Origin of the sequence: Trinickia diaoshuihuensis (assembly GCF_003390925.1) — a bacterium.
In the GTDB taxonomy this organism is placed as follows: domain Bacteria; phylum Pseudomonadota; class Gammaproteobacteria; order Burkholderiales; family Burkholderiaceae; genus Trinickia; species Trinickia diaoshuihuensis.
In genome coordinates, this window is the sequence record NZ_QUBS01000077.1 from 1 (window position 1) to 57122 (window position 57122).

Annotated in this window: 50 protein-coding genes (1 of these 50 running past the window's edge); 19 read left to right on the forward strand and 31 right to left on the reverse strand. The window is 64.0% G+C overall.

From position 1 onward, the window contains the following. The 6 genes from DXT59_RS16000 to flhD form a co-directional block, all read right to left on the reverse strand. Positions 1-848, reverse strand: an 848-nt coding sequence (locus DXT59_RS16000; RefSeq protein ID WP_205417441.1) for an Hpt domain-containing protein, incomplete at its 3' end; no start/stop codon positions are given. Positions 849-1007: 159 nt separating this feature from the next. Next, the gene (locus DXT59_RS16005; RefSeq protein WP_116137873.1) at positions 1008-1373 is read right to left on the reverse strand and encodes a response regulator; all 366 of its coding nucleotides are present in this window, start codon (positions 1371-1373) and stop codon (positions 1008-1010) included. 70 nt (positions 1374-1443) lie between these two features. Then, positions 1444-2478: a flagellar motor protein MotB gene (gene motB / locus DXT59_RS16010; protein ID WP_116137874.1), complete on the reverse strand. Its 1035-nt coding sequence runs from the start codon at positions 2476-2478 to the stop codon at positions 1444-1446. Positions 2479-2506: 28 nt separating this feature from the next. After that, entirely contained in the window at positions 2507-3367 is an 861-nt protein-coding gene (gene motA, locus DXT59_RS16015; protein ID WP_116137875.1) for a flagellar motor stator protein MotA, read from the reverse strand. A 205-nt stretch (positions 3368-3572) separates the two neighbouring features. Beyond that, positions 3573-4154, reverse strand: coding sequence for a flagellar transcriptional regulator FlhC (flhC, locus tag DXT59_RS16020; protein WP_116137876.1), 582 nt, complete (start codon positions 4152-4154; stop codon positions 3573-3575). An 80-nt stretch (positions 4155-4234) separates the two neighbouring features. Continuing rightward, a complete protein-coding gene (gene flhD, locus DXT59_RS16025; RefSeq protein ID WP_240324539.1) occupies positions 4235-4555 on the reverse strand; it encodes a flagellar transcriptional regulator FlhD in 321 nt (106 codons plus the stop codon). A gap of 589 nt (positions 4556-5144) precedes the next feature. On the opposite strand from flhD, the gene DXT59_RS16030 reads away from it, so the two are divergent. Beyond that, positions 5145-6212: a glycosyltransferase family 4 protein gene (locus tag DXT59_RS16030; protein ID WP_116137877.1), complete on the forward strand. Its 1068-nt coding sequence runs from the start codon at positions 5145-5147 to the stop codon at positions 6210-6212. Positions 6213-6422: 210 nt separating this feature from the next. On the opposite strand, the gene DXT59_RS16035 is transcribed toward DXT59_RS16030, so the two are convergent. Continuing rightward, on the reverse strand, positions 6423-6722 hold the full coding sequence (locus tag DXT59_RS16035) for an H-NS histone family protein (protein WP_116137878.1): 300 nt from the start codon (positions 6720-6722) through the stop codon (positions 6423-6425). Positions 6723-7186: 464 nt separating this feature from the next. Between DXT59_RS16035 and DXT59_RS16040 the strand changes: the two genes are divergently transcribed. Next, positions 7187-7924 (forward strand): histidine phosphatase family protein, encoded by a 738-nt coding sequence (locus tag DXT59_RS16040; RefSeq protein WP_240324540.1) that lies wholly within the window; start codon positions 7187-7189, stop codon positions 7922-7924. Positions 7925-7945: 21 nt separating this feature from the next. Here DXT59_RS16040 and DXT59_RS16045 read toward each other — a convergent pair whose 3' ends face one another. Further along, complete coding sequence (locus DXT59_RS16045) at positions 7946-8770, reverse strand: Cof-type HAD-IIB family hydrolase (protein ID WP_116137879.1); 825 nt, start codon at positions 8768-8770, stop codon at positions 7946-7948. A 52-nt stretch (positions 8771-8822) separates the two neighbouring features. After that, the gene (locus DXT59_RS16050) at positions 8823-9722 is read right to left on the reverse strand and encodes a glucosamine kinase nucleotide-binding domain-containing protein (protein ID WP_116137880.1); all 900 of its coding nucleotides are present in this window, start codon (positions 9720-9722) and stop codon (positions 8823-8825) included. A 160-nt stretch (positions 9723-9882) separates the two neighbouring features. Between DXT59_RS16050 and DXT59_RS16055 the strand changes: the two genes are divergently transcribed. Both DXT59_RS16055 and DXT59_RS16060 read left to right on the forward strand, forming a co-directional pair. Then, entirely contained in the window at positions 9883-10491 is a 609-nt protein-coding gene (locus DXT59_RS16055) for a DNA-3-methyladenine glycosylase I (RefSeq protein WP_116137957.1), read from the forward strand. Between the two features lie 171 nt (positions 10492-10662). Beyond that, a complete protein-coding gene (locus DXT59_RS16060; protein WP_116137881.1) occupies positions 10663-11091 on the forward strand; it encodes a hypothetical protein in 429 nt (142 codons plus the stop codon). Between the two features lie 186 nt (positions 11092-11277). On the opposite strand, the gene rpsU is transcribed toward DXT59_RS16060, so the two are convergent. Beyond that, on the reverse strand, positions 11278-11490 hold the full coding sequence (gene rpsU / locus DXT59_RS16065) for a 30S ribosomal protein S21 (protein ID WP_102644112.1): 213 nt from the start codon (positions 11488-11490) through the stop codon (positions 11278-11280). Between the two features lie 741 nt (positions 11491-12231). On the opposite strand from rpsU, the gene DXT59_RS16070 reads away from it, so the two are divergent. The 4 genes from DXT59_RS16070 to DXT59_RS16085 all read left to right on the forward strand — a co-directional run bounded on the left by DXT59_RS16070 (position 12232) and on the right by DXT59_RS16085 (position 16138). Further along, positions 12232-13050, forward strand: coding sequence for a flagellin domain-containing protein (locus DXT59_RS16070; RefSeq protein ID WP_116137882.1), 819 nt, complete (start codon positions 12232-12234; stop codon positions 13048-13050). A 208-nt stretch (positions 13051-13258) separates the two neighbouring features. Then, complete coding sequence (fliD, locus tag DXT59_RS16075; protein WP_116137883.1) at positions 13259-14671, forward strand: flagellar filament capping protein FliD; 1413 nt, start codon at positions 13259-13261, stop codon at positions 14669-14671. A gap of 30 nt (positions 14672-14701) precedes the next feature. Continuing rightward, positions 14702-15001: a flagellar protein FliT gene (fliT, locus tag DXT59_RS16080; RefSeq protein ID WP_116137884.1), complete on the forward strand. Its 300-nt coding sequence runs from the start codon at positions 14702-14704 to the stop codon at positions 14999-15001. Between the two features lie 279 nt (positions 15002-15280). Further along, complete coding sequence (locus tag DXT59_RS16085) at positions 15281-16138, forward strand: hypothetical protein (protein WP_162878104.1); 858 nt, start codon at positions 15281-15283, stop codon at positions 16136-16138. A 97-nt stretch (positions 16139-16235) separates the two neighbouring features. Here the strand turns inward: DXT59_RS16085 and DXT59_RS16090 are convergent, their stop codons facing one another. Genes DXT59_RS16090 through DXT59_RS16105 form a run of 4 tightly spaced genes read right to left on the reverse strand, consistent with a single transcriptional unit; the run spans position 16236 to position 25066 of the window. Beyond that, the gene (locus tag DXT59_RS16090; RefSeq protein ID WP_240324541.1) at positions 16236-18233 is read right to left on the reverse strand and encodes an O-linked N-acetylglucosamine transferase, SPINDLY family protein; all 1998 of its coding nucleotides are present in this window, start codon (positions 18231-18233) and stop codon (positions 16236-16238) included. After that, positions 18233-20512, reverse strand: a complete 2280-nt coding sequence (locus DXT59_RS16095) for a tetratricopeptide repeat protein (RefSeq protein WP_116137886.1) — start codon at positions 20510-20512, stop codon at positions 18233-18235. The genes DXT59_RS16090 and DXT59_RS16095 overlap by 1 nt, the downstream gene beginning before the upstream one ends. A 47-nt stretch (positions 20513-20559) precedes the next feature. Then, positions 20560-22566, reverse strand: coding sequence for an O-linked N-acetylglucosamine transferase, SPINDLY family protein (locus DXT59_RS16100; RefSeq protein ID WP_116137959.1), 2007 nt, complete (start codon positions 22564-22566; stop codon positions 20560-20562). A gap of 10 nt (positions 22567-22576) precedes the next feature. Continuing rightward, positions 22577-25066 carry a glycosyltransferase gene (locus DXT59_RS16105; protein ID WP_116137887.1) on the reverse strand — a complete coding sequence of 830 codons (2490 nt, stop codon included), beginning with the start codon at positions 25064-25066 and terminating at the stop codon, positions 22577-22579. A 336-nt stretch (positions 25067-25402) separates the two neighbouring features. Here DXT59_RS16105 and DXT59_RS16110 point away from each other — a divergent pair, with 336 nt between their 5' ends. From DXT59_RS16110 to DXT59_RS16135, 6 genes are read left to right on the forward strand one after another with little or no spacing between them, the layout of a single operon-like run. Beyond that, the gene (locus DXT59_RS16110; RefSeq protein ID WP_116137888.1) at positions 25403-26533 is read left to right on the forward strand and encodes a DegT/DnrJ/EryC1/StrS family aminotransferase; all 1131 of its coding nucleotides are present in this window, start codon (positions 25403-25405) and stop codon (positions 26531-26533) included. Further along, positions 26523-27233: a WbqC family protein gene (locus DXT59_RS16115; protein ID WP_116137889.1), complete on the forward strand. Its 711-nt coding sequence runs from the start codon at positions 26523-26525 to the stop codon at positions 27231-27233. The genes DXT59_RS16110 and DXT59_RS16115 overlap by 11 nt, the downstream gene beginning before the upstream one ends. Beyond that, the gene (locus DXT59_RS16120) at positions 27230-27862 is read left to right on the forward strand and encodes a class I SAM-dependent methyltransferase (RefSeq protein ID WP_116137890.1); all 633 of its coding nucleotides are present in this window, start codon (positions 27230-27232) and stop codon (positions 27860-27862) included. Before DXT59_RS16115 ends, DXT59_RS16120 begins: the two co-directional genes overlap by 4 nt. Beyond that, positions 27862-28521, forward strand: coding sequence for an acetyltransferase (locus tag DXT59_RS16125; RefSeq protein WP_116137891.1), 660 nt, complete (start codon positions 27862-27864; stop codon positions 28519-28521). Before DXT59_RS16120 ends, DXT59_RS16125 begins: the two co-directional genes overlap by 1 nt. A gap of 10 nt (positions 28522-28531) precedes the next feature. Then, positions 28532-29479: a glycoside hydrolase family protein gene (locus DXT59_RS16130; RefSeq protein WP_116137892.1), complete on the forward strand. Its 948-nt coding sequence runs from the start codon at positions 28532-28534 to the stop codon at positions 29477-29479. A gap of 14 nt (positions 29480-29493) precedes the next feature. Beyond that, positions 29494-30210 carry a phytanoyl-CoA dioxygenase family protein gene (locus DXT59_RS16135; protein WP_116137893.1) on the forward strand — a complete coding sequence of 239 codons (717 nt, stop codon included), beginning with the start codon at positions 29494-29496 and terminating at the stop codon, positions 30208-30210. Between the two features lie 42 nt (positions 30211-30252). Here DXT59_RS16135 and DXT59_RS16140 read toward each other — a convergent pair whose 3' ends face one another. Continuing rightward, positions 30253-31035 carry an FkbM family methyltransferase gene (locus DXT59_RS16140; RefSeq protein ID WP_162878105.1) on the reverse strand — a complete coding sequence of 261 codons (783 nt, stop codon included), beginning with the start codon at positions 31033-31035 and terminating at the stop codon, positions 30253-30255. 269 nt (positions 31036-31304) lie between these two features. On the opposite strand from DXT59_RS16140, the gene DXT59_RS16145 reads away from it, so the two are divergent. Beyond that, on the forward strand, positions 31305-32921 hold the full coding sequence (locus tag DXT59_RS16145; RefSeq protein WP_116137895.1) for a tetratricopeptide repeat protein: 1617 nt from the start codon (positions 31305-31307) through the stop codon (positions 32919-32921). A 19-nt stretch (positions 32922-32940) separates the two neighbouring features. On the opposite strand, the gene motB (DXT59_RS16150) is transcribed toward DXT59_RS16145, so the two are convergent. The 4 genes from motB (DXT59_RS16150) to DXT59_RS16165 form a co-directional block, all read right to left on the reverse strand. Next, entirely contained in the window at positions 32941-33957 is a 1017-nt protein-coding gene (gene motB / locus DXT59_RS16150; RefSeq protein WP_116137896.1) for a flagellar motor protein MotB, read from the reverse strand. A gap of 18 nt (positions 33958-33975) precedes the next feature. Further along, positions 33976-34854 (reverse strand): flagellar motor stator protein MotA, encoded by an 879-nt coding sequence (gene motA / locus DXT59_RS16155; protein ID WP_116137897.1) that lies wholly within the window; start codon positions 34852-34854, stop codon positions 33976-33978. 330 nt (positions 34855-35184) lie between these two features. Beyond that, a complete protein-coding gene (locus tag DXT59_RS16160) occupies positions 35185-36534 on the reverse strand; it encodes a chitinase (protein WP_116137898.1) in 1350 nt (449 codons plus the stop codon). 402 nt (positions 36535-36936) lie between these two features. After that, positions 36937-37515 carry a hydrolase gene (locus DXT59_RS16165; protein WP_116137960.1) on the reverse strand — a complete coding sequence of 193 codons (579 nt, stop codon included), beginning with the start codon at positions 37513-37515 and terminating at the stop codon, positions 36937-36939. Between the two features lie 165 nt (positions 37516-37680). Here DXT59_RS16165 and DXT59_RS16170 point away from each other — a divergent pair, with 165 nt between their 5' ends. The 3 genes from DXT59_RS16170 (at position 37681) to DXT59_RS16180 (ending at position 40378) form a co-directional block, all read left to right on the forward strand. Beyond that, a complete protein-coding gene (locus DXT59_RS16170) occupies positions 37681-38343 on the forward strand; it encodes a TetR/AcrR family transcriptional regulator (protein WP_116137899.1) in 663 nt (220 codons plus the stop codon). Between the two features lie 456 nt (positions 38344-38799). Continuing rightward, a complete protein-coding gene (locus DXT59_RS30655; protein ID WP_162878106.1) occupies positions 38800-39237 on the forward strand; it encodes a ParB N-terminal domain-containing protein in 438 nt (145 codons plus the stop codon). Positions 39238-39379: 142 nt separating this feature from the next. Next, the gene (locus DXT59_RS16180) at positions 39380-40378 is read left to right on the forward strand and encodes a DUF4434 domain-containing protein (protein ID WP_240324542.1); all 999 of its coding nucleotides are present in this window, start codon (positions 39380-39382) and stop codon (positions 40376-40378) included. 24 nt (positions 40379-40402) lie between these two features. Here DXT59_RS16180 and DXT59_RS16185 read toward each other — a convergent pair whose 3' ends face one another. The 12 genes from DXT59_RS16185 to DXT59_RS16240 form a co-directional block, all read right to left on the reverse strand. After that, a complete protein-coding gene (locus tag DXT59_RS16185) occupies positions 40403-41530 on the reverse strand; it encodes an acyl-CoA dehydrogenase family protein (RefSeq protein WP_116137901.1) in 1128 nt (375 codons plus the stop codon). A 31-nt stretch (positions 41531-41561) separates the two neighbouring features. Then, positions 41562-42263, reverse strand: a complete 702-nt coding sequence (locus tag DXT59_RS16190) for an alginate O-acetyltransferase AlgF (RefSeq protein ID WP_116137902.1) — start codon at positions 42261-42263, stop codon at positions 41562-41564. Continuing rightward, complete coding sequence (locus DXT59_RS16195; protein ID WP_116137903.1) at positions 42260-43735, reverse strand: AMP-binding protein; 1476 nt, start codon at positions 43733-43735, stop codon at positions 42260-42262. Before DXT59_RS16195 ends, DXT59_RS16190 begins: the two co-directional genes overlap by 4 nt. A gap of 72 nt (positions 43736-43807) precedes the next feature. After that, positions 43808-44044, reverse strand: a complete 237-nt coding sequence (locus DXT59_RS16200) for an acyl carrier protein (protein ID WP_116137904.1) — start codon at positions 44042-44044, stop codon at positions 43808-43810. 32 nt (positions 44045-44076) lie between these two features. Next, positions 44077-45657: an MBOAT family O-acyltransferase gene (locus tag DXT59_RS16205; protein ID WP_116137905.1), complete on the reverse strand. Its 1581-nt coding sequence runs from the start codon at positions 45655-45657 to the stop codon at positions 44077-44079. 11 nt (positions 45658-45668) lie between these two features. Next, entirely contained in the window at positions 45669-46841 is a 1173-nt protein-coding gene (locus tag DXT59_RS16210; protein ID WP_240324543.1) for an alginate O-acetyltransferase AlgX-related protein, read from the reverse strand. 4 nt (positions 46842-46845) lie between these two features. Then, a complete protein-coding gene (locus DXT59_RS16215; protein ID WP_116137907.1) occupies positions 46846-47856 on the reverse strand; it encodes an alginate O-acetyltransferase AlgX-related protein in 1011 nt (336 codons plus the stop codon). A 110-nt stretch (positions 47857-47966) separates the two neighbouring features. Next, positions 47967-50744: an NfrA family protein gene (locus tag DXT59_RS16220; RefSeq protein WP_116137908.1), complete on the reverse strand. Its 2778-nt coding sequence runs from the start codon at positions 50742-50744 to the stop codon at positions 47967-47969. Beyond that, the gene (locus DXT59_RS16225) at positions 50741-52447 is read right to left on the reverse strand and encodes a glycosyl transferase family protein (RefSeq protein WP_116137909.1); all 1707 of its coding nucleotides are present in this window, start codon (positions 52445-52447) and stop codon (positions 50741-50743) included. The genes DXT59_RS16220 and DXT59_RS16225 overlap by 4 nt, the downstream gene beginning before the upstream one ends. A gap of 19 nt (positions 52448-52466) precedes the next feature. Continuing rightward, on the reverse strand, positions 52467-54716 hold the full coding sequence (locus tag DXT59_RS16230; RefSeq protein WP_116137910.1) for a hypothetical protein: 2250 nt from the start codon (positions 54714-54716) through the stop codon (positions 52467-52469). 53 nt (positions 54717-54769) lie between these two features. Continuing rightward, on the reverse strand, positions 54770-55987 hold the full coding sequence (gene wecB, locus DXT59_RS16235) for a non-hydrolyzing UDP-N-acetylglucosamine 2-epimerase (RefSeq protein ID WP_116137911.1): 1218 nt from the start codon (positions 55985-55987) through the stop codon (positions 54770-54772). A gap of 237 nt (positions 55988-56224) precedes the next feature. Further along, the gene (locus tag DXT59_RS16240) at positions 56225-56701 is read right to left on the reverse strand and encodes a hypothetical protein (protein WP_205417442.1); all 477 of its coding nucleotides are present in this window, start codon (positions 56699-56701) and stop codon (positions 56225-56227) included. Between the two features lie 267 nt (positions 56702-56968). Between DXT59_RS16240 and DXT59_RS16245 the strand changes: the two genes are divergently transcribed. After that, on the forward strand, positions 56969-57122 hold the 5' portion of the coding sequence (locus DXT59_RS16245) for a type II toxin-antitoxin system RelE/ParE family toxin (RefSeq protein ID WP_116137912.1). The gene runs 107 nt beyond the window's last position; only the first 154 of its 261 coding nucleotides appear in the window; its start codon is at positions 56969-56971; the stop codon falls past the right edge of the window.

The window sequence follows — 57122 nt, forward strand, 5'->3', positions numbered from 1 at the left end:
CTTGCCGGTGCGGCGCTCGCCGCGGCAGCGGGCGCGCTTGCCGCCGCTGCCGCAGGCTCTTCGCCGGCGCCGGGCGCCGTGCCGCGGCCGAGCAGGATCTGACTTTCGTCGATCACGAAGCAGCACACGGCGGTAATGTCGTCGGACGGCACGTCGGTCTCGAGGTAGACGATCAAGTCGCCGCCGCTCTTCACCTGTCCGACGATGTGACCCAGGTTCCCCAATTCTTCGATCAGGAGCGCCTGGTCCTTCTCCCCCACCCCCCGTAGCGTAACTTTCAGGTGAGGCCCTTCATTGTTCGATTCGCCCGCCGGTGCGCCGGACGAGCCGTGAGCCGCTTCGACAGCCTGCTCGACGACGTGCTCGGGCGTGCCGCCCGTTTGCTCGGCCGCAGCCGCCGCCGGTGCGCTCGGCGCAGCCTGGGCGGGTGCCGGCTCGGCGGCGGGCGCGGCGCCGTTGCCCTCGTCGCGCAGCCGCTCTAGCTTCGCGCAAATCGCGCCGGCAGCCGCGGCATCGGGCTCCGCGCTCGCGCGGTAGGCGGCGAGTTGGTCGGCCAATACGTCCTTGGTTTCAAGGAACGTGTCGATCATGTCCTTGCGCAGCGTCAGTTCGTTGTTGCGCGCGCGGTCGAGCAGCGATTCGAGGATGTGCGTCGTCTCGGTCAAAGCCGTGAAGCCGAACGTCGCCGCGCCGCCCTTGATCGAATGGGCCGCGCGGAAGATGGCCGCCAGGTCCTCCGGATCGGGCGTGCCGACGTCCAAGTTCAGCAGCAACTGCTCCATTTGCGCGAGCAGTTCGTCCGCCTCGTCAAAGAACGTCTGATAAAACTGGGTAATGTCGAGTGTCATGCTTCAATCACCGCTAAGAGTCGTGCTTCGCAGGTAGCGCGTTGTCTATTCCCGTGTGCATGCGCGCGCCTTGCGCCGCCAATGCCCTATCCGTTTCTCGGCAACGCCGCTTGCGCGCGTCGCCGTCATTGCCTTGTTGCCGCCTCGCGCAGGCGCGGCTTACGCATTGAGCGCGTCGACGAGTTCCGTCAACGTATCGGGATCGAGCGGCTTCTCGATCCAGCCCGTCGCACCCGCCGCGCGCGCCGCGTCCTTGAACGCCACGCCGTCTTCGGTCGTCAACACGAAAATCGGCGTTGCCGCATAGGCGGGCTCCGAGCGCAGCGCAGCGATCACGTCGAGCCCGCTGCGCTTGGGCATGTACTGATCCGTCAGCACGAGATCGAAGGTGCGCGCCAGCGCACTGGCGAGGCCCTCCTCGCCGTCGGCCGCCACCGTCACTTCGTAGCCGGCCGTGCGCAGCGTCGCCGCCAGGATTTCCCGCATCGCGGCCGAATCGTCGATCGCCAAAATGTTTCTGATCATGAATGCCTCACACCGCACTCGCGTTCGCCGCGCACTCGCCGCGTTTGCCGGCTCCCGTGCGCGCGCTCGTTCATTTCCCTGCCGCCGCGGCCGCCGCTTTCGCCGCACCCGGTACCCACGATGCGCTCGCCACCGTCGCCGCACCCGGTGCGAGCTTGCCGACGAGCGGCGCGGCGCTCGCCGCGTTGTCCGAGAGCGTCGTCGTGGTCGAGTCATCATGCATCATTGCGTCCTCGGACTTTTTGTTGAGAACGATGATACTTATGCGTCTATTCTCCGGATCGAGCGGATCGGCCTTGTTCAAGTTCTGCGTCGAGGCGAGTCCGAGCACGCGCATCACCTTGGCGTCGTCCATGCCGCCGGCGATCAATTCGCGCCGCGAGGCGTTCGCGCGGTCGGCCGACAGTTCCCAGTTGCTGTAACCCTTGCCGCCGCCCGCGTAGGGCACGGCGTCGGTATGGCCCTGGACGACGATCCGGTTCGGCACGTCGTTCAGCGTCTCGCCAATCGCGCGCAAGATGTCGCGCATGTAAGGCTCGACCGCGTCGCTGGCGGTCGCGAACATCGGCCGCTTTTGCGAATCGACGATCTCGATGCGCAGCCCCTGCAGCGTCGAATCGATCCGGATTTGCTGTTTGAACTGGCGCAGCGTCGGGTTCGCCTCGATGGCGGCCATCAGCTTGACCTGCAGATCGTGCAGCCGCACCTGCTCGCGGCGCTCGAGTGCGCCCTCGAGCTGATTCATCGCCTCGTCGTCGGCCTTGGCCGCCTTGTGCGCCGCCTGCGCCGAGGTGCCGTCGGAGCGGCGCGTCACGCCGTCCATTTCCGTGGAAATGTCGCGGCCGCCGCCTTGGATGATGCTCGACTCCTGCGCGCTGCGTTGGCCGCTGCCGAGCAGCGCCGCCTTCAGCGGCTGATTGAAGTATTCGGCGATGCCCTTCAATTGCACCGGCGTTACGGCGCTGAGCAGCCACATCAGCAGGAAGAAAGCCATCATCGCGGTCATGAAGTCCGCATAGGCGAGCTTCCACGCACCGCCGTGGTGCCCCTTCTTCGAGGGCGCCACGCGCTTGACGACGATTGCCCGGTCCTTGCCTTTAGTCATGGCGCGCTGTCCTCGTTGGCCTTACCGCTTACTTCGCCTTGACGCGGCGCACGTGCTCTTCGAGCTCGGCGAACGAAGGCCGCTCGGGCGAGAACAGCACCTTACGGCCGAATTCCACGGCGATCGCCGGCGCATAGCCGTTCAGGCTCGCGAGAATCGTGACCTTGATGCACTGGAACATCTTCGTCGACTCGGCCACGCGCTGCTCCGCGAGGCTCGCGAGCGGGCCGATGAGGCCGTACGAGAGCAAGATGCCGAGGAACGTGCCGACGAGCGCCTGGGCGATCATCGCGCCGAGCACGGCGGGCGGCTTATCGGCCGACGCCATCGTGTGGACCACGCCCATCACGGCGGCGACGATCCCGAACGCCGGCATCGCGTCGCCCACGCGCATCAGCGCGTGCGCCGGGCCTTCGCCTTCGGCGTGGTGCGTCTCGATCTCCTCGTCCATGAGGCTTTCGATCTCGAAAGCGTTCATGTTGCCGCCGACCATCAAGCGCAAGTAGTCGGTCAGGAATTCGACGATGTGGTGATCGGCGAGGATCTTGGGGTATTGCGTGAAAATCGGGCTCTTCTCGGGGTCGTCGATGTCGGCCTCGAGCGTCAACGTCCCTTCCTTGCGCGCCTTTGCAAGCAAAACGTAAAGCAGCGCCATGAGCTCCATGTATACATCCTTCGTATACTTCGAGCCCTTGAACAGGGTCGGCAGCAGTTTGATGGTCGCCTTGATCGTCTTCATGCCGTTGCCGAGGATGAACGCCCCGACGCCGGCACCGGCGATCATGAGCCCCTCTTCGGGCTGCACTAGCGCGCCTAGATGGCCGCCCGCGAGCGCATAGCCGCCGAAGACGGACAATACGGTTACGAGTGTTCCAACGAAAATCAGCACTGCCGGGTCCTCACAAGAGCGACGGTCAGACCGTCGTTAAACTGGTTTACGGCAGGGAAGCCGAAAACTTTGGGGGGAAAAAGGGATCGGTGACGCCGTGTAAACCACGACGCCAGAGCGAGACGTGGCCGGCCATGATCGCCGCGGCGCCGGGCTGGGGCCGCGGCGCCGGCCGGCAACTAGGCGGCGTTTTCTGCCAGCGCGGCTAGGCGGCCAACTCTGAGACGCCGGCTCCGCCGCTCGTACAGCCTTGCTCGGCCTTGGCGGCGGCCGATTTTTTGGTCTTGCCGGCGCGCGAGGGCGGCTGGCAAAGGCCGCAGACGAAGCCGTGCTGCGGATCGTGCGCGTGGGCGACGTAATGCCCGCGACACCGCGTGCACGACGTGAGTTGCAGCATGCCCGATTCGAAGAAACGCACTAACGTCCAAGCGCGCGTGAGGCTCAGAAGCGCCTCGTCGCCGTTCAGGGCCGTATGTTCGAGGTACAGCCGGTAGCTCTTGACGATCGACTGGATGGTTTCGCAGCCGCCGTGTTCGGCCATGAACCGGTAAATATTATAAAAAAGCGACGAATGGATATTCGGCTGCCAGGTCATGAACCAATCCGTCGAGAACGGCAGCATGCCCTTGGGCGGCGACACCCCTTTCAATTCCTTGTACAGCTTGATAAGCCGGTCGCGCGACAAGCTCGTTTCCGCTTCGAGCAATTGCAGTCGCGCGCCCAATTCGATCAACTCGATCGCCAGGGTGATTTCCTTGACTTCGAGCACGACGCTCTTGGTTGCCATATCGGCCGTTTGCCCCGCTTACTGAATGGCTGATCGGTGACCTTGCTCGTGCCCGAGCCGGCTCGCTTGCATTCGAGCCGTCAATTGACCGATTCGACCGGCTGGCTCGCCATCAAAATGGCGCTGTGCGAGCCCGCGAGCGATGCGGCCTTGCCCTTGTCGGCGAGCGCCGACAGCACGGCATGGTCGTCGAAACGGAAGCGGCACAGCAACTGGTTGGACGCGGCGAGCTTCACCGTTTGCGCAAACGAGAGGCTGGCAAGCACGTCGGCCAACTGATTGTTGATACCCATGCGGAACATGCCCATCGCCTTGTCTTCGCGCAACAGACGCTGCGCGAGCAACAGATAAGAGAGATTGACTTCTTTGATCTCGCTGAGCATTTCGCTTGTGGCGCTCATGATTCCCCCGGTCAATCGATAGTGTCGACTCAAGCCCGCGCGATCGCGGCTAGGCGAGAGTTCCAATACAAAGCTCAGTGGTTCGGAAACGTTTGCTCGGCCGCGCGCTCAACCGATGCGCGATGCCGCCGTTCTCTGGTCTCGGGCCAATTGTGTCGAATTGTAAAAGGGGTGGAAATAGGAAGAGAACCGGCGATCGATGCCGGAAATGTCTTGAAAGCGTGTAGGAATTTTTCTGACATCGAGCGCCGGCGCGGCTCTCGGGGGTCCCGGCTCCGCATGCCGGGGAGCGGGCACGAGAAACGCTCATCGTCGCGGCGTTGCGTCGATGCATGCGGTGGCAATTATAGAAACCCGCGTCATCACGCCGCAACAAATGCCGACCCACCCAAAATTGGAGTGCGTCTTTTTACCGGAGTGCACGAAAACGCGCGGCACGTCGTGTTTCGGCCTGTAACAGGGATTAAGGGTTTGAAAACCCGCTCAGACGAGCGAGCCCCGGTCCCGATAATGGCAAGACAGCCTGCAGATGTCGGGCGGCCACGCGCCGCACCGTCGTAACCACGCCCGCTCAAAAGGAGATGGACCCATGCGAATCGCTCAGATCGCGCCGCTTTACGAAGCCGTACCGCCGAAGTTCTATGGCGGCACCGAACGCGTCGTGTCGTATTTGACCGACGCGCTCGTCGAGCTCGGACACGACGTCACGCTCTTCGCGAGCGGCGATTCGATCACGTCCGCCAACCTGCGCGCGGCCTGGCCTCGGGCGCTACGGCTCGATCCGACGATCCGCGATCCGCTCGCGCCGCATATGCTGCTACTCGAAGAGGTGCGGCGCGCCGCGGCGGAGTTCGACGTGCTTCATTTCCATCTGGACTATCTGCCGTTCTCGCTCTTCTCCGATGTGGGCACGCCCACGCTGACGACGCTGCACGGCCGGCTCGACCTGCCCGAGCTGCAACCCGTGTTCGACACGTTCTCCGAGGCGAACGTCGTCTCGATCTCGCAGTCGCAACGCACGCCGTTGCCGCAGGCGTGCTGGCGCGGCACGGTCTACCACGGCCTGCCCAAGCACTTGCTGACGCCGCAGCCGCACTGCGAGCCCGAGTATTTGGCGTTCTTGGGACGAATCTGTCCGGAAAAGCGTGTCGACACCGCGATCAAGATCGCCGCCATGAGCGGGATGCCGCTCAAGATCGCGGCCAAGATCGATAAGGTCGATCGCGACTACTTCAAGCAAGAGATCGAGCCCCTGCTGTCCGAGGCGCATGTGGAATTCGTCGGCGAGATCGACGAAGCGCGCAAGCCCGAGTTTTTATCGCGAGCCAAAGCGCTACTGTTCCCCATCGACTGGTGCGAACCGTTCGGTCTGGTCATGATCGAGGCGATGGCCTGCGGCACGCCCGTGATCGCCTTCAATCGAGGTTCGGTGCCCGAGGTGATCGATCATGCCGTGACGGGGTACATCGTCGAGGACGTGCACGGTGCCGTGGCGGCGCTGCAGCGCCTGGACGAACTCTCGCGCGAGGAAATTCGCGCCCAGTTCGAGCGGCGCTTTACGGCTCAAACGATGGCGAGCAACTACGTGAAATGTTATGAAACGTTAATCGAACAACGCGCCGGCCGGGCTCCTTTGCGCAGCGTGGCAGCGGGATAACCCGCGTAAGGGAAAACATTGAGGCCGGCGGCAATGGGACGGCAAAGCGTTGTTATCGCCGATTAGAGACGTAAAAAAATTCGTCAAAAAACGTCTTACGCATTGCCGCGCGGGTTTCGAATCCCAAAAGACTCGATTCAATAGCGCTCCGCGGCGCCCGCGCGTCCCCGAGGCGCGGCGCCGGGCGCCGCGCCGCCAGGCCATCGACGCTTACTGAGAGATAAGAAACCGATCGCGGTTTTTGCCGACGATCCACTTCGGCGGCTTACCCCGGCCGCTCCACGTATTACCCGTTTTGGGGTCCTGGTACTTCGGCGGCAACGGCGCCTTCTTCGGCGGACGGCCGCGCCGCGCGCCTTCCGCATAGCCCAGGTCATGCGCGCTCAGACCGAACTCCGCGATTTTTTGTTTGATTTCCGCAATGACATTGGCGACTTCGGCACGGCGTGCCTCGTCCGCTTGAGCCTGCAACTTCGCGATCTGCGCCTTCAGTTCCGCGTATTGGGACATCGTGGTCTCCCTTGATTGAAAAACATGTTGCTCCGAGGTTAGTCGGAACAAACGCCACTGGCAATGCCGAATTTACCCGATATGCCGTGAAAACGTATGATATTTCTTAAAAGCACGTTCACAGTGCGTAATGCCTCATTATCGGTCGAATAGCCGAGCTTCGATCTCAGGCGATTGATGCCATTCGAGACCGGTACCGCCCGATGGGTAACGGAGCGTAACAAACCTCGAATAAGAATGCATAGCCCGGCGCATTCGCCTTTCACCGCTCGCGGTCCGTCATTTGGCATCGCGCTTCGCGACAGAGCCGCGCCGCGATAGCCGGTCGTTAGCATTCCGAAATAATGCGACGCGAACCATGCAGCAAGAAGCGGGCACGATGCACGAACATGGGCCGCTGCTAGAATCGACTTGTGATGACGGGCCCATTCCGGGCTCATCGCGGCTTAACGAAAGGATCCGTCATGATGGGCTCGACTCCTCGACGCAATTGCGAATCGAGTGCGATCCGGCCGGCGCGTCGGCCGCGCCGCTTGTGCCGCCGGGAGGCTTTTCTACTGGCTGCCGCACTCGTCTCGGGCATACCGGCCGCGCTTGCCGCGCCAAGCGAAGCCGCGCGGACGGAAACGCTGGTATTCGTTCGCCACGGCGAAAAGCCGGCCGGCGGATATGGGCAACTCGATTGCCAGGGACTGAACCGCGCTTTGGCATTGCCGGCGGTCGTCGCGGCGAAATTCGGCAAACCCGATGCGATCTACGCGCCGAATCCCTCAATGACGAAAATCGACGCCGGTCAGCAATACGACTATGTCCGTCCGTTGGCCACGATCGAGCCCACGGCGATTCAATTCGGCTTGCCTGTCGATACGACCTACGGATATGCGCAAATCGATGCGCTCGAGCGAGCGCTCGTGAAGCCCGAGCAAGCGGGCAAGCTCATCGTGACCGCTTGGGAGCATCGCGAAATCGAGGAATTGGTACAAAACATCATGACCCGGTACGGCGATACGGGGCAAAAGGTGCCGTATTGGGCCAGTGGCGATTTCGACAGCATCTATGTGGTGAAGCTCGCCTGGGATTTTCCCGAGGCGACGCCGCATGCCACTTTTTCCCATGAGCGAGAAGGCCTCGACGGGCGCTCCGCGGACTGCCCGTGCGCCGCATTGCTCGATGCGCCCTCCGCCGATGCCGCTCCGCGCTAAGCGTCGCACGGAGCGCCCCGCTTACGACGGCGTGAGTTCGTCGGCGATCGAGAACAATTTGCGCAGGTGATGCGCGACGCCGGCCTCGAAGTTATTGCCGATTCGCGGCACGCCCGGTAACCGAGCGATCAAGTTGGGATTGGCATTGTTCATCATGAACGGGTGTCCGGCCGTTTCGAGCAGATCGATGTCGTTCATGTTGTCGCCGAACGCAACGCAGTGCGCGGCATCGATCCGAAGACGCTCGAGGACGACTTGAAGCGCGCGCCCCTTCGAAACGTCCGCGGTCATGACCTCCAGACAATCGGGCAGCGAATAGGTCACATAAAGCGTATCGCCGAATTCCCGCGCCAAACGCTCTTCGATACGAGCAAGGTCATCCGCCTCGCCGATATAGAGCACTTTTGCGATATCGCTGCCGTCATGCGCGCGCGTATCGATCACTTGATAGCGAAAGCCCGAGTCTTGGTGAAAGGCCAGCAACGGGGGATGATCGCGATCGATCAACCACGCGTCGTCGGCAAATAGATTGACGATGACGCGCCCGTGCGAGCCCACGATCTCCGGCTGCACGAGCCGGCGCACGATTTCGCTGGGCAAATCGCGTGCATGGACCACCGTGTCGTCAGGAGCATGCACGCGCGCGCCATTCGATGTGACCAGATAGGAGTGGATACCCAACAGGTCCCGGATGCCGGCGACATCGCAGTAATGCCGCCCCGTCGCGATCACGAACTGAACGCCCATTTGCTCGAGCCGGCGCACGGTTGCGACCGTGAACGGGTCGAGTTGATGATTGCTGTTGAGCAGCGTTCCGTCGAGGTCGGTGGCGACAAGCTTATACATGGCGGGGGAAGGCGATGCGTGTGAACGTGACAGGGGTGCTTCGGCCGCTATTTTAAGCTGCCCCGCCCGAAAGCTGCGCGCCGCCTCGATCGATTCGCCGGGCGAGCATCAAAGCGCCGTGCGCCGAATCGGCCAGCGGCGCGCGCAGCCGGTCACGATGCGAGGGCGGCACGTACGCGGCGAGCGGGCCGGCCAAACCGCCGCATAGCGCGACCGGCAACCGGGCGAGCGGATCGAGCGCATCGACGAGCAGGGCAATGTCCCTGCCGGCTTGCACAAGCAGCGCCGCGGCCACCGGGTGATCGGGATGAGCCAGCACGACCGGAGCGAGTTCGGCGTAGGCCGTCTGATTCGCCTCGCAAAGCCAGACGACGAGGGCATCGCGATCGGCCACGCTCATGCGCGCGAGCAGCGCGTCGGAAAACGCGTCGGGCCGCGCGCGCCCATCGAGCGCTTGCTGAGCGTGAACCACCGCGCGCAGGCCAAGCCAGGCGCCGCTCGCCTCGTCGCCCGACGGAAATCCGTAGCCGCCCGCGATCGCGCAGGTACCGTCACGCTCGAGCATCGCCGCGATACTGCCTGTGCCCACGGCCACGATGACGCCGGGTTCGCCGCCGTGCGCGCCGAGCACCGTCGTATAGGCGTCGCTTCGCACGTCCAACGCGGCAAGCTTAGGCGAACGTGCGATGAATTCGGCCAGCCAATCGCGGTTGTTGACGCCCGCGAGCCCGCAACCGAGCGCGCATTGCGCCCAGTCGAGCCGCAATCCGGCCGAGGCGAACGCCTGTGCGCAAGCCGCCTCGATCGCCTCCCAGGCGCGGGGCACGCCGAGACCGAGCCCCGAGGCACCGCCCAGCGCCTGCCCAAGTTCGACGCCGCGTGCATCGGCCAACACGACGCGCGTGCCGGTGCCGCCGCCATCGATGCCCAACCAATATTGCGTAGCTTCCATGTGAGTGACCCGCGGCCTCGCGCCGCCTCGCTAACTAAATCGAACGTCCGAAGCGTATCGGCTTCTCCCCTTGCCGCCAATCACCCGAACGGCCGAGTTGCCGCTTCGAAGCAATCGGCTATGCTTGCCGGCACTTGCGATCGCCACGAGAGAGAAAGCCATGACCGAGCGCTGCAATTGGGTACGAACCGCTGCCGACGAGCATTATCACGATACCGAATGGGGTGTGCCGTCCCGCGACGATCGCCACCTGTTCGAAATGCTCGTCCTCGAAGGGGCGCAGGCCGGCTTGTCATGGTCGACCATCTTGAACAAGCGCGAAAACTACCGGCGCGCCTTCGACAATTTCGACGTCGAAGCGGTCGCGCGCTTCACGCCCGCGAAGATCGAGACGCTATTGCAGGATCCGGGCATCGTGCGCAACCGCGCGAAAATCGAAGCGGCCGTCGTCAACGCGCGCGCCGTGCTGCGCATCCGCGAGGAACATGGCTCGCTGGCCGATTTCGTTTGGTCGTTCGTGGGCGGCGAACCCGTGCAAAACGACTGGGCCCTCTATAAAGAACATGCGCCTGCCTCCACGCCCGCCTCCGATGCGCTCAGCAAGGCGCTCAAAAGCTATGGCTGTAAATTCGTCGGCTCGACGATCTGCTATGCGTTCATGCAGGCCGTAGGGATGGTCAACGATCACCAGACGAACTGCGCCTCGCGCGAGCGCTGCGCCGCCCTCGCCAAGCACCATACAGCGAGGCCGAAACGCGCGACGGTCTGACGAACGGGGGACAAGGCGCGTGAGATTCGCGCAACACTCGGGAAAAAATGCTTGATCGAGCCGGGTCGCCTAGGGAATATCGCAAAAAAGCTGCAATTTCGCCACGTGCCGCCGATATAGCGGTTACGAATCACGAAATATCTGCTGCGTCCCGGCAGCTCAACCAAGATCATGAAAAATTTGCACTTCCGCACGCACCAGGAGTTGTTCGATCACGCGGTCGACCATCTCTTTTCTCAGCGGCAAGCGGCACTGTTGCCGCGCGGCGGCGGCGCCTATCACGGGTACCGCGGCGGCTGCCCGATCGGCCAACTGATCCACCCGCGCGACTATATGAGCGCGATGGAAGGCGTGCCGGTCCGCTACATCGACAAACCGGCCACGGCGGTGCCGGCCTATATGGATGCGGGCGTGGCCGCGCTGAAGAAGGCGCTGCTCAAAGCGCGCGTCAATATCTACGATCCGACGACGGTGAGCTTGCTCAGTTGCCTGCAAAACGTGCACGACGCGTTCGGCGTCTGGGAGTGGCGTGAGCGGCTTGCGTCGATCGCTCGACAGTTCGCCCTATCGACTGCCCGGCTCGAGAAGCACGCGGCCTGAACGACGCGCGGCAGCGGCGACACCCGTACTAACGGCGCTAACGGCCTTACCGGCCGGCCTTAACGGCCGGTAGCGTCTCGGGTCGCCCCTAAGCGTCCAACGCAAACGGCGGTGCGGCTTCTTTCGAAGCCCACCGCCGCTCGTTTTTCCGCACCGTGCCGCCTCGCCGAGGCGGCACCGCGACGTTTAGTGCAGCTTCTTCGGCAGCATTTGGCTGCGCAGGCGCTTGTGCAGGCGCTTCACGGCAGCAGCCTTCTTGCGCTTACGGACAGCCGTCGGCTTTTCATAGCACTGACGCTCGCGCAGTTCGGCGATCAGGCCGTTCTTTTCGATGGCGCGACGAAAGCGGCGGATCGCCACTTCGAACGGCTCGTTTTCCTTCAGAAGAATGGTCGTCATGGATTTCCCAAAGTTACGTTCAAATGCGTAGCGCGCTTTCGCGCACGCGCCCATCCGGCGGGATATCGCCGCCATGCCGCGCATCGCTTGACGCGCGCGGCCGGACAGGCCTGAAAAGAGAGAGCGGAGAGTTCACCGCGCACGCCGGCCGGCACATTTGCCGACGCCGCGTTTGACTGCCGGAGCTGAACCTGCCATTGCCAATACCACTCGCGAAGCACCGCGAGAGCGCCGCGAGGCGGCCATACAGGACACAGAGGACATGTAGGCCAAGCCGGTGCGACGAAAGGCGGCAGATCTCAAATGAAAACGGCAGCGATCTCAATTCGACCCGCGATGATAGCAGGTAAACCGGCAACGAGCCACCCTCTCATCGATGACGCAACAAAATACCCCAACGAGGCCGCAAGCGACTCGTTCGCGCATCGGATGCCCTCGGGTGGGGTCGGCTCCGACGACTTTTAAGGCCCTTTCGCGGCCGTTCGAGGCCAAGCTCCGGACCCTCAAAAGCATTTTTTCGAGCGTCTTGGCAAACGTTTAGTTTTCTTTTAAGCCTTATCCGGCAAGGCTTTGGAGCCGATTTCGGCCTCAAAACACACGAATTCGTCGTTCGCTCCCTAAAGTTTTTTCCAACCCTCGCCGACAACCAGGACAGGCGGGCAGCGCCACTCGCGAAAGCGCGACGCCGAACCCCGAACCAGCCAAGTCCCTGGATCAGTTTTTCCCAAACGAGGAAGCAAAATGCTGAACATCAACACCAACATTCTGTCGCTGCAGACGCAAACGAACCTCGAAGGCTCGCAAGGCGCCCTGTCGCAAGCCATCAACCGCCTCTCGTCGGGCAAGCGCATCAACACCGCGGCCGACGACGCTGCAGGTCTCGCGATCGTTACGACGCAACAAGCGTCGATCAACGCGCTGAACCAAGGCGTGCAAAACGCGAACGACGGTATCTCGATGGTGCAAACGGCCGCCGGCGCGATCTCGTCGACGGTTGCCAACTTGCAACGTATCCGCCAGCTCGCAGTTGAGTCGGGCGACGGCTCGCTCGGCACGGCCGCTCAAGCGAACCTGCAAACGGAAGTGACGACGCGTCTCGGCGAAATCAACCGCGTCGAATCGCAAACGACGTTCAACGGCCAAAACGTGCTGGGCGGCCTGGGCAGCGTGAACTTCCAAGTCGGCGCAAGCGCCAACCAAACGCTGACGGCCAACTTCGGCACGACGTCGTGGACGACGACGGGTCTGGGCGTGTCGGGTGTCGACATCTCGACGACGTCGGGCGCGCAAAACGCGATCACGGCAATCGACGCAGCGCTGGCGCAAGTGAACAACTTCCAAGCAACGCTCGGTGCAACGCAAAACACGTTCTCGGCTGCGATCACGAACACGCAAACGACGTCGACGAACCTGTCGTCCGCTCAAGCGCAGTTGCAAGACGCCAACTTCGCGCAAGAAACGGCCAACCTGTCGAAGGCGCAAGTGCTGCAACAAGCCGGTATCTCGGTGCTCGCGCAAGCGAACTCGCTGCCGCAACAAGTGCTCAAGCTCCTCGGTTAATTCCCGAGCGTGAGCCACGCGCGGCGAGGTGCCGTACGATCTCGCCGCGCGGCCGGACCCACGCGAAGGCTTCACCTCGCACGGGCCCGGCAACACGATGTGAACGCAGCGGGAGGCATGCCTCCCGCTACGCATTGGTAGTTAGCCGTATCGTCGATCGACGACCTCTATTGGATTCATCTTTCCGCGGCAACAGACGGAGCCTCGCATGAGCACAGTATCTTCGAGCAGCACCAGTTCGGTCCTTCAACAAGCGGCACAGTCGATCCTGAGCGGCGTGACGAACTCGCAGCTCGACGTGAACACGCTGGTTTCGGCGCTCGTGACAGGCGCAACGGCCGCGCAAGCGCAATCGATCGCCATCGCCGCGAACAGCGACAACACCCAGTTGTCCGCGCTCGGCTCGATGCAATCGTCGCTCTCCAACTTACTGAACTCGCTGGGCGGTCTCGCCGACGGCTCCGCGTTCACGCAACTCGCCGCCACCATGAGCGGCACGGGCATCACGGCCACGACCTCGACCGGCGCGGCCGCGGGCTCGTACTCTGTCAGCGTGCAGCAGATCGCCACCGCGAACCAGATTTCCTCGAAGGCCTATGCGAGCGGCGCCACGCTCGGCACGGGCAATCTGACGATCGGCGTCGGCAGCGGCAACATGACGATCGCGCTGACCTCGTCGAACAATACGCTGGCCGGCGTCGCTTCCGCGATCAACAGCGCATCGAACAACCCCGGCGTCACCGCATCGGTAGTGACGGGCACGGACGGCCAACACCTCGTGCTGACCTCGACGCAAACCGGCGCGGCCAACACCGTGACGGTGTCCGCGGGTGCCGGCGTCGATTCGGGCATGGCTACGGCGAACTTCACGCAAGTCACCGCCGGCCAAGACGCCAAATTGACGGTCAGCGGCACCGCGGTCACGAGCGCGAGCAATAACGTGACCTCTGCTTTGTCGGGTGTGACGCTGAGCCTCACGTCGGCCGCCGTCGGCACGACGCAAAGTCTCTCGGTCGCAACGAACACGTCGGCGATCACGACGACGCTGCAAAATTTCACGACCGCGTACAACGCATGGGTTTCGACCGTGCAATCGCTGTCCGCGTACAACGCCACGACGCACGCCGCGGGCCCGCTGCTCGGCGACGCCATGCTCAATTCCGCCGTGAACGGGATTGCCTCGATCATGGCAAGCGGCATCAGCGTCGGCGGCACGACCTACAGCCTCGCGCAACTCGGCGTGAACTTGAAGGACGACGGCACGGTTTCGCTCGACTCGTCGGCGCTGCAATCGACGCTCGCCTCCTCGCCCTCGATGATCTCGAACACGTTCAACAGCACGAACGGCATCGGCGAGCAACTGAGCTCGTTCATCAGCTCGTACACCACGGCCGTGACAGGTCAGATCGCCCAGCGCAATTCGACGCTGCAATCTGATTTGACGGCACAGCAGCAAGCGCAATCGAGCTTGGCCGCTTATCAAGCGAACCTGACGTCGCAGTATCAAGCCGAGTTCACGCAGTTGAACACGATCATGTCGCAAACGCAGAACAACACGACGTATTTGAACCAGTTGTTCGGCGGCAACGGTAGCGCCGGCACGCTGAACAAGTCGTCGTAATCGAAGTACTGGAAATAGGAGTTCGCCGCCATGTCGAACGAATCTCTCTCTCGCGCCTATGAAATGACGCGCACGCTCGTCGCCGCGCTCGACGCGGGCGATTTCGCGTTTGCCGCCGATTTGGCCGAGGAACGCTCGCCGCTTTTGATGTCGCTCGAGCGCGAGCAGAGCGACGAAGCGCTGGCGATGATTCGCGAGATCATGGCGATGAACGACGCGATCGTGGATAAGGCATCCGCCGCACGGGACGCCGTGGCCGCGAGTCATTCCGACGCGCGCCAGCGCGTGTCCGCGGCACGCGAGTACCTCGCGGCCGGGCAGATGCGCTAAAGCGCCGCACGAGATAACGAAGAACAACCGCATGTAGCTCGTGCGGTGCGTCACACTCGAAGCCGCTGCGATGCGGCTTTATTTTTGTCTGCGTATTGATGCGCAGATGTGCGCGAGCCCGACCGCACCACCGCCGCACTGCCCGAACTGGGCCCGAAACGCGGTGTTGTTCGGGCCTTGCCGTTCATGCGCGCGGTGGCACACTGTCTACTCGCCGCCGAGCGGCAGCGTATCGGGGTCACCGATGCCGCGCTACGTTTAAACGATCGAGACCGATTCATGCATTTACCGTCGAGCCCTCTTGCCGGCCCCCGCCGCGTCGAAATTCGTCAGATCTTCTACTCCGAGGAAACGCGAGCGCAGCTCGACCCCGGCTTCATCCCTCTCGACAATTGCGGCCAACGGCCCGATTGGCGCGAGTACTGGCCGATGCGCACGTTCTTGCAAAAGCACACGCTGGACGAAAACACGCTCTATGGTTTCTTCTCCCCGAAGTTCGGCAAGAAAACCACGCTCGACTCGAAGGCCGTGAACGAGTTCATCGCCACGGTGCCGCGCGACGTCGACGTCATCGGCTTTTCGCCGTTCTTCGACCAGGGCGCGGTCCATTTGAACGCGTTCGAGCAGGCCGCGACCAATCATGCGAATAGCTGGCCCGTGTTCGAGCAAGCGGTCGCCTTCGTCGCGCCCGGCATCGATCCGCACAATGCCGTGATGGATTCGCGCCATACGATCTTTTGCAACTACTTCGTGGCGACGCCGCCGTTTTGGCGGCGTTGGCTAGCCGTCAACGAGGTGCTGTTCGCCGTAGCGGAAGCCGGCACGAGCGGCCTCGCGCAATTGCTCAACGGCCCCATTCCGTATGCCGGCGGCTCAGTGCCGGCCAAGGTTTTCGTCCAAGAGCGCGTCGTATCGCTGCTGTTGCTCGGCGAGCGGCATTGGCGCGTACGGCATTACGATCCGCTGCGCTTGCCGATGTCGGGCTCGATCGTGAGCGCCTATCCGGCCGATCTGCTCGTGCTCGACGCATTGAAGACGGCCGCGATCGAACACGGCAGCCACAACTACCTGAAGATGTTCCAGCAAATCCGCAACACGCTGCTCGATACGGCGCGGCGGGCGAACGGAATGGTGTAGGCTGCGACCCCGGCCAATCGCAGTCACTTGGTCGAACCGCTTTCCTGACGAGATCGTCCGCCGCGTTTTGAACTTTGAATGCGGCGGACCCGGTGCTTCAAACCGGCTTGGACAGGTTTTGCGACTGGGCGCCGTGCTCGCGCCACATCTGCGCAAATTGCGCCTCCAGCGTGCGTGCGAATCGATCGGGCCGGCACAGCGACGACGCCGACATCCGTTCGCGCAACCCGCCGCGCAATGCCGCCAACGCCTCGCGATCGCCCGCGAACGCCACGGCCTTCGCGACATAATCCTCATCGTCGCGCGCGATCCAATCGCCGAGTCCCGCGCTCTGGACCACGCTCTCGCACAAATGGCCAAGGAAGCGATCGCCGTGACGGCACAACACCGGCACGCCCATCCATAAACTTTCGGCCGTCGTCGTGCCGCCCGGATACGGGAATGGGCTCAGCGAAATATCAATCCGGTTGTAGGTCGCCAAATATTCGGCGCGTGGCGAAGGTCCCTCCAGCAGCAGCCGATCGGCCGTCACGCCGTGCGCGGCAAAGCGCGCCACGATCAGGGCACGCTGCGCTTCATCGGCCAGTTGCTGCGCCTTCAAGAAGAGGCGCGCGCCGGGCACGGCCCGCAAAATCCGCGACCATACCGCGACCACGCGATCGTTGACTTTGACGAGATCGCTAAAGCACCCGAACGTAAGCGGACGTGTCGTATCGGCCGACGCCGCGGCGTCGATGGCCACGTCCGGCTCGGGCGGCGTAAAACAGAGGTAGCCGTGCGGCAGACGCCAGGGCCGCTCGATGAAATGCGGCTCCTCTTCACGCGGCAGCACCCATTCGTCGCCGAGCACGTAATCGATGGCGGACAGCCCCGTCGATGCGAAGTACCCGATCCAACTGACTTGGACCGGCGCCGGCTTCCACGCGAAGATCGGCAAGCGGTTGGCATCGGTATGCCCCGCCATGTCGAACAAGATATGCACGCCGTCGTTGCGGATCATCGTGGCCGCCGCTTCGTCCGTGAGCCCGACGACACTGCGCCATGCCGCGAAACGCGGTTTGAGCCGCTGCGTGAGCGCATCTTCGTAAGGACGCGTCGAATAAGCGACGAGCCGCACCCGCGACGGATCGAGATGCGCGAGCACGCTTTCGAGGAAGAAGCCGACCGGATGCGTCCGGAAGTCTCCCGAAACGAAGCCGATGCGCAGCGGCGCGCCCGGCATTCGATCCACGAGCCAATTCGTGAAGGGCCGAGCCGCCTCGCTCGCGACGCGGCCGAACGCGAGCGCCTCGCCAAGGTACTCGCGCGGCGCGATATCCTCGGCAAAGCTCAGCGTGAAAAGCAGATTGCTCCAGGCTTCCCCCCAAGCCGGCCGCAACGCGATCGCACGCCGGAACGCTGCGATCGCCGCGTGATGTTCGCCCGTCTCGCGCAGCACGATGCCGAGATTGAGCGCGACTTGCGGCTCGTTCGGCAGCAGGCGTTGCGCCTCCCGGTAGCAAGCGGCGGCTTCGGCGAGCCTGCGTTGCGACTTCAACGCATTGCCGAGATTGTTGTGGGCCTCGCCGACCATCGGCTGCAGCGCGATGGCCTCACGGCAATGCTTTTCCGCGCCTTCGGCATCGCCCAGTTCGCGCAGCACGTTGCCGAGGTTGGTATGCGCTTCGGCGAACTGCGCGTTGATCCGCAATGCCTTGCTGAAACTACTCGCGGCGGCGGCCGGAAGCCGCATCTGCAGCAGCACCATGCCGAGATTGTTATGCGCGCGAAAATGGTTAGGATCCAGTGCGAGCGCCTGCTCGTAGCTTTCCACGGCCGCCTCGAGCTTGCCCCACCCTCGCAGCGCACTACCCAGATTGTCGAAATACGTGGCCTGAGGGCTAATCTCGATCGCTCGGCCGATCAAGTCGAGCGCGTCGGCAAAGCGTTGCTCTTGCATCGCGATCACGCCCAGCAAATGCAATGCATCGGCATGACGCGGCATGCGCGCCAGCGCCGCTTCGTAACGGCTGCGCGCCTCTTGCAGACGGCCGCCGCGATGATGGACGAGACCGTCCTCCACGAGCGCGAACGCGCCCTGATCCATCGCGGTCATTACGCGATCTCCTTCGTCTTCGTTTGCCACATCTGTTCGATCGCCGTCATCCAATGACCGGCGAAACGGTGCGCATCGGTCAGCGGCGAGCGCTCGACGCGCTCGCGCAACCCCGCGCGCAATGCCGCCAACCCAGGCAAATCGGCTGCCGCCGCGACCGCGCGGGCGATGTAATCGTCGGTATCGGCCGCGATCCACTCATGCAGGCCCACCGTCTTCGCCACGAGTTCGCCCAAATGCGAGAGAAACCGATCGCCACGGCGCGTCAGTACCGGCACGCCCATCCACAATCCCTCGACGCTCGTCGTTCCGCCCGGATACGGGAACGGATCGAGCGCGAGATCCACGCGCCCGTAGGTGGCGAAGTACTGCTCGCGCGAGGACGGCCCTTCCAGCAGCAAACGCGTTTCATCGATGCCGTGCGCCGCAAAGCGCGCATAGGTATCGCGCACGATCGAGGGCTCCGCCAGTTGATGGTTCTTCAGCAAGAGACGCGATTGCGGAACCGCCTGCAGAATGCGCGACCATACCGCGAAAACGCCGTCGTTCAGCTTCTTATGGTTGTTCAAGCAGCCGAAGGTGACATAGCCGTTCGCGAGCGCGGGTAACGGGGTCACGGGTTGAGGCTCGGCCGGCAGCGTGAAGCACAAGTAGCTATCGGGCAGACGCCAGATGCGTTCCGTGTATTGCCCTTCCTCTCCGGGCGGCACGACATACGGATCGGCCAGCAGGTAGTCGATTTCGGCGAGCCCGGTCGTCGCGAAGTAGCCGAGCCAACTGACTTGCACCGGCGCGGGCCGCCAGGCGAACATCGGCAGTCGGTTGCGGCCGGTATGGCCCGACAGGTCGATGAGCACGTCGATTCGATCGTCGTGAACACGCCGCGCGAGATCGGCATCGTCCATCTCCGCTACATGGCGCCATGTCGAGAAGAGCGGCTTGATGCGCGCCGTCAATTCGTCGCTATGCAACGCGTTCGAATAGGCGATGGGTTCGATCCGTGTGCGGTCGATGCGCGCGAGCACCGATTCGAAGAAGTAGCCGACGGGGTGCTTGCGCAAGTCGGCTGAGACAAAGCCCACGCGCAAGGGGCGCCCCGCGCGCGACGGATCGCGGAGCGCGGGCCACTGCATATAGGGCGTCGCCCGGGCACGCATCCGTTCGCCGAAGTAGCGGGCATCGGCCAAGTGCGTGCTCGCGGACCAGTTCGATGCGTACGATTGCCCGAACAGCACGCACGTGTGCGATTCGCCGAAATCGGGATTGAGCGCGAGGGCGTCGCGGTAGCACCGCAATGCCCCGTCGGGCTGGCCGAGATCGGCGAGAATCGTCCCGAGATTGTTGTGAAACGACGGCGTATCGCCGCGCAACTCGATCGCGCGCCGCGCAAAGCCGAGCGCGCGTTCGGGCGCGCCGAGCCGGCGCAACGCATTCGCCAAGTTGTGATGCGCGTCGGCGAATTCGGGATCGAGCGCGATCGCGCGTTCATAGCAGGGCACCGCCTCGGGCACGCGCCCGGCGCCGTTCAGCGCGTTGCCGAGCGTGTTGTGCGCTTGGGCCGAATCCGGCTTGAGTTCGACGACGCGCCGATAGGCCTCGATGCCGCCCGCAATATCGCCGCGATGCATGAGCAAGCCCGCGAGCTTCTCGTGCGCGGCGGCCAGTTGGGGCGCGAGCGCCACGCTTTCGCGTAGGCATTCGAGCGCCGCATCGCCATGCCCTTTCGTCTGCAAGACGACGGCCAGGTTCAGATGCGCCTCGGCGAACGTGGACTTGGCGGCGATCGCCTTGCCGTAGGCGGCAATGGCGGCATCGAGTTCGCCCATATCCTTGAGCGCATTGCCGAGATTGTTGAACGCCTCGGCGTAACCGGGCTTGAGCTCGATCGCGCGCGCGCAACTCGTCAGCGCGGCTGCGGCGTCGCCCCGCTCGCGCAGCGCGTTACCGAGGTTGTTGTGCGCATCGGCGTAATCGGGCTTCAACTCCACTGCACGCGTGTACGCAGCCACGGCATCGTCGAGCTTGCGCGCGTCGCGCAGGGCGTTGCCGAGGTTGTTGTAATAGATCGGGCTGGCATGCGCGGCGATCGACTCGCGCATGAGCGCGATGCCCGCCTCGCTTTGCCCGATCTGGCAGGCGAGCAAGCCCATGAAATGCAGCGCGTCGGGATGCTTCGGCTTGACCGCCAAGATGCGCGTGTACAGCGCTTTCGCATCGGCAAGACGTCCCGCCTGATGATGGGCCAATGCCGTATTCAGCAGTTGGGCGGTGTCTTGCATGTTCGGTCCGATCGTAAGGAAAAGGCGGCGGCGCGCTTATCGCGCCGTCATGCCGTGGTCGCGCGCGTCGCGGCGCCGATGCGCGCGATGCCGTCGCGCCACATCCCCTCGAATGCGTCTTCCAAATGGCGCGCATAGCGCGCCGCGTCGCACAGCGGCGAAGCCAGCAGCGAGGCGCGCGCGGTGCGACGGAGCGCGGCAAGGCGAGGCACATCGGCTGCGAAGGCAACGGCTTTGGCGACATACTCGTCGTTGTCCTTGGCGATCCAATCGGCCAAGCCCGCCGAATGCAGCATGCTCACGCAGATGTTCGACAAGAACCGGTCTCCCTGCCGGCACAAGACCGGCACGCCCATCCACAACCCCTCGACGCTCGTCGTACCGCCGGGGTAAGGGAACGGGCTCAACGCGATATCGACGCGGTTATACGCCGCGAAGTAGTCGGCGCGCGGCGAGCGTCCTTCGAGGATCAGCCGCGACGGGTCGATACCGCGCGCGGCGAAGCGCCGGCGCGTCGTCTCGCACGTGGGAGCATCGTCGAGTTGCTTCGCTTTGAGGAACAGCCGCGAGCCGGGCACGGCGTGCAGGATGCGCGCCCAAACCTCGACGACGCTATCGTTCATCTTCATCAGATGATTGAAGCAGCCGAACGTCACATGCGCCTCGCGCTCGAGCGGCAAGGGTCCGATTTCGACCTGCTCCGCCGGCGGTGTGAAGCACAAGTAACTATCCGGCAAACGCCAGAGCCGCTCCGTATAGTGCGCTTGCGCATCGGCAGGCAGCACGTGCGGATCGCCGAGCAAGTAGTCCATCGCCGGCAAGCCCGTGCTCGCGAAATAGCCGAGCCAACTTGCCTGCACGGGCGCCGCGCGCCAGGCGAACAGCGGCAAGCGGTTGTAGTTCATATGCCCCGACAAATCGAGCAGCAAGTCGATGCGATCGTCGCGAATGCGCCGCGCGGCTTGCTCGTCGTTCATCGATGCCAACGGCGTCCAGGCCGAAAAATACGGCTTGATGCGGGCGGTCAGCGCGTCTTCGAAGCGGCGTGTCGGGTAGGCCACGAGTTCGATGCGGCCGCGGTCGATATGGGCCAGCAGGCTTTCGAGGAAATGGCCCGTGGGGTGAATCTTCAGATCGCCTGAAACGAAGCCGACGCGCAGCGGGCCGTTGCGGCGCGGCTCGGTCGCGACGAGCCAATCGCGCCACGGCGTGGCGCCGGCCGTGGCGATGCGTCCGAACTCTTTCGCTTCGGCAACATACGCCGCCTGATCGAAATCCTCGCGATAGCTGAGGATGAACAGCAGGTTGCTGCGCGCTTCCAACAGACCCGGCTTGAGCGCGATCGCGCGGCGATAGGCTTCGATCGCGGCGTCGAGATCGCCGAGATCGACCATTGCGTTCGCCAAGTTGTTGTGCGCTTCGGCGTAGTCGGGCTGCAAGCCGATGACCGTCTTGAAACACTCGACAGCCTCGGTCAACTGCCCTTGCTCGCGCAACAAGTTGCCGAGGTTGTTATGCGGATGCACGTAATCGGGCTTGAGCGCGATCGCCTGCCGAAAACTTTCCATCGCCGCCGCGCGCATGCCGCGCGCCGCGAGCGCATTGCCCAGGTTGCCGTAGAAGATCTCGCTCTCGCGCCGGGCCAAGGCGGCCATGATCAGTTCGCAAGCGCGTGCGTAGTCGCCGCGGTGATAGGCGATCAGGCCCGACAGGTGCAAGGCGTCCGAATGGTCCGGATCGACGGCGAGGATTTGGCGATAAATCGCCTCGGCCTCGGGGAAACGGCCCGCGAGTTGATGGGCCAGGCCGGTTTCGATGGGGGGCGCGCCAAGCCCGGTCGATGCCGGTTGCACCGCGGGCACGGGCGCGTTCTTCGCTCCCGGCTCGTTGCCGGGCGCAGCCGCCGGCCGGCCGATCGCGGGCGGGGCGACGAACCGAATGCCGCCCGGTGAGCTTTTGGCTGTGACGACGCCCGCAGGCGTTTGCGCGAGACCCTGCCCGTCCCGGCCTTGCTTTAACTGCTCGACCGGATTGGTAAATAGACGCCCCGTCATCGAGCCACGCTCATTCGCCATACTTGCGCAGATAGCGCTCGTAACCCGCGCGCCACGGCGGCGTATTGAAGGCGCCGGCGCTCTCGTGCACGACGCTGATCGGCCAGGTACCCATCTTCAGGCCTTTCAGTTCGGCTTGGCGGCAGAAGTCCATGTCGTAGAAATGGAAGTCGAATTGCTCGTCGAAGCGTACGCCGCTCTCGATCAGACGCGCGCTGTCCGCCACGAGCATGAGCCCGTCGAGCAGTTTGCATTCGACGCCGGCCGGCCCGAAGTAAGACACGCCGTCGCTGGCCAATCCCTTGCCATGCCCCACCGAGCCGCTCAAGTATTCGGCGGTATCCCACGTGAATTGCGGCGTCGCAAAGGCCCACGCCGGCTGCTGCGGGGAGCGGCGGCGATTGCCGGCCAGACCGAGCACGTCGAATTGACGCAGCCCTTCGTAAATGCGATCGATCCAGAAGAAATCGCTGATCGAAACGTCGTCGTGCACGAACACGAGAATCGCCGGATTGCTCGCGGCTTGTTCGATCGCCGCGTTATAGAGCGTGGATAGTCCCGTCGTGTTGCTGTCGAACAGCAGCAGTTCGGGCATCTTGGCTTGATGCATCACGGCAAGCGAACGGCCCAGCGCGGTCTCGCGCAAGAAGCTCTCTTGCGAGTGGCGCGTCGCGCAGACCAGGCGGATGGGCTTGGCCGCCACATCGCCTGCTTGACCGCGCGAAACGACGATCTGCTCGCTTGCCTGCGCCTGACCGGGCGAGACAACGGTACGCGGCGCACCGCTTTTCGTGAACAGGAAGAACGGCTCGCGCACGTTGCACCCGACCATGTCGGCATCGAGGTCGCCGAGGACTTCCGCGTGCGGCAGCAACTCGCCGCTAAAGCCCGCCGCATGGAAATGTTCGGCGATATCGGCGCCGAAAAAGCGCACGTGGTCGGATTGGCCGAAGTAGCGCGTCGCGAACGGCTCGCTCGGCGTCTTGTTCAACTCGAACGTGTACTTCAATACCGGCGAATACGGCGTTTGGGCAACCAGATGACCGCCCGCTTTCAAGCAACGGTTGAATTGGGCCAGCGCCGTGTCGGGCTGCGCCACGTGCTCGAGCACGTGGTTGCAGATGATCAAATCGAAATAGTTGTCGGGGAAATCGAGCGCTTCGACATTGAGCCTGCGATGCGCCGGCGAACGCGGATGCAGATCGCCCGCGACATATTCGAGCGGCGCCAGCCGGCGAATACGCTCTTCGATCTTCGGTTCGGGCGCGATGTGCAAGATCCGCATCGCCGGGGCCTGCTCGAGCAAGCCCGTGAAGGCGATGTAGAGCCAGAGATGGCGGTCGCGGTCGTTACTGTGGCAATGCGGGCACGAATGCCGTTCGAGCGTGGAGCCGACCGATTCGATCTGCTGCAAAAATTCGAGATCGACGGCATGCGGGAACGGCAGCCAACGCTCGACCGGTTTCTCGCATACGACGCAAATGTTCTGCTTGACGACCGGACGGGCGGGCGCGGCAGCCGCGGCTGCCGCCGCGCTGCGCTGCGCGATGCGGCCCGCGACGGCGCTGCGCGCGAATTCGAGGTTCGCCTGGTAGCGCGGGGAGCTGAACAATTCGCTTGCATCGCGCTCGACCAAGTCGGGCAAATCCGCGAGCAAACGCTTGATCTCGGGCAATTCGTTGCGGCCGTTCTGATTGCCCGAATAGCCCGCATACAGTTCGGCCAGCCGTCGGCCCGCATGAGCCAGCTCGGCCGTGTTCAGATTGCCGGCCGCCCCTTCGGCGCGCACGAAAATTTCCCACTCGTACATACCGGCGCTGAAGTTGGCGCTGCCCACATCGGACTGCTGCCCGCTGTGCCGGCGAAAGGCGCTCAGATAGCCGCCCACGGCCACGATCGGCGCGCGCTCCGCGAGGTTCAGATACATCGCCACGTCGTTCAGGAAGTCGAGCTTCATCGACCGATAGTCGAGCACGGTGGCCGCATCGACGAATGCACGGCGCACCATGACGTTCGTGGGCTCGCCGACGAAGTTATGAATCTGCCCGATCATCCCGCGCACGAGCGTGCCGCGATCCACGAGCGCGCGCTGACCCGGTTCGAGCAACGGCCCCGGCGTCATCGTGACCTCATCGTTCTCGTTGATGATCACGCGCTCGTGAAACGCGAGCGCCGACTGCGGATTCGCCTCGAGGGCCGACACGAGCGCTTCGACCGATTCGGGCATCAGCACGTCGTCGTCGTAAAGCCACTTCACGTACGTGCCCGTCGCCCGCTCCCACAGACGCTGCGAGTTCTTCAGGCCGTTTTGAAACCCGTGGTGGAAGTAGCGGATGCGCGGATCGTTTTGCTGCGCGACGATGGCGGCAAGCGCGCCGTCGACCCGATCGTCCCCGACGAGGATCTCGATGTCCGCGAACGTTTGTTGCCGCGCGCTCACCAGGGCCCTGGCGAGAAACTCGGGCTTGTACGCGGGGATCAGAATGCTGACGATGGCCATTGATGCGAATCCTTCGGTAGACGGGAAGAGCGAGATCCGCGCGGCGGCGAACCCACTCCAGCCTCGTGCGCGGGCGGGGCAGTCCCACGATTTCGCACACGACGGGCATTTTTCGATTGCGGCAAGCTTACCGGCCGGCGCCCCGGTTCGATTTGCTGAAAAGGGACGGTTTTACGGCCCAATTTCCACGTCTGTCGCGGCATTCATTCGAAATGGCCCAAATTCCGCCCCCTGATCGACAGATAGGGCGGCCGGCGGCGCGACTAGACTGCACGGCAATGGTCGCAAGCCACGCCCGCGCTGCGCCGAACCTCTATGCGCCTAGGTGTAGACCCAATGGACAAACTGATTCCCGTCACCCAACCGTACCTGCCGCCGCTGGAAGAATTCGTTCCTTATCTGGAGGCGATCTGGGACAGCAAGACGGTCACGAACGGGGGGCAGTTTCATGCGCGGCTCGAGCGTGAGTTGTGCGAGTACCTGGGCGTCGAGTTCCTCTCGCTGTTCTCGAACGGCACGCTCGCGCTGATCACGGCGTTGCAGGCCATGAAGATCACGGGCGAGGTCATCACGACGCCGTTCAGCTTCGTGGCGACGACGCACGCGCTGCATTGGAACGGGATTCGCCCCGTCTTCGCCGACATCGATCCGGTGACGATGAATCTGGATCCGAAGAAGATCGAGGCGGCCATCACGCCGCAGACGACCGCGATTCTGCCCGTGCACGTCTACGGCTCGCCGTGCGAGGTCGAGGAAATCGAACGGATCGCCGACACCTACGGCCTGCGCGTGCTGTACGACGCGGCGCATGCGTTCGGCGTGCGCAAGCACGGCCGATCGGTGCTGGAGTTCGGCGACATGTCGGTATTGAGCTTCCACGGCACCAAGATCTTCAATACGTTCGAGGGCGGCGCCATTATCAGCCGCGATGCGAAGACCAAACGGCGCATCGATCATCTGAAGAATTTCGGTTTCGTCGACGAAGTCACGGTCGTCGCACCGGGCATCAACGGCAAGATGAACGAAGTGCAAGCGGCTTTCGGTCTCTTGCAATTGCAGCACATGGAGAAGATCCAGGCGGAGCGCTCGCGCGTGGACGAACGTTATCGCGAGGCCCTCGCGGGCGTCGATGGCCTCGTGCTTCCGACGACGCCGGACGGCTGTACGCGCAATCACTCGTATTTCCCCGTACGTATCACGCGCGATTTCCCGATCGGCCGCGATGCGCTCTACGACGAATTGCGTGCGCGCAACATCGCGGCGCGCCGCTATTTCTACCCGCTCATCAGCGAGTTTCCGACGTACCGCGGCTTGCCGTCCGCCGGGCGCTCGAACCTGCCGGTAGCCAGCGAAATCGCCGAACAAGTGCTCTGCTTGCCGATCTATCCGGCGCTGACGCCGGCCGACCAGGACCGCATCATCGATCTCGTCATGACGTTCGCGAGGCAGCAGCAGTATGCAAGCTGAACGCCGGCTGGCGATCATGCAGCCTTACTTCTTTCCCTACATCGGCTATTTTCAGTTGATGGCGAAAGTCGATGCGTTCGTCGTCTACGACGATGTGAACTACATCAACAAAGGCTGGATCAATCGCAATCGAGTCAATGTCGCCGGTGCGGCGCACATGATCACCGTACCGCTGCAACAAGCGAGTCAGAACCGCTTGATCTGCGACATCGAACTCGACGCGGCGCCGGCGTGGCGCGACAAGATGCTCAGAACCATCGAGCAAAGCTATTCGCGCGCACCGCAATTTCAGCAGGTATTCCCGCTCGTCGAGCGTATCGTTCGTCACGCCGCGCCGAATCTGGCCGATTACTTGCTGCATAGCCTCACCGCATTACGCGACCATTTGCGTCTACCCACGGAGATCGTCGCGACGTCGCGGAAATACGCGAACGCGGCGCTCAAGGGCCAGGACCGCATCATCGACATTTGTCTGCAAGAGCGCACGCGCGTCTACGTCAATGCGATCGGCGGCATGGAACTCTATACCCGCGGCGATTTCGCCGATAAGGGGCTTGAACTAACCTTCCTTCAGCCCGCGCTCGCCCCCTATTCATGCGGCCGCGTGGCTTACGTTCCTGGTCTGTCGATCATCGACGTGCTGATGTGGAACGACCCGACCGCCGTCGATCAGATGCTTCATAGCGCGACTTTCTCATGAGTTCCGGTTACCACTCTCTCATCCGTCACTACGAGGATTGCCTCGCCCGTCACGGCGATACGCACCGCGGTGTCGATTGGCCGAATGCGGACGACGCGGCCAAGCGCTACCGAGTCATGCTCGAGCTCATCAAGCCGAGCCATGGGCTGGTCACGCTGCTCGACTTCGGTTGCGGCGCCTCGCATCTTTATCAGTACATGCTGGAGCGCGGCGTAGAGAACGTCAGCTACGCCGGCCTCGATGCCTCGCCCGCCTTTTGCGACCTGTCGAGCAAGAAGTACCCGCAAAACGAATATTTTTGTCTCGATGTCCTGGCGGAGCCCGAGCGGCTCGCGACGTTCGATTACGTCGTCATGAACGGGGTGTTCACCGAGAAGCGCGAGATGTCGTACGACGCGATGTGGGATTACTTCCGCAATATGCTGCGCGTCATCTTCGGCAAGGCTCGCCGCGGGATCGCATTCAACGTGATGTCGAAAGAGGTCGATTGGGAACGCGACGACCTTTTCCATGTCCCGCTCACCGACTTGACTCATTTTCTCGCTCGGGAGCTTTCGCGCCATTACGTCGTGCGGCATGACTACGGACTGTACGAATACACGACGTACGTCTACAAGGAGTCCAACTGATGGCAAACGTCGTCATATTCGGCATTCAAGACTATGCCGAGCTTGCTCACTACTACCTCGAGCACGACTCGCCGCACAAGGTCGTCGCGTTCTGCGTGAATCGCGACTATCTGCCCGAGGGCGGCACCTTCAGAGGGCTACCGGTCGTCGCGTTCGAAGACGTGATCGAGTCGCATCCGCCGTCGGATTTCAGTTTCTTCGCGCCGATGTCGCCCAAGCACATGAATCGCGACCGCGAACGCGTGTACCTAGCGATCAAGCAACGCGGCTACGAACTGATCAGCTACGTGAGTTCGAAAGCCACGCGTTTCGATAATCCGATCGGCGACAACTGCTTCATTCTCGAAGACAACACGCTGCAACCGTTCACATCGATCGGCAACAACGTCGTGCTGTGGAGCGGCAACCATATCGGTCACCACGGGCGCATCGAAGATCACGTAACGGTTACCTCGCATGTCGTGATGTCGGGCCATTGCACGATCGGCGCCTACAGCTTCCTAGGCGTGAATGCGACCTTGCGCGACGGCATCCGGATCGGCGAAGGCTCGTTTATCGCGATGGCCGCCGCCGTCATGAAAAGCACCGAGCCGTGGTCGGTCTACAAGGGCAATCCGGCAACGAAGCTGGCTATGTCGAGTACGGATTTGAAGCTGTAAGAGGCCGTAGATGGGACATATTCGCTGGCAAAAGCGCGGGCTCGTCTATACGGTGGACGAGCGGCTGCCATGGGCGAAGTCGCACGCGCAGATCCCCACCGTCGCGGGCGTGCGCGACGATACGCTGCAAGTGCTCTTCAGCAGCCGCGACGAGCACAACCGCAGCGCGATCGCATCGCTCGACGTCGCGCTGGACAACCCCGGCGAGGTCCTGCGCGTCGAGCGCGCGCCGCTCATGGAGCTGGGCAAGCTCGGCACGTTCGACGACTGCGGGATGATGCCTTCGTCGGTCGTCGAGCTGAACGGCGTCCGCTATCTGTACTACATCGGCTGGAACGTTCGCAACACCATTCCATATCACAACTCGGTGGGACTCGCGATCAGCGAGGACGACGGCCGCACCTACCGGCGCCTCTTCGAAGGGCCGGTGATGGACCGCACGGCCGAGGAACCGTACTTTTGCGGCACGACGTGCGTACGCATCGAGAACGGCATTTGGCGCAATTGGTATTTGTCGTGCACGGGCTGGATGCTCGTGGACGGCAAGCCGGAGCCGCGTTATCACCTCAAGTACGCCGAGTCGCGCGACGGCATCCATTGGACCCGCGAGGGCGTCGTCGCGATCGATTATGCCGACGCCTGCGAAGGCGGGCTCGTAAGAGCCTCGGTGCACCACGACGGCAAGCTGTATCGCATGTGGTATTGCCGCCGCAGCTACAGCGGATACCGCGAAAACAGCGCCGGCAGCTACCGCATGGGTTACGCCGAATCGCACGACGGGCTCGTCTGGACGAGGCTCGACGAACGGGCGGGACTCGACGTGTCGGAGAGCGGCTGGGATTCGTTCATGGTGGCCTACCCCGAAGTCGCCGAAGCCGGCGGCCGGTTGTATTGCTTTTATAACGGCAACGGATTCGGCGCGAGCGGCTTCGGCTATGCCGAAGCCATTGAAGCCTAGTTGGGAATTCGAACATGCAACCGATGAGCATCGTCCAAGGCGACCTCGCGCGCTTAGGCTACGTGGTCCTCGCCTCCGAACCGTTGCAAGCGCGGATGCGCGCCGTAAAGGCGCGTTTCGAGCAACGCTTTCTCGCGCAATTCACGGCAGACCCCGGCCGCAATCGTCAAATCGTCAAGTTGCTTGCCGAAGACATCGACGTCAAACGCTTCTTCAGTTCCGAGGAACTCGTCGACGCGCTGCGCGCGCACGTCGGCATCCTCGAACCGGTGCAGACGGGGCCCGTGGTGACGCATTACACGGCAAGCGATCTGACCGGAAACAACTATGGGCTCCCCTTCCACCAGGATTGGCCGAGCATGGGGACGTCGACGCGCGGCGTGATCGCGTGGACGTCGATTGGGGATATCGGCCGCGCGGGACCCGGATTGCGCATCGTGCCCGGCAGCCAAGCGCGCGGATTGTGGCCCGGCAAGCAGACCGACTCGGGCTACGTACTCGACGATCAAGCGCTCGCCGGTGCGATCGACATCGAGGTGCAGGCCGGGCAAATCCTATTGATGTCGCCGTTCCTCGTTCATAAGACGAAGACCTCGGACGCCCCCGGATGGAAGCTGTCGCTATCGTGCCGCTTCGACGATTTCGCCTGCGAAACGTGGAATCGCCGCAACTTCGTCAGCGCCTATCGGACCACGGTCGATCGCGGCGTCTATCTGCAAGGCTGCGATTGACGCGGTGGCGTGAGCGCAAACTCGCGGTCACGCCACCGCCCCTCATCGGCTGAAGATGCAGTTCCACAACCCGCCGTAGTTCTGCACCGGGTGCCGGCTCGCGAGCTCGAAGCCGAGCGCGCGCAGCGTAGCGGCGAGTTCGTCGAGCTTCGCCTCCTCGATCTCGATGAAGATTTCCTTGCAGCGCCGCAACGACTCGCTTGCGCCCGCGAGCACCGGCACTTCGTGGCCATCCACGTCGATCTTCACGTACTCGGGCTCTGCCAGGCCCATTTGCTCGCGCCAGCGGTCGAAATGAACGAGTTGGATCGGATGGACGTGCTGCGGCGCGAAGTTCTCGCCCGATACGGCCGTGGGCGAGCCGACGATCTTTTCGTGCGCGCCGAGCTCCATTTTGTGGATGAATAGCTTATCCACCCCGAACCGATCCGAAGCCGCGACGTTGAAGGCCGCGATATCCACGTCGTCGGCCCGATTCAAGAACGCGTTCCACGACAGCAGGAAGTAGTTCGACGGATCGGGCTCGATCGCCGCCACCTTCAAGCCGCGCTTGGCCGCATAAAGCGCGAAGATCCCGTTGCTTGCGCCGAAATCGTAGTAGGCGGCGCCGCGCGGAATGCCGTCGATCCAATCGAGCAGTTCCGGTTCGATGTACTCGAGGCCGGTGGCCATCCACAACAGCCGCTTGCTCGGCGCAAGCCAACGCAAATCGAGGCCGCGGATGCGCGTCTCGTGCGTATAACGGCCGAGGTCGAACGCCTGCGCGCGGGCGAGGGTCTCCTCGTCGACCAACGTTTCGATCGGGACATACTTCCAGGTATTCATCGCCAGCCTTTCTTCGTGCAATTGCCGGGGCGAAGCGCTCGCGTGTGTCGCGCCAATGCCGCCGCATGGGTCGTCTTTTCGGAACTGCAAGGCTAGCGGCGCGAGGGCCATATCGATTCGCGGAACAGACCAGAGATCGACCCTCAATTATGCGTTTCGGGTAGCGACGGCGGTGCCTCCTAGCGCCGTGGGCCAAACTCCCGAATAACCGGCCTCTCCCGCTGCTGTTTCGCCGTTTGACCATGGCGGGCCCAAAGTACCCTTGACCGATGTCCACGCTCCCGCCCTCTGCCTCGTCCGAATCCGCCGCGCTCGAAGCGGCCCATGACCTCTTCGCCGAGGGCCGGCTGGCTGAAGCCGAACTCGCCTATAAGCAGGCATTGACGGTTCACCCTCGGGATGCGGAGGCGCTCGCCCATCTCGGCCGCGTGCTGCACGCGCAGCAGCGTCTACCGGAAGCCGCGCTGGCATCGCATCTGGCCGTTACGATCCGGCCGGACTTTGTGCAGGCGCGGATCGATCTCGCATTGGTTTTGATCGACTTGGGCCGGATACCGGAGGCTGAGGCTACGTTGCGCGCGGCAATCGCCTCGCAGCCCGAACATGCCGATGCGCATTTCCATTTGGGGCTCGTATTGGAAAGGACGGCGCGCCTCGCGGAGGCGGAAGCCGCTTACCGACAGGCGCTCGAACTTCGCCCCGATGCAGTGGCCGTCCACAACAATCTGGGCAACGTGCTGCAACGCTCCGGCCGTGCGCAAGAAGCGGTCGAAGTCTACCAACGCGCGTTATCGCTCAATCCGAATGTCGCGCCGAGCCACTACAACCTGGCCACCGCACTGCGGGCAACCGGCTGCGCGCACGAAGCCGAGCCGCACTACCGGCGGGCGCTCGACCTCGAGCCCGGCTATCTCGACGCGCGATTCGGCCTCGGCACCTTGCTATTGAGTCTCGGCCGGTTCGAGGAAGGCTGGCGCCTGTTCGAATCGCGCTATGCCTTGCCGCGCTTTTTGCACTACAAGACGAAAGAGGCGCTGCCACTGCCCCAATGGCAGGGCGAGTCGCTCGCAGACCGCTCGCTGCTCGTCTGGCAAGAGGATGGACTGGGCGACGTGATCCAGTTCGGTCGTTATCTTCCGCTGCTCAAGGCCGCCGGCGCCGCGCGCATCGACATGGTCTGCGCGGCGTCGCTGCATCGTTTGTTCGCGCGTGTCGAGGGACTCGATGGGTTGCTGACGCATGACCAGGCGCAAACGAAGTTTTCCGAATACGATTGCTGGACGAGCCTGCTCAGTGCGCCGACGCATCTCGGTACGACGCTAGAGACGATTCCGCCCGCGAACTACCTGCGCATCGATGAAGCACGCTCCGCCTATTGGCGGGAACGGCTCGCGAAAGTATTGCCCGAGGGACCCCGCATCGGCCTCGTATGGCGCGGCAACCCGCGCCACCATAACGACGCGCATCGTTCGCTGGCGTCGCTCGCGCAGTTGCTGCCGCTATGGAGCCTGGCCGGTATCTCGTTCGTGAGTGTGCAGAAAGGGCAAGACGAGGACGAAGCACGGCATCCGCCGGCATTTCAACCGCTGCTCGCGCTTGGACATGAATTGGAAGACTTCGCCGATACGGCCGCACTGATCGAGCAACTCGATCTCGTCGTCAGCGTCGATACCTCGACGGCGCATTTGGCCGCATCGATCGGCAAGCCGTGCTGGGTACTGCTGCCCTATCACGATCCGGACTGGCGTTGGTTGCACGGGCGTGACGACAGTCCGTGGTATCCGCACACGATGCGCGTGTTCCGTCAGCCCAGGGCGGGCAATTGGTCGGCGCCGATGGAAGCGATGTTGCAAGCGGCCCGCGCACGATTCGCCGACTCTCGATAGCTCGCAATCCACCGCGCATTTACTGGGCCGACGACGCGCCCGCCGCCGGCGCCGCAATAGTAGGCGCGACCGCCGTGGGCATCGCAATCGGCTTCACCGCGTTTTGCAGCGAAGGCGCGACAGGTGCCGCATCGTTGATCGTCGTCGTGCGCCCGCCGTCGCGATAGAACGCCAGTTCGGCGGCGCGATTCATCACGAGAATGCTGATGCGGCGATTCGTCGGTGCATTGGGATCGTTGCCTTGTAGCGGCTGCACGTCGGCAAGACCGCGCACTTGCAAGATCTTTTGGATTTGCATCCCGCCCGCTACGAGCGCGCGGCGCGCCGCGTTCGCGCGATCGGAGGACAATTCCCAGTTCGTATAGCCGTCTTCGTTGCCTTGATAGGGCACGTCGTCGGTATGCCCCGCGATCGAGATATGGTTGTCGACATCGTTGAGCGCCGAGCCGATTTGCGCAAGGATCGTCGCCGCATACGGTTGCATCCGCGCACTGCCGGACGCGAACATCGGCCGCTTCTGCGAATCGACGATTTCGATACGCAGCCCCTCGCTCGTAATCGAGATCCGGATCTGATCCTTGAAAGCATTGAGCGCGGGCACATGCTCGATCAGCGCCGTGAGCTTCTGCTTCAACTGCTGCAGGCGCTGCATCTCGTCGGAGGCGAGTTGCGGGGTCGTCGTCTGCACGGGCGGATTGGGCTGCGTCATCGCACCCACGCCGGGACGCGTATCGGCAATGTTTTTGCCCCCGCCCTGCACGATGCTCGACGGCGTCGCGGGACTCGACTCGGTCCCGGAAAACAGCGCGGAGAGCGGCGTATTGAAGTACTTCTCGATCCCTTCCTTGTCGTACTTGGAAGTGGAGCCGAGCAGCCACATGAGCAGGAAGAACGCCATCATCGCCGTCACGAAGTCGGCATACGCGATCTTCCATGCGCCGCCATGATGGCCTTCGTGCTCGCCGCCGCGCTTGCGGCGCACGACGATGCTCATCGGCCGCTTCTCGGCGCTCTCGCGGGAAAGTCTATCGCCCATCGCTTGCTCGTCCGTCGCTTAGGAAGCCGCCGCCGGCTTCGAGACCTTCGTCGCGCGCACGGTGTCGTCGAGTTCTTGGAACGTGGGGCGATCGCTCGTGAACAACACCTTGCGGCCGAACTCCACGGCAACTGACGGCGCATAGCCGCTCAGCGAGGCCAGCAGCACGGCCTTCACGCACTGGAACGGCTTGGCGGCCGCGCGGCCCTTCGCATGCAGCAGATCGGCGAGCGGCCCGATGAATCCGTACGACAGCAAAATACCGAGGAACGTGCCGACGAGCGCGGCCGCGATCATCTCGCCGAGCACCGCGGGCGGCGCGCCGACGGAGGCCATCGTATGGACGACGCCCATGACGGCCGCGACGATACCGAACGCCGGCAAGCCGTCGGCCATCTTTTGCAGCGCGTTGGCGACCACCGATTCCTCGGCGTGATGCGTCGTCAATTCCTCGTCCATCAGGTCCTGCATTTCGAGGACGTTGATGTTGCCCGTCGACATCATGCGCAGGTAGTCGGTGATGAAGTCGAGCAAATGATGATCGCCGGCGATCACGGGATATTTTTGGAAGAGCGGGCTTTGGTCGGGTGCGTCGACGTCGGCTTCGAGCGCCATCATCCCTTCCTTGCGGGCCTTCTGCATCAGTTCGTAGAGCAGCGCGATCAACTCCAAGTACTTCGCCTTGTCGTAACGCGGGCCCTTGAAGCAAGCGGGCAAGCTCTTGATCGTCTTTTTCAACGTGGGGACGGGGTTGGCAACGACGAACGCGCCGAACGCCGCGCCGAAAATACAGAGCAATTCGAACGGCTGAATCAAGGCGAACAGGTGCCCGCCTTCCCCGACGAAACTTCCGATCACAGCGCCGAGCACCATGATCCAACCGATTGCGACAAACATGAATCTCTCCAATCCAAAAGCGAGGGGCCGCGCATCCACATCAGCGCGTCGTTGCGACGAACGGTTCGTTCGTAGTCCTATCGGTTGGGGTAGCGGAGGACGGCTCGGTAGAGCCTTTGACGCAAGACCAATCGCGACGAGGGCTGCGATGCGGCCTCGTATTCGTTCATGCCTGGCTAACGGCTCAAAGAGGCAATAGCTAAAGGGTGTGCAATGAAATTTAAGAAAGGGGACGCATCAATGGCGTCCGCGCGACCGGCTCGCCCACCGATCGCGCAGGTTGATTGATTCAGATCAAGTTCGCCGGCACGGCCTTGGTGTATCTGTCCGTCAGGACGATTTCACCCACACCCCGCCGTCGCTCGGTACGTTGCCCTGAGTCCACCACTGCGCGCAATACTTCGCGCCTTGGTACATGACGCAACTGCCGCCCGAATAGGCAACCGATGCCGACCATGTCGGCGTCGCGCCCGAGACGAGCTTCCAAACCGACGATTGCCCCGGCACGTCGCCTTGCGTCCACCACTGGGCTTGATAAGTCGAGCCCTGATAGGTCACCTGCATGCCCGCCGTATAGACTTGCGACGCCGACCACGGCGCCGGCCCCGAACCGCCGGTCCCTCCGGTCGATCCGCCGCCATACGAGGGATCCTTCGTGACGCCCGCGCCCCAATGATCGGCAAAACGCTCGAAGATCGAGGCGAACTGATAGGGACTCTGCGCCACGCCGGAACAGCTCGAGGAGGCCGACCCGCCCGGCGTCGCGCAGGCCACGTCGCGCCCGACCGACCAATTGCTGAGGAGACCGTAATTGTTGTTGAGCGCGGTATTGGTCAGCGTTTGAGCATCGTCGAGCGTGAACGTTTCGCCCTGCGTGTCATTGACGCCGATCATCGGCGTGACGCCTACCGTTTGCCACAACTGCGCGCTGCTCTTCGTCTGCCCGACGCTCTTGTACGCCGTGTCGAGCTGCGAATACAGCGACTGCGCCGCTTGAATCGCCGCTTGTCCCATCTCGACGCCGGACGGGCCGTAGTCCATCGCCATCACGTTGACGACGTCGAATGCCACATGATTTTGAATCGCCGCGTTCAGGACGTTCAAGCCTTCGCCGGTCAGCCCCGAGGCGAGTACGGGGAGCGTCAGCGTCACATGGAGCGCTTTGCCTTTGGCGGTCTGCGCGGTTTGCAACTGCGCGACGGCTTGGAAGTTCCGCGCGAGCGCGGCCGAATCGTCCTGCGCGGCGCCTTCGATATCGAAGTCGATATGCGTGAGGCTGTAGGTATCCACGACCGTTTGGAGCGCTGCCTGCAGCGAGGGCACGTCGGTGCACGCCTGCATGAGCGGCGTACCGTTCGCGCCGCCGAACGAGACGGCGACCTCGCCGCCCTTCGCCCGATAGTTGTCGATGCCGCCCGAGATCGCCGTCAGCAAATCGGAACTGTTGCCGGGCCCGATCGCTTGCACGCCGCCCCAGGACGGTACGCATCCGCCGGAGCCGGCCACGACGAACGCAAGCGTGAACTGCTGGATGCCCTGCTGTACGCCGATTTTGTCGAGGACCGGGGTGGGCCATTCGGTCATGTCGACGTAGGGTGCGTAGATGTTGCTCGCTTGCGAAGCCGTCGCGGCCAGCGAGAAGGCCGTTGCGGCGAGTACCTTCGTGATCGTTCGCTTCATGGGTCTGCCCTCGTTCCGTTTGAAGGTGCCGGTTAGCGAGCCGTGCCTCCTTCCGCTCGAGTCCGGCGGCGATGAATCGCTCCGTATCGTAGGAGATCCTCCGCGAGATTGGTACTAAAGCGGTCCCACCAAAATTAGTGGGTAAAGGCGACTTAAACGCTCAATTGGAGGGCTTTGACCAATCGCTTAACGATGGCTGAAAAATTGCGCCATACCCGCACGAATCCTTTCAGGACAAAGGCGAAGAGCCAATCGCATGCGTTTGGAGCATGGCGACGGGCGAGCCGCGGCCACGCATTGATTACGCGAGGAGCATCAGAGCGATGAGACCAGTGAATACCGCGTCCCGCTATTTGAGGCGACGGACGCACCGAGCGATGCGTCCGCGCACCGAAGCCGACGTTAGCCGTTGATTGCCGCCAGTACGTCGTCCGTCGTACGAACGCGTCCGAGCCGCGGGAAGATGAAGCGCAGCGATGCTTCATGCTGCTCGATCGATGCGCAGCTCATCGCATCCTCGGCAAAGACGATCGCGTAGTTGCGCTCGAACGCGGCGCGCGCGGTCGACTCGACGCCGATGTTCGTCGCGATACCGGCGAGCACGATCGTTTGAACGCCGCGCCGGCGCAATTGCAAATCGAGTTCGGTGCCGTAAAAGGCGTTCCACTGCCGCTTCGTGATCTGAATGTCGCGCTCGCTCGCTTCGAGCCGAGGCGGGAAGGTCCACCAATTTTCGGGCAAGCCGCCGGGCGGCGTGGGCGGGGGCTGGTCGACGCTTTGCCGCAATACGTCGCCGAAATCGGGACTGGGCCCGACGCGCACGAGCACGACAGGCGCGCCCACTTCGCGAAAGCGTTTCGCGAGGCGCACGCTCGCGTCCAAGACGGCATCGCCCGTGCGCGGCGCTCGACCGTAGGGCAGGATGCCTTCTTGCAGATCGATGAGGACGAGCGCGGTGGTACGTGGATCGAGAGTGTCCATGATGAGTCCTTGAAGTCCCGTGGATGCAGCGTTGATCGAGTCGATATCGCGCGCCGGTGCGAGCCGGCGGGCCGGCCCGCCATTGAGCGCGACCGGCAAAACAGGTTTAATGAGAGCGATACCTCAGAAATACGAGGATACCCTCACAAAACGGAGTATATGAGGATGGCCTCACAAAATGCAAGTCGTTCCGGCGACGACGTGCGCGCGGACGCGAAGCCGCCGCGGCGCGAACGCGGGCGGGCGCGCGTGGCGGCGCTGCTCGACGCGGCCGGCGCGGAATTCGCCGAGAAGGGCTTCGACGCCGCCACGATGACGGCGATCGCGGCGCGGGCCGGCGCGTCCATCGGCTCGCTCTATCAGTTCTTTCCCACGAAGGATGTGCTGGCCGACGCGCTGCTCGAAGCGTATTTGACGACCTTGATCGACGATCTCGGCCGGCTGCGCGAAGCGGCGCCCGCGCTCGACGTGGCGGCCCTAGCGCATCGGCTCGCGCGCGCATTGGTTGCGTTTCGCGCCGCGCATCCGGCGTTCGCGCCGCTCGTGGAGACCTCCGGCCGCTCGCTGCCGGCGGTGCTCGGGGTGAGAGAGCGGATTCGCGCGGAGATCGCGGCGATCTTGCGCGCCAAGGCGCCCGGGATGAAGGCGGCCGAGGCGCAGGTGCGCGCGGCCGTGGTTCAGCAAATCATGAAGGCGGCGGTCGCTATTCAGGGCGAGGCGACGTTTGCGCATCGCGCGGCGGTGATCGACGAGTTGGAAAGCGTGATGAAGCTGTATTTGGATCAGACATTCGAGGCGGTGGGTCTAGCGCGGGCAAGCAAGCGTTAGCTGTAGCGACTTGCATTCGAAACCGCGCCTGCTCACATTTTTCGTCAGTCCCATCGCACTCGGCATCACAACTTCGCGGTTGTAATTTTTCTGGCAAGGCTCGCGTGGTGTCATACCAGCATGACACGCACCAACTCAATTTCGGGATCCCCTGTACCGAACCCACCACTTACAGGGCAAACCACTGCGGCGTCGGATGGCCAGCCCGTAAGACGGTCAGCTTCTCCCCCGGCTGATGACCGCTTTTCCGGCTTGTCGAAAAGACCGCGCCGCGACAGCGCGCAAGAGGCGTCCGCTTCAGACAGTGCCATGATGCGTCCACGCCAGGATCTGCAGGCTACCCAATTCGACCGAGCCGCATCGATGCGGGCCGCTGCGAATAGGGCATCCCTGGGGTCGTCGACGGGCCCCGCATTGCCGAACATCAGCGGCCTAACCGCCGGGGGCTCGCTCAATATGAGCGAAGACCGCGGTGCGCAACGCGCCAGCTATCAGCCGTCGCGAGCAACGGAGTTGGCCGAATCGAAGTACTCGGACATCCTGCCGTCGCAGCATGAACTAAAGGAATCGCACATCGACGCGTATCGACAGAAAATAAAAAATGGAGAGCAATTAGAACCGATCCCCGTCGCGCGGAGTAGCGACGGCAAAAAACTGGTGCTCATCGATGGACACCATCGATTCGCAGCGGCAATGGCAGAGCAAGCCAAGGTCGACTTGATTGTTTCTTCCACGACCGCACCGACGTCGCATGCGGACTGGTCTGGGGTCAAGAAGACTGATCGCTTCACGGGCAACGATATAGTCAACCAGGGCCCGGAACACTTTGCAAATGTAAGCTCTGACAGTGAGGACTATTCGAGCGGGAGTTCACCCGGCGGGCATAAAGCATAGAAGGCTGGAATCTAAGCAATCGTAAAGGGAGTAAACGAGACGACGAATCGCCGTGATCGATCGCCAAAAATTGCCGATAATATCGGCGCGCTTCATTTCCTCATACGATCCCGGCCCCGCGCTATTGTCCAAGCCCTCATCGATGCTTCCGCTTCGCGCCGCCCGAGCTCATAGCCCGCAACGCCGCCGCCTGCTGCAAGCCGCCATGCTGGCGGCCTGTCTGCCGCTCGCCGCCTGCAACGCACCGCCCCAAATCGGCGGCACCTTCGTGCAACTGTGGCGCAGCCATCTCGACTGGACGCGCGATCAATGGCACGAACGCCTAACGGCCTCCCATGCGCTCGGCTGCAAGGAGATTTTCGTGCAGTGGGTTGGCATCGACAGCGAGCCCGACAGCACATGGATAGCGCCGGATTCGATGATCCAGTTGCTGCTCGACGAGAGCGCGGCGCTCGGCATGGGCGTTCACCTCGGCGTGCCCTACGACGAGCGCTGGTGGAACGCGATCGGCGACAAAAGCGACGCCGTGCTCGACGCCTTCCTTGCCCGCTCGAACGAGCGCGGCGCAAGCTATATGCAAACCGCGCTGTGGACACTGCACGAGGCGTTTCGCGGCTGGTATATCCCGTATGAGCTCGAGCAGTACAACTGGGCCGATCCGGCGCGCCTAGACAAGCTCGCCGACTGGCTCGGCCGCTTCTCCGACGTGGCGCTCGCCACCAGCGGCCAGGTCCCGACCGTGTCGACCTACTTCAGCCAACTGCCGACGACCGGCACGCTCGCCGGCATGTGGAGCACGCTGCTCGACCGGGTCAAGCTGCATCCGATGATCCAAGATGGGGTGGGCGTGGCCGGCATCGGCAACTACGACGCGCTCAGGCCGCTGCACGACATGCTCGTCGCGCGCGGGGCGACGTTCGATCTCATCGCGGAACTGTTCGAGCAATTGCCGGCGGCGAAGAGCGATGGCTCGGACTTCAAGGCCCGTTCGGCCAGCTTTCGGCGCATCGAGGCGCAATGGAACATCGCGCGCGATTACGGCGCGCAGCGTATCGTCGCGTTCTCGCTCGATCCGTGGGTGCTCGGCGACTCCGCCGAGGCAAGGTTGCTGCTCAAGCGCTGGCAATCGGCGATCGGTTGAGCGCGCGCCGATCACCGGTCCGCTTTAGAGTTGCTTGCCGACGATCTCACGCAAGATTTCGCTCGTGCCGCCGAAGATGCGCAACGCGCGCGCATCGGCCCAGGCGCGTCCGATGCCGTATTCGCTCATATAGCCGTAGCCGCCATACAGTTGCAGCAAATCGTCGAGCACTTGCCCTTGCAACTCCGTCGCATTGAGCTTAGCCATGGCCGCCGTGACGGGCTCGAGTCCGCCCGCCATGTGGCGCGCGAGACAGTCGTCGAGAAACACGCGCAGCATGGTCGACTTGGAAAGCGCATCGGCTAGCTTGAACCGCGAGTTCTGGTAGTCGAGCACGCGCCGGCCGAACACCTTGCGCTCCTTGAGGTACGCCGCCGCTTCGGCCAGGCGGCCTTCGAGCGAGGCGGCCGCGCGCAGCGCGATGGCCAGACGCTCCCGCGCGAGTTCGCGGGTGACGTACTCGAATGCGGCCCCCTCTTCCCCGAGCAACGCATCGGCGCTCAGGCGCACATCGTCGAAAAACAGTTCGCACGTGTCCTGACTGTGCTGCCCGATCTTTGCGAGCGGCGGTCCTTTGGCGAATCCCGGCATGCCCTCCTCGACGACGAAGAGCGACAAGCCGCGGGCGCCGAGGTCGGGGTTCGTGCTGGCCAGGACGATCACGAGCCCGGCGTTCACACCGTTCGTGATGAACGTCTTCTGGCCGCTCAGTGCCCACCCCTCGCCGTCTCGGCGCGCGCGCGTGCGCACGGCCTTCAAATCGCTGCCCGCCCCGGGCTCGGTCATCGCAATGGCGCCGATGAGTTCGCCCGACGTCATGCGAGGCAGCCATTTCTCCCGCTGTTCGGGTGTCCCGAATGCCGCCAGATACGGCGCGACCATATCCGAATGAATCGAAAAACCGATGCCGAGATAGTTCGCGTGCGCAAGCGCTTCGATGACGACCGCGGCATGTCCGAAGTCGCCGCCCAGCCCGTACGGCACCGCAATCGCGCAGTTCAGCAAACCGGCCTCGCCGGCCTTTCGCCACAACGCTCGCGGCGTGATGCCTTCATGCTCCCACTGGGCGTAATGCGGCGCGATCTCGTTCGCGATGAAACGCTCGACTTGAACGCGAAACTGTTCGTGATCTTCGCGGAAAACGCCGCGCATACGCTCGCTCCTGGAGGATTCGGCCGTCGCTTTACTGTCCATACGGGTCGGTCGCGCTCACCTGGCCGCGCAGCACCGGTTTGCCGGCCGTGCCCACGAGGAAGAGGCTGTAGTGGTCGCCCGGCTGGAGCGCCGGCAGGGTCAGCGCGCCGGACGCGACCGTCGAGCATGCGGCCGCGAGCTTCGCCGAAACCGGGTTGATGGGACGCGCGGCAGCCGCATGCGGCGCCACGGCCGAGAACAGCACCGGACCGGCGGGCGCCACCGCGAGGCGGCCATTCGGGCAGTCGGCGGCAAGGTTGTAGAAGCGCAACTCGGCCTTGAGCGCGTCTTGCGAGCCACCGCCGTCGTCGACGACGGTGAATACGACTTTCTGCCCCTCGCGGCGCGGCACGAGTGTCGCGAAGCTGTCCGGTGCGACCGTCAGCGTCGCGACGGCCTTGCCGTTCAGCGAGACGGTAAACGGCGCATTACCTTTGACGATGGCGTACGTACTCGCCGTTGCCTCGCCGGAGAGCGTTTGCACGGGTCCATCGGCTATCTTCACCGAGAGCCGCGCGCTGTCCGGATTGACCAGGCGCACGAACGACGACCCGGCCGGCGGCCGCGCGGCATAGAGCTGCGCGAATTTGCCCTCGGTATCGGCGCGCGCGCCGATCGGCGCGAACGCGGCGGCCAGCGACAAGGCGGCGCCCAGACAAGGCGCAAAAACGAATCGTGCGACGAACTTCATGCTTTCGACTCCTTGGGGGAACGCATCCTCGAGTCCAGGTACATGCGCTCCAGTGCTTTGCGGTCGGCTTTTTGGGTCTGCGTCAGCGGAAAGCCGTGGCAGACGATCAATTCCGACGGGATCATATACGGCGGCACGCGGCGGCCGAGCGAGGCACGCCAATCGGCCAACGCGGGAGGCGGGGGCAGCAGTCCGGACGGTCCTTCGGCATCGGGATCGACGAAACCGATCATCCGCACGATGGCGCCGTCGGGACGCTTGAGCGCGACCGCCGCGCCCGCGCGCACGCCGGGTAGCGTGGCCAGCGCCGCGTCGACTTCGGCCAGTTCGATGCGATAGCCGTGCAACTTGATCTGGTCGTCGCGCCGGCCGCGGAACGTGACGAGCCCGCGCGCATCCATCGCGCCGAGATCGCCGGTGCGATAACCTCGCTTGCCGTCGCGCACGAACATGCGTGTGGCGTTCAAATCGGCGCGGTTCAGATAGCCGCGCATGACGTGATCGCCGGCGATACAGATCTCGCCGTCGTCGATGAACACCTCTGCATACGGTTTGGCGCGGCCGATCGGAAACGGCAGCGGCGCGCTGGCGCGCAGTTCGGCATCGATCTCGACCCACGTGGTCGAGCACGTCGCCTCGGTCGGCCCATAGGAGTTGATGATGCGCGAGGCCGGGAAACGGCTCCAGAGTGCTTCGGCCAGCACCGGCGTGAGCGATTCCGCGCCGAACACGAACGCGCGCAGATCGGGCAAGTGCCCGGCGTCGAAAGACGGATCCAGCAGTTGCTGACGCGCGAACGACGGCGTCGAAGTCCAGACGTTCACGCGTGCGCGCGCCAGATAAGCCGCGAAACGTTCACGGTCCTCGATCACTTCGCGCGGGCACAACGCGCACGCGCCGCCCGTCGCCAACGCACCCACCCAGTTGAACAGCGAGAAGTCGAAGCTGAACAGCATCTGGTCCATGAACACGGGCGCATCGCCGAGCGCGAGGCAATCGCGAATCCAGCGCGCGAATAGGCCCAGGCTCTCGCGCCCGATTTGCACGCCCTTCGGATCGCCCGTGCTGCCCGAGGTGAACATGATGTAGGCAAGCCCCGGCTCTGCAAGCGGCGCGGCGTCGAAGCCCGTCGGCACGAACGCGCGCGCCTGCGCATCGTAGCGCAGGCCGGCGCGCACGAGCTCGCCGATGCGGGCAATGCGGTGCGCCGGGTTGACGACATCAACGGGCACGAACGGCACGCCAAGCTGTAAGCAGCCGAGCATCGCAACCAGAAACGCCGGCTCCTTGTGGCCCGTGATCACGAGCGGCACGTTCGCGCGCGCGCCGGCTTCTATCGCGGCGGCTGTCCACGTCGATACGGCATCGGCGAGCGCGGCCCACGAAAGCGGGCGCGCGGGATCGATCACGGCCGCGCGTTCGGGCGCGGCATGCTCGTCTGCGAATTCGAAACGATCGAAGTCGAAATGCATTGAGAATCTCCTCGTGAGCGGGTGCCGGGGCTTATCGCGGGTTCAAGCGGGTTCAAGCGTCTTCCAACCCTTTCAAACCTTTTGCGAGGCGATGTATTCGGCCAGTATTTGCACCGACTCGAGATGCACGTCGATTTCCGACGGCGGGATCTTCACGCCGAATTCGCGTTCGACGGCGAGCGCCACATCGACGGCCGAGAGTGAATCGATGAGCCCCGACTCGATCAGCAGGGTGTCCGGCTCGACCGACGTGAGGATGATGGCTTCGATCAGTTGTGCGAGTTTGGCTTCGATTTCGGCGATGGGCATGAGAGGACTCCGGCTAGCGGGATGTTCGAGTTTCAGAACTGGAAATAGAGGAAGCGCGTCTCTTTGTGCAGATTCGCGAGACACAGGAAGAACAGCGCGAGCAACACGGCGAGCCACGGTGCGCCGGGACGCCAGCGCATGAAAGCGAGCGCGGCCTCTTGCGCCTTGAAGAGCGCGGGCGAATGGCGCCCGAGGATTTGATGCGCGTTCGGTGCAAACCATGCGATGCAGAGTAGCGCAAGCACATAGACGAATTGCAAATGCGTGCCGACGATCGCGCGCCATGCGTCGCCGGGCGCCATATTCAACGCGTAACGGAGCGTGCCCAAGGACTCGAAACCGCGCAGCCCCATCATGCCTTCCACGAGCCGGACGGCTTCGCCGACGCCGTTCGCGCGGAAGAACGCTTGGGCGACGAGCACCGCGACGAAGGTGACGGCAACGCTCGCGACTTTGCCCGCGCGCGTGCCTGTGCGGCCCGCCACCGGCTTGCGGCCCACGACGAAGATGCGCCACGCGTGATTGACCGACAGATACAGCGCATGAAGCAGACCGAACACGAGGTACTGAACACCCGCGCCGTGCCAAATGCCGGCGAGACTCATCGTGAAGACGGTCGGCAGCACGATGGTCGCCGCAAACCCGCCCGGCGTGCGGGCGGCGGCCGAACCGGCTGCGAGGCCGCGCCTATCGCGCATGCGTGAGATGGCCATCGCCACGGGGTAGTAGAGGTAAGCCGTCAGATAGCGCGTCAGCGTGATGTGCCAGCGCGCCCAGAAATCGATGATGCTGCTCGCCTTGTAGGGCGAATTGAAGTTCAGCGGAAAACGGATGCCGAACATTTTCGCGAGACCGAGCGCCATATCGGAATAGCCGGAGAAATCGAAGTAAAGCTGTAGCGCATACGCGACGCTCGTGCCCCAGGCCGCCCAGAAACGCAGGTCGCCCGGCGCGGCGAAGCCTGCGTCCGCGTAGGGGGCGATCGCGTCGGCAAGCAGCACTTTCTTGGCGAGGCCCATGACGAAAAGCATGGTGCCGACCGAAAGATTTTCGGCGCGGAAGCGGAAGTTATCCTGCTTCGCGAACTGCGGCATCATTTCTTTGTGATGCAGAATCGGGCCGGCGATCAGATGCGGAAAGAACGTCACGAAGAGCACATAGTTCAACAGCCGGCCCTCTTTCGCGATACCGGCGCGGCAATCGAGCAGATAGCCGATCTGCGTAAACGTGAAGAACGAGATGCCGAGCGGCAGCGCGAGCGGATCCATCATGCCGTGCGTGATGCCCAGCTCGCTCATGAAATTGAACAGCGCGGCGAAATACTTGTAGTGCACGAGCGCCGCCAGATCGGCCAGCACGCCGGCCGCGACGATCGCGTCCTGTACGCGCGGCCGGCCCGCGCAGCGCAGCATCCACCGGCTGATCGCGTAGTTGAAGGCAATCGATACGGCGAGCAGCGCGAGGAATTGCGGATTCCACCAGCCGTAGAACACGAACGACGCGATACAAAGCCATATGGCGGCGAGCCGCAGGCTAACGGCGCCGGCGAGGTAGTGTCCGGCGAGCGCGACGGGCAAAAACAGCAGCAAAAAGAGCCAGGAATTGAACAGCATCGCAATCGATCTCAGGCGGAAGGGGCGAACGCACGCGCCGCCGATGCGGCAGCCTGCGGCGGCCGCGGGACGTCTTGCCGCGCGGGCAGATGTGCGAGGACGGCTTTCTCGTCGTCGGTAAGCGGCAGCGACAGCGCGTTCTCCGAGAACTCCCAGATCACGAGCCTGAGCGAGTTCGGCCAGCGCTCGCGCTGCTTGAGCGCCGCGATGAGCGCGCCGCTGAATTGGCCGCCGTCCATGCTGAGGTTCCAAACTTCACGCCCGAGCCCGATGCCGAGCCACGGCGCGAAGTTGCTGCGCCGGCCGTTCGAGCTGCCGGCGAGCAGCACTTCGACGGGCGGCGCGGCGTCGAGCAAGCCGCCCGAGCGCACCGGCTCGATGTCCTGAGGTTGCACCCGCTCCAGATCGGGACGCCAGCCCCGCGGCGCCCGCTGCAATCCCGAGAGCACGAGCAGATCGCCGATGCGCACTTGCGGCGCGCCGGGTTTGCCGATGGAGAACTCCTGCGTACCTCTTTGGTTGCCCAGCAGCGGCAACGCAGCCTGTGCGACGGCCGTCGCCGCCGCGCGCGCGCCGTCGGCATTCATGTGCACGTCGGTGCGAAAGAACATCGGCTCCGTGTGCCCCTCGAGCGTGGCGCGTAAATCGACGAACGGTACGCCCTCGTCGCGCAGCGCGTCTTGCCACTCATCGAGCCGTTGCCGCATGCCCTGCGACACGGCCCGGCCGCATAGATGCGCGGCCTCGATACGCGACTTGTCCGGTACCGCCACCACGAGTACTTCAATGTGTTTTGCGCGCAACTCGCCCGTCCAGTAGCGCATCAATCGCACGCGCTCGCGCAGCACGTCGGCCGCCACGCCCGGCTGAGGACGCAGGCCGTCGCGATAGAACATCCACTGCGGACAGCCGAGCGCCGTTTGGTCGCCGAGATCGCCGAGCAATCGATAACGCACGGCGGCATTGGCGGTGTCGATGGCGCCCTGAGCCGGCAAACGCAGCGACTTGCCGAGCACGCGGCCGGCCGAGCCGTCGAGCCAGGCATGCGGACGCAGGGCCTGCGCATCGATCCTCGCATGGTCGAGCGACCACAGTGCCCAGCCGAAGCCGGCAACGAGCGACACCATGCACACCAGCGCGGTCAACCGGTGTCCGAGGGCGTGGTCCTGATCGGGGGTGGTCACGTCGTCAGGTCCCGAGTGCGGCCTTCAACCGCGAGAGCCAGGTTTCGGTCGACATGATCGACGCGTTGTCCCACAGCCCAGAGGCGTCGGGGCCTTGGGCGTAGGTCGGCTCGAACATTTGCCAGATGAGCACCTGCGGCTTGTGCGCCTTGAATTCGGGCGATTCGACGTACTCGAGCAACATGATCCACTGGCCGACGTTGCCCGGCTTCCAGTTCACCGAAACGGGACGATCGATCAGATTCGAGAGCTTTTGCGGGAAGCCGAAATACGGCTGCACCATGCTGTGACCCGTCACGTGCACGGGTGCGGGGGCGTCGTCGATCAAACTCTGGCCTTCGGCCTGACGTCGCACCGAATACACTTCGCGGCCGACCTGCTTTTTCTCGTCCGCCGTGAGGAAGAGTTCGGCCAAATCGCCGTAGCGGCGTTCGTTGAACATGCTGCCGAGCGGCATGCCGGTACCGGGCCGGCCGTCGAGCGCCGGCACGTCATGCGCGATCATGCGAGCGGTGGCCTCCGCCGTCGCATCGGCGGCCACCTGCGTCCAGTGCTGATCGGTGCGATAAAACACGTTGTCGCCCGCATCGCGCAGCTTGCGCAGCACGGCTTCGTCGTCGAACGCCGGGATGCCGGCTTGTTTCAGCTTGCCGAGAATGGCGGCATACCGTGCCTGCACCTCGGGGCTCAGCGCGCGGCCGTCGGGCAGCTTGTCCTGATAGAAGCGCGTCTTGTCGGGCAGCAGGAGGACTTCGAGCTTGATGCCGCGCGCGGCGAACAAGTCGCGCGCCTGCTGGATCAACCGCGTATCGTTATCGATGCCGCGCATATCGACGCTCGTGAGACTGCCCCACCCCGGAAAGAGCCAACCGTCCTTGCCCTTGATGACGATCGAGGACGCATCCTGCGCCTGGGCCTGCGCGCTTGCGCTCGTCAGCGCGGTCACGGCGCCGGTCGCGGCGAGCGCGCCGAGTGTCGCGACGCATAGCGCGGTCCGCCGAACGATGCGCAGCATCGTCCGCTTCCCCGGCACACTCGAAAAAGATGTCTGGTTCAACCTGCGACTCCCGAAAATAAATACGCCAGACGCATACGGCCACGCGCCGACGCAATGGCGCTCGTCCGTCAATACGACAGCGTCACCGTCATAAACAAACCTTTCGATCGGTCCTTGGAACCGCCGCCCACGTTGAAGCGGTACTGCGTCGCCCAGTCGACGTAGGAACGAGGCGCGTCGTAGTGGTCCTCGCGGAACCAGTAACGAAGGTTCAGGCCCACGCCCGCCCCCATCGACCAGTCCGACCCGTTCCCGAGCAACGCGATCGAGCCGTTGCCGAGCGTCGGCGCCTGCACCCGGTCGTTCTCGTGGAGGAAGTCGCCGCCGACGACCCCATAAGGAAAGATCACGAGATGGTCGCTCACGACATCCGCGCGGAAGCTGCGGCCCACGCGCAACTCATAGGCCGCGAAAAGCTGATCGCGCTTATAACGTCCCGAGCTGCGCGCGCTCTGGGCGCCGGTGGTTTGGTCGGTGAGCCAGAATTGCGACGGCATGTCCTGCCACGAGTAGCCGGCCTGCATGTAGCCTTCGATCGTGAGCCAGCTTGGCTTGTCCATGCGCAGCGTCGTGCCCTCGTAATAGCCGTACGTCATATACGAGAGCCACCCGCCGTTACCGGCACGCGAAACATAGTTAGCCGTTTGCGGATTGGCGAGCGCCGGGCCGTTCGGATTGGACGGATCGCGGCCGCTCAGGCGGCAGCGCATCGAATCCGATGCCGGCGTGACCGTGCCCGAGCGCGTGGCCGAGCCGAGGTTGAACTGACGCTCGATGCCGAACGTGAGGCCCAATTGCGTCGATGGCGTAAAGCGGATACCGAGCGAGCCCGTGGTCGTCGGGATGCCGGACAGGCCGTTGTTGACGCTCTCGTCGACGTTGACGGGCGTGTTCGTGCACGGATCGAGCACGGTCTGCGCCGGCGTGCGGCCGGAGCCGTTGGCGACGGTTTGCGTCAGCCGGCCGTAAACCTCGAACACACGCGTGGTCGAATTGAGGATCATCGACGGCCGCCAAAACACCTCGGCCGACCCGAACACCGCGTCGCCGGGCACCGTGACTTGCGCGCCGCCCAGGCCCGGCCCGGCCGGCCTCGCGCCGCGATATCCCGCCGAGACCGTCGCGCCCCATTGGCGCGAGAGTCCACCGATGGAGTTGCGCGTATCGAAACGCTGCTCCGGCGTGAGCGCCAGCTTGCCGGCGTCGCTCATATCGATGGCGTGCTTAAGCGTATCGACGGCGCCGCGCTTGTCGCCCGCATTGGCGAGCGCATAGCCCTCATCGAGAATCGACGTCGGCGGCGCGTTGCCCGTCGCGCGCGCCGCCCGGAAGTCGGCCACCGCTTTGCCCGCCTCGTTTTCGCGCTGAAACAGGTAGCCGCGTTGCATGAGCAGCGCGGCGTCGCCCGGCGATTGCGCAAGCGCGTCGTTCAACCGCTGCTCGGCTTCCCTCATCTGCGCCGCGTTGCCGGCGGAGAGCGCTGTCGTCAGCAGCCGTTGCATCGCCGGATTTTGCGGATCGTCAGCCGCGGCCTTGCGTGCCTTGGCGATCGCTTCCGCATAATCGCCTCTCGCATAAGCGGTGTAGGCCTGCGCGCTCGCGCCGCCCGCGCCCCCCGCATCGGAGGGCAGCAGCTCGCACGATGTGCCGTACGGCGTGTCGTGGCAGTCCTGCACCGGCGCAGGGTAGTTCGCGAGCGTGAGCTGCACGGGGCGGCGCGCCATGGGGCGGCCCTCCGTCTTCGCCGAACGCAACCGGCGCGCCACCGCCGCGTCCTTCTGATCGAGCGGCGCAACGAGCGCCGCGACGCGCGCCGGATCACCACCGGCGAGCGCCGCATCGGCCGCGATGAGGCGAATGTTCTTGCGCTGGCCGTCGTCCAGCCAATCCTGCCCCAGCGCCGCGTCGAAATCGGCATCGGCCTGCTCGGCCTTGCCCTGTCGCTGACGCAGATAGGCGCGCATGACGAGTGCGACCGTGTTGCCGTCGTCCTGCGTGAGCGCGTCGGTGGCGGCGTCCTCGGCCGCGCTCAATTGGTCGTCGAGCATGAGCGAGGTCATGAGCAGCAACCGATGGCTATCGATGTCGGGGGCGAGCGATACCGCCTCGCGCGCAAACGGAATCGCGGCATGCGGATCGTTCGCGATCAGCGCCTGATAGCCTTTTTGCGCCGGGATCACGGCCATTCGGCGCCGCAGCGTCTGACGCCGCGCGAGCAAATCGTGTTTGTTCGGCGCACCGAGCGAGAGCGCGGTGTCGGCGGCGCCCGCCGCTTCGGCGTATTTGCCCTGCGCTTCGAGCGCGTCGAGCCACAGCATCGCCCAGGCGCCCTGCGTCGGATCGATGCGCAGCGCTGCTTCGGCGCGCTGGGCGCTCGCGGCATATTCCTTACTGTTGAAGTCGGTATAGGCCTGCGTCGCGATCGGAAAACCCTTGCGCCAGGCGGCGCTCGATGGATTGCCGGCGCCGCCGGGCGCGGGGCGCAGATTGGCCTTCACTTCCCGCAGCGCGGGTGCGTCGAAGCCCGCTTTGATCGCATCGTCGGCCGCCGCCTGCGCCGCATCGAGCTTGCCGGCCTTTTGCAGCGAATAGATCAGCAACATGCGCAGACGCAGGACGTCGGGACGCAAGCGAATGGCGCTTTCGGCCTGAGCGGCTGCCTGCGCGAATCGCTGCGCGCGGTAGCCGGCATACGCCTCGTTCGCGAGACGCCAGGCCTCGCCTTGCAGCGGCGCTTCCGCCGCCGGCTTCTTCGAGGCCTGCGCGAGCGCGCCCGACGGCACGGCAGCTCCGGTGAAGGCCGCGAGCACCGCGGTCAGCACGAGGGGACGAACGAAATGCGTCATGAGGTCTTGAGCTCAATCGGTGCAATCGGTGGCCCGGCCGGCTCGAGGGCCGCCGCGCCTTCCTGGAACGAGAGGGCTTCATGCAGCGTCGCTTCGTCGAGCCAGCCTTGCTCGATCAGAATCTGCCCGAGCGGCTTATGCTCCTTCGCCTGCAAGTCGACGGCGAAGGCAAGGCGCGTTTCGTCGATGGCCTGCCAAGACAGCAGCAACTCGCCCAAACGCTGGCGCTGCTGCGTGAGCTGATCGGTGGAGGGGAAGTCGTGCATCGTCTTGTCCCAGACGAGCCGCTTGCCCGTGACGAGATGGACGATGAACAGGCGCCATGCGCGCGCGGCGGCCATCGCATTGATGAAGTTGCCGACGATCATGCGCGGCACCGCGAGCACCGCGTGCTCCCAGCCGTACATGTGCCACACGAAGTAGCTGCGTTGAACGATCCGCAACGCGAGCGCGAACGAGTTCAAGCCCATCAGCGTGGCGATCCAGCCGTTCGGCGAGAAGACCGACGGATAGTAGATCGTCCACCAGCCCATGCGGTCGGCGGCCCAGAAGCCGAGAAAATTCAGCAGCAGCAGATACGCGAGGATCGCGACGAACGACGTCGCGAGTCCCTTGCGGTCGCGAAACAGCAGGTATTTCACGCCGAGCGAACCGTGCCAGCCCACCTGCTGCCAGCCTTGCAAGCCGATGCCGAGCGTCCAGCGCGCCTTCTGTCGATAGGCGGTACGGAACGTATTCGGAAAGTACTCGCGAATGCCGAGCGGCATCGAGATCGTCGAAATCTTTTCTTTTCCGAGGCCGAAGAACGACTGGCGGCGCGTCACGTACTCCACCGTGAACTTGCCGAAGATCTGCCGCAACCCGCTGCGCGCGAGCCGCGCGCCGATGTCGTAGTCCTCGGTGAGCGTATCGGTATTGAAGGGTTGGTTCTGCGTCTGCTCGGCCAGCAGTTGCAGCGCGCGCTGCGAGAAACAGGTCCCCACGCCCGCGGACGGCACCATTTTCGACAGGCTCTCTCTCACTACGAGATCCTTCGTATGCCATTCCGCGAACTCGTCCATATAGCTGCCCGCCACGAGTTCGTACCACTCGCGTTCGAGCGAGGTGACCGGCAACTGAATGAAATCCATGCGCGGCAGCAGATAGTTGTAGTACTTGAGTTCGAGCGGGTGGAGCACGTCTTCGCTATCGTGCAAGACGACGCCCGCGAAGGGCTCCGCCTGCTGCGCGTTTTGGCGGAAGATGGCCTGCACGATCCAGTTCAGGCAATCGGCCTTGCAGGTCGGACCATCGTGCGGCACCTCGACGCGCACGAGCTGCCGGTAGCGGCGGCGCATGCGCTCCACTTCGTTGCGCGTACGCTCGTCGTTGCGGTACGTGCCCACGAAGATCATGTAGTTCTTGTACTCGAGCGTGCCGACCATGCTTTCTAGCATGGGTGCGATCACGTCGTATTCGAGCCACGCGGGCACCATGATCGCGAGCGGCTGCTCGGGCACCGCGCGCAGTTGCGCCGCCTGCAACGGCGTATGGCGACGCCACACCGTGAGCGAACGCCATATCTGGCGCACCCAGTACCAGCCGTCGACGAATAGATCGTCGAGGCTGGAGAGCAAGATGACGACGCCTACCACGGCGCTCGTGATTTCGAGCGCGTGGTAGTAGTCGGCGACCAGATAAGGCCAGTAGAGTGAGGAGAACATGGCGCGTTGCCGCTCGCGTTCACTGCTCGCCGCGGTTGCGCTTGCGACGCGCGCGGGCGGCGACGATCATCAGCAGGACGAACGCGAGCAGCGCGATGCCGACCAGCGGCACACCCCACGAGACGTAACGGCGCCACTCGTAGAGCCCGCTTTCCCCCGCACCGGGCGGCAAGCTGGCGTCGGGGTTGCCGCTGTCGAGCCACGCGAGCGGCCCGTTCTCGCCGATGATCGCCAAGTTGCCGCGATTGAGCAGGAACGGCTGAGCGGCAGCGGCCCCGCTGCCGGGATTCGCCGCGGCCCCGCCCGCACCGATCGCATACCACAGCACGCCGTCCTCGCTGTGCGCTCGTACCACTTCCGCCGTCGATAGGCGTTTCAAACCCGTCACGTCGAGCCAAGTCGCGTTCGTGCCGTTGATCTGCAGACGCGCGCCGTTCGTCACGCGAGCGGAGGGGTCGGCGCCGTCGACATTGACCTCCATGGCGACGAAAGGCTTCGCCGGCTTGACCGCGCCCTGCGCCGGCGCGATCGTCAGCTCGGCCAGCGTGGGCGAGAGGCCGCTCGCCGACGCGATGGCGATCACGCGCTCGAGCGTGCCCGGTGCGGCTTGCAGATAGCGCGGCGGCACGATGAGTTGCGAGCGGCCGGCCAGGAGGGGCAGCAAGCCGATGAAGGTGCCGTCCGGCTCGGCATCGCCCGGCAAAATGTAGCTGAGCGAGGGCAGCACGTTCACGGGGTAGGCCTGCGGAATTTCGTTGCAGTCCGCGGAATACGGCTGGCGTTGCACGGACACGCGCAAGGTGTTGCTCTGGCCCAGGACATAGCCGGGCACGCGTGCCGCGAGTTGCTCGGGCTGGCCGTCGGCGGCCAGTTGCTTGGCGGCGAGCAGGACGCCGTTCCAGTAGACCGTCGCGACAGGATGCGAGGACGCGGGCCCGGGCGCGGCTGCCACATAGAGCACGATCTTCGACGGCATGCGCGAGTCGGCCGAGGCGGCCGCGAGCGGAAAACTCACCGTCCAGTCGCCGCGAGCGAGCACGTCGAAGCTCTGTCCGGAGCCGCCGAGGCTCGACAGTCGCACCATGGAGCCGCTATTGCGGGCATCGGGCTCGGCGATCGGCGCGACGAGGCTGTCGGTCTGAAGCGCGCGGCGCAGCGTGTTGTCGAACAGACCCGCGGCCTGGCCGCCTGCGTCGGCGGCGACGGCAATCACCGTGCGCGCACCGAGTTGGGCCAAGCGGATCTGATGCGAGCCGAGCAGCGTGTCGGCGAGCGTGCCATGCCGCGCTCGCCAATCGCGCAGTGCGGCGCTCGCGTCGGCGTCGCTCGCAAGCTGGGCGCCCAGCGCGTCGAGCGCACCGGCGAGGCGGGTACGCAATGCGTCGTCCGCCACGACGATATCGCCGCTGGCGGCCGGTGCGCCGAGTACGACGAGCGCGCCGAGTTCGGCGTCGTTCGCGAGACGGTGCGTCGCCGAGTTGTCGCGCAACGCCGCGAAAGCCGGGATCGCGGCGAGCGCGCCGGGCACGGCGATCCCGCGCGTATCGACGGCCTCGCCCACGGCCGGCAGCGCGCGCACCGATGCGCGCTTGCCTCCATGTTGGAGCGCCACGCCCAGACGCCATGCGCTGTCATAGGCTGCGGCGTCGAGCTTCGCCCCCGACACGAGCACCACGCTCTCGCCGGGCAACGTGTTCCAAGCGTCGTCGAGCGAGCCGATCGCGCCTGCGTCGAGATGGTAGGTCAGACGGGTGTGCGGCGAGACGACGACCGAATTCCCGTCGGAATGGTCGATTTCGCAATGGCGCGTGCCCGTGTTCGACCGCAGATTCACGGAAAGCCGGACGAATCCAGTGTCACGTGGGCGCGGCGCGACGGCGAGGGCGCGTTGCAGCAACCCTTCGCCATCGGCCAAGGGTTGGGAAACCACGGGCTGGTTGTCCACGGACACCACGACCGAAGCCGAACCGGGCTGCCCCTTCAGATAGCGCCCGTCCAACGCGATCGCCGCATCCGCGAGCGATAGGCTCTTCGGCACCGGCAGATAGAAATCTTGGCTCGCATTGCCGGTCAATACGACCGGCTCGGTAATGCCAAGGTCCGCGAGCGCGATGCTGCGCGCGAGGTTCGTGGTGGCGCCGAACTGGCGCAGCGCGTCCGCGGGTGCGCTCGCGCTACTGCTCGTGGGCAGCAACGCGCCGCCCGCGAAGGCGCCGAAGGCGAGGCAGGCGAGGCGGCGAGAAGCGAAGAGTCGGCTGGAAAGCGGCATGACACAGGGCTCGAAAGAGGGATGATTGGGCGCGCCGGGGTGTGAACTCGGGCCTATTGCGCCGCGTCGTCCAAAGCCACCTGGCGGACATGGGCCGCGCGCGTCGGCGCGTCGATCGCATGGGGCCGGACGGCGCTCGAAAACTCGTTGAACGGTTGCCCCTTGAGTGCGGCGACGATACGTTCCGCCGCGAGACCATCGCCATAGGGGCTGATCGGCTCCCGCCCGGCAACGCCCACTCGACGCTCCTCGAGCAGTGCGCGCACGCCGTCAACGATCGACTCCGTGCGCGTGCCGACGAGCCGGACGGCTCCGGCTTCGAGCGCTTCGGGGCGTTCGGTGACATCGCGCATGACGAGCACCGGCTTGCCGAGGGCGGGGGCTTCCTCCTGGACGCCGCCCGAATCGGTCAAGACGATCGTGGCGCGCTGCATGAGCCGCACGAAGCCGAGATAGTCGAGCGGCTCGATCAAATGGACGCTCGGCGAATTGCCGATCCGAGCGCGCACGGGCGTGCGGACGTTCGGGTTCAGATGGACGGGATAGACGATCTGCACGTCGCCGCTGCGTGCGAGTTGGTCGAGGGCCGCGCAGATGGCCGCGAAGCCCTCGCCGAAGCTTTCCCGGCGATGGCCCGTCACGAGCACGACCGGTTTGTCGTCGTCGAGTTCGGGCAACTGCGCGTCGAGCTTGGCGCGCAGCGCCGCGTCGGCATCGATGCGGGCCGTCGTCGCATAGAGCGCGTCGATCACCGAGTTGCCCGTCACGACGATACGGCCCTGCAGCGCTTCGGCCATCAAATTGGCTTTGGCGCGCGCCGTGGGCGCGAACATGATCTCGCTGATCGCGTCGATGACGCGCCGGTTCATCTCCTCGGGCCACGGGCTCGACAGATCGCCGGTGCGCAGTCCCGCCTCGACGTGGGCGACCGGGACGCGGCGGTGGAAAGCAGCCATCGCGGCGGCGCATGCCGTCGTCGTATCGCCGTGGACGAGCACGTAGTCGGGGCGCTCTTGAGCGAGTACGTCATCGAACGAGAAAATCAAGCGCGAGGCAAGACCGTTCAGCGTTTGATTGGCCGTCATCAATGCGAGATCGTAGCGCGGGCGAATATCGAATAACTCCAGCACTTGCTCGAGCATTGACCGATGCTGGCCGCTCACGCATACGATCGATTCTAAATCGGGGGCATCTTCGAGGGCTTTGATGACGGGTGCCATCTTGATTGCCTCGGGACGGGTGCCGAAAACGGATAGGATCTTCAACGACATCGTGACTTCCCCGTGAATGCGTATGCCGCGCGCGGCATGCGGCGGACTGGTCGTATGGTTCTGGGGCGCGCGAGCGGCAATCAGCGACGAACGTCGAATCGTTCCCGAGGTTCAATACTGCGCTATCGCACCGGGAACGAATTTTCTGAAATATCGGGAAAGATCATGCAAACAATCGTTAAATCGTTCGCAAACAAACGTCAAATAATGCGCGGGGTGGGGACGCAAACGTTTGATTTAATATCCGTGCGATAAAATGTCGCAGCCCTTGCGCGATGAATCGAGCGCATTACGCACCGCGTTATCGAACACCGTGCGGATAAATGTGGCGACTCGGCGATCGACTGAAGCGGTCACGAGCGTCAGCGGACATAATGGTGAACATTGCCCCGCCATATCGGCGAGTTGGGGCAGGCCATAAAATGCGTTGCAGGCATCGGACTGAACGACCCAGCGTCCGCCTAGATGTTTGCGGAAAACTTCTCCCACGTAGCGAGCCATGCCGTCCACGAGTTGCGCCTCGCGGCGCCGCTTGACGTGTTCGATGCTCGGATACCGCGCCAACGCGAATTGCTCGATGGCGCTCAACGATTCGCGGGAGAAATCCAAGCGGACCGCCACCTCGGCGGGGATCGACTGACGAAGCCCCGCGATGGCGTCGTGCATATCCGTCAACCAAACGTGAAACCGGTCCTCGTCGATCCGCATCGTCAATCCCAGCCATCCGTGGGGGAAAAATAGCGCTGGGCTATTTGCGTGTTGCCGCAAGGGCCCAGGGCCTGCCGCCGTCTCAGTTCGAAATGCGCGCCGGAAGTTGCGTCCAGCTCATGGCGACATGATAGCCGCGGCGCGCGGCGGGTTCTCGGGAGCCGGGCGGCTGCGGGGCGGGAGAGTCCGCCGCCAACTGCTCCGCGGACCTGGATTGGTCTGATATTTGGCACTTTCGTGTCCGTTGAGATGTTCCGCCATTAGGGTCGCCGCATATCGCATCGCGACGACCGAGTGGCCAAGCGGCGCATACAGGCGCGCGTCGACCGGCTTGCAATGGGTAACTTCGGGGACAGCAAGCTTGTCGGCGCGCCGATTACGGAATTGCGGATCGATCATGGCCCCGGCTATCGGGTGTACTGCACGC

Excerpts from the sequence above, each read along its gene's own strand:
- DXT59_RS16005 (WP_116137873.1), bottom strand. The coding sequence starts at position 1,373 with ATGATCAGAAACATTTTGGCGATCGACGATTCGGCCGCGATGCGGGAA.
- motB (WP_116137874.1), bottom strand. The coding sequence starts at position 2,478 with ATGACTAAAGGCAAGGACCGGGCAATCGTCGTCAAGCGCGTGGCGCCC.
- flhC (WP_116137876.1), bottom strand. The coding sequence starts at position 4,154 with ATGGCAACCAAGAGCGTCGTGCTCGAAGTCAAGGAAATCACCCTGGCG.
- flhD (WP_240324539.1), bottom strand. The coding sequence starts at position 4,555 with ATGAGCGCCACAAGCGAAATGCTCAGCGAGATCAAAGAAGTCAATCTC.
- DXT59_RS16030 (WP_116137877.1), top strand. The coding sequence starts at position 5,145 with ATGCGAATCGCTCAGATCGCGCCGCTTTACGAAGCCGTACCGCCGAAG.
- DXT59_RS16035 (WP_116137878.1), bottom strand. The coding sequence starts at position 6,722 with ATGTCCCAATACGCGGAACTGAAGGCGCAGATCGCGAAGTTGCAGGCT.
- DXT59_RS16040 (WP_240324540.1), top strand. The coding sequence starts at position 7,187 with ATGATGGGCTCGACTCCTCGACGCAATTGCGAATCGAGTGCGATCCGG.
- DXT59_RS16045 (WP_116137879.1), bottom strand. The coding sequence starts at position 8,770 with ATGTATAAGCTTGTCGCCACCGACCTCGACGGAACGCTGCTCAACAGC.
- DXT59_RS16050 (WP_116137880.1), bottom strand. The coding sequence starts at position 9,722 with ATGGAAGCTACGCAATATTGGTTGGGCATCGATGGCGGCGGCACCGGC.
- DXT59_RS16055 (WP_116137957.1), top strand. The coding sequence starts at position 9,883 with ATGACCGAGCGCTGCAATTGGGTACGAACCGCTGCCGACGAGCATTAT.
- DXT59_RS16060 (WP_116137881.1), top strand. The coding sequence starts at position 10,663 with ATGAAAAATTTGCACTTCCGCACGCACCAGGAGTTGTTCGATCACGCG.
- rpsU (WP_102644112.1), bottom strand. The coding sequence starts at position 11,490 with ATGACGACCATTCTTCTGAAGGAAAACGAGCCGTTCGAAGTGGCGATC.
- DXT59_RS16070 (WP_116137882.1), top strand. The coding sequence starts at position 12,232 with ATGCTGAACATCAACACCAACATTCTGTCGCTGCAGACGCAAACGAAC.
- fliD (WP_116137883.1), top strand. The coding sequence starts at position 13,259 with ATGAGCACAGTATCTTCGAGCAGCACCAGTTCGGTCCTTCAACAAGCG.
- fliT (WP_116137884.1), top strand. The coding sequence starts at position 14,702 with ATGTCGAACGAATCTCTCTCTCGCGCCTATGAAATGACGCGCACGCTC.
- DXT59_RS16085 (WP_162878104.1), top strand. The coding sequence starts at position 15,281 with ATGCATTTACCGTCGAGCCCTCTTGCCGGCCCCCGCCGCGTCGAAATT.
- DXT59_RS16090 (WP_240324541.1), bottom strand. The coding sequence starts at position 18,233 with ATGACCGCGATGGATCAGGGCGCGTTCGCGCTCGTGGAGGACGGTCTC.
- DXT59_RS16095 (WP_116137886.1), bottom strand. The coding sequence starts at position 20,512 with ATGCAAGACACCGCCCAACTGCTGAATACGGCATTGGCCCATCATCAG.
- DXT59_RS16100 (WP_116137959.1), bottom strand. The coding sequence starts at position 22,566 with ATGACGGGGCGTCTATTTACCAATCCGGTCGAGCAGTTAAAGCAAGGC.
- DXT59_RS16105 (WP_116137887.1), bottom strand. The coding sequence starts at position 25,066 with ATGGCCATCGTCAGCATTCTGATCCCCGCGTACAAGCCCGAGTTTCTC.
- DXT59_RS16110 (WP_116137888.1), top strand. The coding sequence starts at position 25,403 with ATGGACAAACTGATTCCCGTCACCCAACCGTACCTGCCGCCGCTGGAA.
- DXT59_RS16115 (WP_116137889.1), top strand. The coding sequence starts at position 26,523 with ATGCAAGCTGAACGCCGGCTGGCGATCATGCAGCCTTACTTCTTTCCC.
- DXT59_RS16120 (WP_116137890.1), top strand. The coding sequence starts at position 27,230 with ATGAGTTCCGGTTACCACTCTCTCATCCGTCACTACGAGGATTGCCTC.
- DXT59_RS16125 (WP_116137891.1), top strand. The coding sequence starts at position 27,862 with ATGGCAAACGTCGTCATATTCGGCATTCAAGACTATGCCGAGCTTGCT.
- DXT59_RS16130 (WP_116137892.1), top strand. The coding sequence starts at position 28,532 with ATGGGACATATTCGCTGGCAAAAGCGCGGGCTCGTCTATACGGTGGAC.
- DXT59_RS16135 (WP_116137893.1), top strand. The coding sequence starts at position 29,494 with ATGCAACCGATGAGCATCGTCCAAGGCGACCTCGCGCGCTTAGGCTAC.
- DXT59_RS16140 (WP_162878105.1), bottom strand. The coding sequence starts at position 31,035 with ATGAATACCTGGAAGTATGTCCCGATCGAAACGTTGGTCGACGAGGAG.
- DXT59_RS16145 (WP_116137895.1), top strand. The coding sequence starts at position 31,305 with ATGTCCACGCTCCCGCCCTCTGCCTCGTCCGAATCCGCCGCGCTCGAA.
- motB (WP_116137896.1), bottom strand. The coding sequence starts at position 33,957 with ATGGGCGATAGACTTTCCCGCGAGAGCGCCGAGAAGCGGCCGATGAGC.
- motA (WP_116137897.1), bottom strand. The coding sequence starts at position 34,854 with ATGTTTGTCGCAATCGGTTGGATCATGGTGCTCGGCGCTGTGATCGGA.
- DXT59_RS16160 (WP_116137898.1), bottom strand. The coding sequence starts at position 36,534 with ATGAAGCGAACGATCACGAAGGTACTCGCCGCAACGGCCTTCTCGCTG.
- DXT59_RS16165 (WP_116137960.1), bottom strand. The coding sequence starts at position 37,515 with ATGGACACTCTCGATCCACGTACCACCGCGCTCGTCCTCATCGATCTG.
- DXT59_RS16170 (WP_116137899.1), top strand. The coding sequence starts at position 37,681 with ATGGCCTCACAAAATGCAAGTCGTTCCGGCGACGACGTGCGCGCGGAC.
- DXT59_RS30655 (WP_162878106.1), top strand. The coding sequence starts at position 38,800 with ATGAGCGAAGACCGCGGTGCGCAACGCGCCAGCTATCAGCCGTCGCGA.
- DXT59_RS16180 (WP_240324542.1), top strand. The coding sequence starts at position 39,380 with ATGCTTCCGCTTCGCGCCGCCCGAGCTCATAGCCCGCAACGCCGCCGC.
- DXT59_RS16185 (WP_116137901.1), bottom strand. The coding sequence starts at position 41,530 with ATGCGCGGCGTTTTCCGCGAAGATCACGAACAGTTTCGCGTTCAAGTC.
- DXT59_RS16190 (WP_116137902.1), bottom strand. The coding sequence starts at position 42,263 with ATGAAGTTCGTCGCACGATTCGTTTTTGCGCCTTGTCTGGGCGCCGCC.
- DXT59_RS16195 (WP_116137903.1), bottom strand. The coding sequence starts at position 43,735 with ATGCATTTCGACTTCGATCGTTTCGAATTCGCAGACGAGCATGCCGCG.
- DXT59_RS16200 (WP_116137904.1), bottom strand. The coding sequence starts at position 44,044 with ATGCCCATCGCCGAAATCGAAGCCAAACTCGCACAACTGATCGAAGCC.
- DXT59_RS16205 (WP_116137905.1), bottom strand. The coding sequence starts at position 45,657 with ATGCTGTTCAATTCCTGGCTCTTTTTGCTGCTGTTTTTGCCCGTCGCG.
- DXT59_RS16215 (WP_116137907.1), bottom strand. The coding sequence starts at position 47,856 with ATGCTGCGCATCGTTCGGCGGACCGCGCTATGCGTCGCGACACTCGGC.
- DXT59_RS16220 (WP_116137908.1), bottom strand. The coding sequence starts at position 50,744 with ATGACGCATTTCGTTCGTCCCCTCGTGCTGACCGCGGTGCTCGCGGCC.
- DXT59_RS16225 (WP_116137909.1), bottom strand. The coding sequence starts at position 52,447 with ATGTTCTCCTCACTCTACTGGCCTTATCTGGTCGCCGACTACTACCAC.
- DXT59_RS16230 (WP_116137910.1), bottom strand. The coding sequence starts at position 54,716 with ATGCCGCTTTCCAGCCGACTCTTCGCTTCTCGCCGCCTCGCCTGCCTC.
- wecB (WP_116137911.1), bottom strand. The coding sequence starts at position 55,987 with ATGTCGTTGAAGATCCTATCCGTTTTCGGCACCCGTCCCGAGGCAATC.